This is a genomic window from Paenibacillus algorifonticola, from assembly GCF_000971975.1.
Classification (GTDB): Bacteria; Bacillota; Bacilli; order Paenibacillales; family Paenibacillaceae; genus Pristimantibacillus; species Pristimantibacillus algorifonticola.
This window is the reverse complement of the sequence record NZ_LAQO01000003.1, coordinates 230,686-288,356: the sequence shown is the minus strand read 5'-3', so window position 1 is coordinate 288,356 and position 57,671 is coordinate 230,686. Positions and strand designations below refer to the sequence as shown.

Sequence of the window (57,671 nt, the reverse complement as noted above, 5' to 3'; positions counted from 1 at the left end):
ATATACTTACAATTATAAAGTTACAATATAACTCGAAAGGGTGTTTATGATGAACGTAAAAGGAATCCACCACTTATCTGCCATGACCGGCAGCGTATCATTAAACTATAATTTCTACACACAAGTGCTTGGCATGAGACTTATTAAAAAAACAGTAAATCAGGACGACACCTCGGCTTATCATCTTTTCTATGGCGATGAAAGAGGCAACCCGGGCACAGAATTGACGTTCTTTGATTTTCCCGGCATTGGCAGCAACCGCCCTGGCGTTAGCAGTATCTCCGGTACGTCGCTGCGTGTGGCGAGCGATAAAGCGCTGGAATATTGGCTCCAGCGTTTTGACGAGTATGAGGTTAAGCATTCGGAAATCGCATCGTTTGCCGGACGTAACGTCATCTTTTTTGAAGATCCGGAAGGACAGCAGCTTTCCCTTGTCTCGGATGAGACGAACAGCGGTGTTGCAGCCGGAACCCCTTGGGATCGAAGCCCTGTGCCGGTCGAATACGGGATTAGAGGGCTAGGTCCTGTAAAACTGACAGTACGCAAGCCTGATTCTACAGTTGCCGCTCTCAAGCTGCTGGGCTTTGCCGAAACAGGCCGCGTTCCTGCTCTGGTCGAAGGACAGGACGATATTATCATTATGCAGGCTCATGAGGGGGGCTCTGGCTCTGAGGTACAGGTAGAGCCGCGCAGCGATTTATCTGTAGCAGGTCTTGGCAAAGGCGGCGTTCACCATGTTGCTTTCCGTGTGGAAGATAAGGAAGAGCTTTTGGCATGGATTGAAGTGCTGAATAAGGCGGGCTTGCCAAATTCCGGTTTCGTGGAGCGTTACTACTTCCGTTCGTTATATTTCCGCGAGCCGAATGGCATTTTGTTTGAATTGGCAACAGACGGTCCAGGCTTCGTAACCGACGAGCCTTTCGAGACGCTTGGCGAATCGCTTGCGCTTCCTCCATTTCTGGAACCGCGCCGCGAAGCAATCGAAGCCCGGCTAAAACCGATTGATACGACGCTTAAGGCATAAGACCTAACGAAATAAGGCTTGCTGAGTTGTCATTGTTCTCCAAATTCTTTTATACTAAATGTATATAACCAATGGAATGGGGGAACGGCATTGAAGCTGATGGAAAATGCCATATTGATCATTGACGAGGGAGGTGTTTCCGGCCTTTATTGTTATCGCGACCGTGACGGCATAGATTTCATTGATGGCTTTAAATTTGAATTGAAGCTTCAGGACATTGCCGTTAAGTCAGGAAGCATTGCCTCTGTGCAATTTCCCGAAGAAATGTACGATGAACCCGAAGAGATCAAGCAGGCTGTGTATACGGCAATTAAGGAACTGGAGCAAGGAATGGAGTAAATACTTGGCTAGAACATCATGAACACGAAACCAATTTACTGGTTTGTGTGGAGCATTCGGGAGCTTTTCCGGATGCTCCATTTTATTTTGCGCTTATAATAGAGGATGATTTAAGCCAGGGACAGGTTAGAGGGGTGCTCCGAAAAAGGGGACAGGAAGCTCGCACTAGCGGGCTTTTTGTCGTATGAAGGAAAGGAAATATTATATATTTTGTAATCATGTAGAAAATGAAGGATATTTATGGTAAAGTTCCTTTATGGACCATTTTGATAGCGCTTCCATTTTGTCGCGTCTGTATGGGACAACCCATTATAAAGGAGGAAATGTAGTGACAAATAACCGATGGTCAAAGGCTTTTTTAGTTTGCTTGGCTTTTACTTTGCTGCTTGGTGGGATAAGCTTGTGGCAAGGGGAGAAGGTTAGCGCAGCGGACAATTATAAATTTGATTTTGGCAATGGTGGTGTGACCTCCGGCTACATTGGCGTCTCCGCTACGCTCGGCTATTCGGCTTCGACGGGCTACGGCTTCAATTCACCAGCCAATATGCAAAATGTAACCGCTTCCGGAACGGGTGTAGGCAGTGATGCGGTACGCTTCCTGACATTCGGTACGAACAGCACAAATACGTTTAATGTAAATTTGTCGAACGGCCTGTATGAAGTGAAGGTTATGCTCGGCAATACGTCAAGAGCGAGCGTGGCCGCAGAAGGCGTTTACCAAATTATGAATATGACAGGCAATAATGCAACGGACTCTTTTCAAATTCCAATTACCGATGGGCAGCTTAATATTCTGGTAACAGAAGGCAAGGTGGGCACCGTCTTTACGCTCAGCTCGCTGGAAATTACGAAAATTTCGAACAATCCGGCAACGAACCGCACGATTTATATTGGCGGCGACTCCACGGTAGCGAACTATTATCCACTGGCAAGCAGCGTACAGGGCGGATGGGGACAAATGCTGGAGCAATATGTAGATGCCAGCACGTTCCAAGTACGAAATATGGCGACAGGTGGACAGTTCGCAAGAGGGTTCCGGGATGATGGACAGCTGGAAGCGATTTTGAAATATATTAAACCGGGCGATTATTTCATTCTCCAATTCGGTATTAACGATACTAATGCGAAAAATGAAACGACCGAAGCGCAGTTCAAGGAAATTATGCGTGATATGGTCACCCAGGTCAAGGCGAAGGGAGCGACCGTTGTCCTTTCCACGCCGCAAGGCCGTGCAACTGATTTTAATGCGAGCAATGTCCACACCTCAACGGGCAGATGGTACAGAGCAGCGACAATGGCGCTGGCTGCCGAGGAAAATGTGACGCTCGTTGATCTCAATGTGCTAAGCTCAGCGTATTTCACCTCCATTGGCCCTGCAGCAACTTTGAACCTGTACATGACAGGCGATTCGCTGCATCCAAACTATGCGGGTGCCCAGAAGCTCGCTGAACTTGTGAAAAACAATCTAAGCAGCCAAGGCTTGAGCGGATTTTAAGGAAATAGCCGGTGTGTCAGCGAGAACTTCGCTGCATGCCGGCTATTTTTCATCTATTTTCTCCTGCAAGGAGGTTTGGTATACTACTCGAACAGGAGGGTGAGAAATGGAAAATACTTATGTTACTGAGCAAGCAGGGATAGAGCAGTTGGATGAAACGTCCACGCTATTTCATTTGTACCGTATGTTTTATGGACAAGCCCCGGATGTGCAGGGAGCACGTCGCTTTTTGTTCGAGCGCTTTGAGCAGCGGGACTCGGTCATCTTTTTAGCCAAACATTCCGAGAGCGGCGAGGCGGCTGGCTTTACCCAACTGTATCCTGTATACTCCTCGATTTCGATGAAGCGTTCCTATATATTAAACGATCTGTACGTCTTGGAATCCCATAGAAAGCAAGGCGTAGCCCAATTGCTGCTGGACCAGGCGAAAAGCTATGCCAGCCTGCTGCAAGCGAAAGGAATTGAGCTGTCTACCGCTGTCACGAATGTACAGGCTCAGCGGTTGTATGAACGCAATGGCTATTTACAAGATGCAGAGTATGCGCATTATTATTTAATGCTATAAAATAATTAGTTAATGCCATAAATCATTTACACAGATTCGCCAAGCGGTTTCTCTGTGCCTCGTTTAGACACAGGCACAGCCGCCCCGGCGGATTTTTTTAAATATAAGCATTTATAAGTTTCACACTTATAATCGGCTTATATTACACCCTCGAAACGGTAGCTTCACCGCCAGAGGACGGCGACAGCCGTTTACGCTTGCTGCCCAGCAGATTGGTGCCGACAACCCCCGCAATAATAAATAGGGAACCAATGACATGATACACAGTCAGCTCTTCACCAAGGAAAAGTGCACCGCCCGCCATAGATACGATCGTCGATAAGTTGGTAAATACGCTCATTTTCGACGCTTCGATCTGCCCCAAAATGTAATTGGACGTCAGCGATGTGATGAGCGAGGAGATAACTCCCAAATAGAAGATGGATAGCAGGAAGGACCCGCTGCTCAGCGGTGTAAGGAAGCTGCCCATCGTCCCCGCAGCCGTGTGCTGCACCAGTGATATCGTGAGAAACACTACAAAACCGATCCCGAGCATCAAATACGTAATTTCTGCCGGGCTAAAATGCTTGGAAAGCGAGCGTGCCAGCACGCTATAGCCGGCAAAAGCGAAGCAGGTCAGAAACAGCAGGGAAATGCCTAGCATATTGGATAAATCGATGCTGCTGCCCTTCATCAAGAAAATGAACACAACGCCAAATACCGAGAGGAAAATCGATAGCTTTTGCAGTAGGGTCGTCGTTTCTTTCAGAAAAATGGACGCGATAATCATCGTCACAACGGGCGTAAATGCATATAAAATGCCGCCTTCAGCGGAGCTTGCATGCAGCAGGCCAAAAGCTTGAAGGGTGAAAAAGCCGAGCGGATACATCGCTGCAAGCAGAAACGCTTTAAATATGGGCTTGCCGCGATAATTCAGCTTAATCATGCCTAGTGCTACCGGAATCGTCATAATGATGAACGAAAAAGCAAACCGGAACGTGAGCGTATCTAGCGGCTGGGCGCTTCCGAGCGACAGCTTGGCGAATAAAAAGGAGAAGCCGATAATGACGGCATTTAATACAGCGAATAAATAGGCGAGCTTTATACTTTTTTGTTTCATAGGGAAAACTTCCTTCCTTAGGTTAAGCGAGGTCGTGTTCGCGAACGTCTCATCTGTTAAATTAAAGATAAAGCATTTGGCAGTGCCGCACGATAGCTGTTTTCGCAAACTGTATCAATACAGTCGGACAATATACGGTATAATAACGGGAGAGTGAAGGCAGCAAGAGCAGGGAGGGGCAATATGAAAAAGTATTTTGCGATTTTGTCCGACATGGAAGAGAAAATTCGCGATGGGCACTATCGTCCAGGCAGCAAGCTGGTGTCTGTCCGCAAAGCTGCGGAGCTGTACGGCTGCAGCACAAATACGATTACCCGTGCGTATGCGGAGCTGGAGAAGCGCCATGCGATCTATTCTATACCGCAGAGCGGCTATTATGTAGTGGACAAGGAGGGCAGCGGAAGCGGGCAGAGTGAAGATGGCGTTCAAAGGGAGGGCATTGATTTTTCATCGGCATCGCCTGATTTGTTTGTGTTTCCGTATTTGGACTTTCAGCATTGCTTGAATAAAGCCATTGATACGTATAAATATCATCTGTTTACGTATGGCGATCCTCAAGGAATGGCTGAGCTTCGCGAAACGCTCGTGCGCCATTTGGCCAATGACCAGGTGTTTGCGAAAACCGAGCGGATTTTCGTGACGTCAGGCGCCCAGCAGGCGCTGGAAATATTAGCGAAAATGCCGTTCCCGAATGGCAAGCGCACCATTCTCGTTGAACAGCCAACGTACAATCTTTATTTGCGGCTTCTGGAAATCGAGCAGCTGCCGACAGCTGTCATTGCCCGCACCGCAGCAGGAATCAGCTTACAGGAGCTGGAGCGGCTATTTCGGAACGGGGATATTAAATTTTTTTACACCATGTCGCGTTATCACAATCCGCTGGGCACCTCCTACACAACCGAGGAACGGAAGGCAATAGCTGCTTTGGCGAAAAAATATGATGTCTACATTGTCGAAGATGACTATATGGCAGATTTGGGGGTGGAACGGGGGTTTGATCCGATTTATGCCTACGATTTGACGCAGCATGTCGTTTATTTGAAAAGCTTCTCGAAAATTATTTTTCCAGGCTTGCGCCTTGGTGCTGCTGTATTGCCGGAACAGCTCATTGAAACGTTTTACCGCCATAAAAAATACGGCGATACGTCATTCCTCTCGCAAGCGGCTCTGGACATTTATATTAAAAATGGCATGTATGAACGCCATAAGCGCGCCATAAGCAGCCTCTATACCTCTCGTATGCTGGCGCTGAACGAAGCGCTAAAACGGCATAACGGAGCTGGGCTTATTCAAGCTTCGGGTGTGAGCTCGGGCATTTACACCCAGTATAGACTGCCTATTACCGTCAATATGGAGCAGTTAATGAGTCGGCTATCGGCAAAACATATTCGGACTGTCGACGGGAAAGGCTTTTATTTGCCGGGTTATCTGGAGCGGGAGAAGTTTTTGCGAATCAGCATCTCCCGGGCAAGCGAGGGGCAAATCGATGAGGGCATTGCGGCCATTGTGGAGGAAGTAAAGCGGGCCAACCATTTTTATTAAAGGCGGGTGAACTATGTTCCTCTATTCATAATAGAGCGGGGCAAGCTTAACACCTTGAATAAAGACTGGATCATGAAAGGGAAAAAGCATGCTCCCAGGCTGTTTCGCGAGCTCATTCAGCCTGCGGATGGAGGCAAGCGCGGCCTCGTCGCCACCGCTTGCCGAGCCAGGCAGCTGTTCCTGCTCAAAGTTTTCGAGGAAATCGCCAGCATCGAAGGTGAGCACGAGTTGTGTCCCGCTTGGGAGTGTTACGACAGCGGATTGATGGCCCGGCGTATGCCCGGGCGTCGAAACCATTTGCAGGCCGGGCACCAGCTCAGCATCGCCATCAAGAAGCTGCCAATCGATATCTGGAAAGTCATAATCCTCTGTAATATTGCCCAAAAAGGGAGGCGTCTCCGTGGCGAAAATATATTCTGCACGTTGGACATATACTTTGGCATGCCGGAAAAGCTTCAGATAACCGGTATGATCAGCTTCCATATGGGAAAGAAAAACACGGGTAATATCTGCTGGCTGGACACCAATCACGCTCAACTGGTCAAGGAGCGAGTGGGCGGGGCTGACGATAGGAAGGACGCTCCAGCCGCGGCTCGTATAAAACTGCTTCGCCAACTCCGGATCACGGAGCCGCGATTCATCTAAACCTGTATCCATTAAAATCCATCCTGTATCCGTTTCAACCAAATAACAGCATATCGGCTCGGCAATCATGATGCGGCTATCGCTGCCTCGCAGCGACAATGACTTGGGCACCGTCTCATATCCAACTAGCAATACATAAAAGCGTTTAATTGATGTCATAAACGATCCTCCTTTTTTCATCGGTCAGGCATGAAGCAAATCTACAATTTCCCGTTTTAATTGGATGAAGGGCTCCGAATCTCTGAGCTCTTTATTTTGGCGCATAGCGGCTGGAATTTCAATTTCGCGTACGATGCGCCCAGGACGGCTTTTCATTACGTATAAGCGCTCCGATAGGAAAATGGCCTCATCAATATCATGCGTAATAAACAAAATGGTGGCGTGCTCATGCTTTTGAATGTTCATGAGCAGCTCCTGCATATCGCTGCGCGTCTGGGCGTCCAAAGCGGCGAAAGGCTCATCCATCAGCAGCATTTCCGGAGAATTGGCTAATGCTCTGGCGATAGCTACGCGCTGCTTCATTCCGCCGGACAGCTGCTTCGGATAAGCATCAGCGAATTTCGTCAAGCCGACCAGCTCCAAATATTTATCCGACACTTCAAGCCGCTGCAGCTTGGGGGTTCCTTTCAGCTCCAAGCCAAATTCAATATTGTCGCGTACTGAGAGCCAAGGAAACAACGTATAGGATTGGAAAACAACGCCGCGGTCTGCGCCGGGACCGGTTATACGCCTGCCCGCTATGGAGGCGCTGCCGGAGCTTGCTTCCTCAAGGCCCGCAAGCACCCGCAGCATCGTCGATTTGCCACAGCCGGACGGACCAACGAGCGTCACGAATTCATTTTCCAAAATATGTGCCGACACTTGATCCAGCGCAGTGAAGCTGCCGGATTTGGTTGTGTAAGTTTTGGACAGGCTGTCGACGATAATTTTGCTGGCTCTGGCAGCTGGCCTTTTAACTGCTGCATGCTGCTCCGTTTGTGAGGGGAAAGTATTCATCTTAGCGTCCTCCTTCTGCCCATGGAAATAGCTTTTTGTTCAGTAAAGCAAACAAGCGATCAATGATGAGGCCGAGCATGCCGATAACGAGTATGCCCATGAAAATCATATCAGTCTGCAAATAGCGCTGCGCTCTAATAATCATAAATCCTAGCCCCGAGCTGGCGGCAAACAGTTCAGCGGCGATGAGGTAAGACCATGCCCAGCCCATAATAAGGCGCATCGTATTCATAAGCTCCGGCAGCAGCGCAGGGAGGAGCACCTTGCGAAGCACCTGCAGCTTGCCCGCACCCAGCGTATAGGAGGCCTGCAGCAAATCATTGGATACTGCGCGGGCGTTATCGGCAACCATCAGCAGCATTTGAAAGAAGCAGCCTACGAAAATGACCATGATTTTTGCTGGCTCTCCAAGCCCAATCCAAACAATAATGAGTGGAATAAAGGCGGTAGCGGGCATATAACGAATGAATTCGGTAAGCGGTACAAGAACAGCTTCAGCAAATTTAAACGTGCCTGCTAAAATGCCGAGCGGAATAGCAAGCAGGCAGGTAAACAAATATCCCATCAGTACCCGGTAGGAGCTGATTCCGACGTAACCCCAGAAATCAGCGCTCAGTACGCTGTGCCAAAAGGTTTTGCCGACTGTGCCAGGCGATGGCAGAAAGGTCGGGTCGACCAGCTGAGAGTAGCTTAATAAACTCCACAAAACAAACACGGCGGCAAAGGTACCGACAACTGTGGCCAAATAAGCTTTACGGCTCATCTCCCCACGGATTTTAAAAAGGTTGGATAAGGTTTCCATCAACGTTGTTCCTCCTGTTTATGAGAACGGATAGCAGCTAGAGTAACCCGACGCATCCGTTCGCATCGATATTTTACATAGCTAGCTGTTTAGTTAAACAGGAAAGGATTAATGATGCCGCTTGTGTCGAGCGACTCGGTCAATATTTTTTGGGAGATAAAAAATTGAACGAATGCAGCCATTTGCTGCTCCCAAGCCGCCTTATCCTCTAATAGCATTTTTTTGGAATCCTCAAGCGTAGTTAAATCAAGCGTTGCAGCTGTACTTTTAACAGCTTCGAGGTCCATGCCTAGCTCATCGCCAACAAGCTGCTTGCCTTCGTCGCCGTTGTTGAACAAGGCGAGGCCTCCATCAAAGGCTTCCGCCATTTTTTTCAGCTCTTCAGGATACTGGTCAATCATGCTTTTCCTTGTGACGAGCGTATCGACAATTAGATCAGGTGCGTCGGCTGTGGAGTACAATAGATGACCGTTTTTTTCTACAGCCTGGGAAAGGTAAGGCTCCCATGTAACCGCTGCGTCGACTTGGCCAGACATGAAGGTTGAACCCGCAAGGTTGTTGTCCATATTCACGATGTTGACATCCGATTCTTGCAATCCAACCGTCTCCAGTGCGTGGAGCAGAAGAAAATGGGCGAGAGAGCCGATAGATACGGCTACGCTTTTACCTTTAAGCTCCGCTAAAGAGGTAACGGATTCATTGGCAATAATGCCGTCTGCACCTTTGGATTTGTCAACGACCGCAATAATTTGGATCGGGTCATCTGCCTTTTCTTTGGATTTCATCTGAACGACGCCATCGAGCGATTGTACGACTACATCTAGTTTGCCTGACATAAAAGCATCCTTCGTGCTGCCTTCCATTTTTACAAATTCGACGTTGACGCCCTTTTCCGCGAAAATGTTTTTAGCTTGTGCGATGATGGCACCTACAGAGCCAATCCAAGGACTATAGCCGAAACGAATCGTTTTGGAGCTGCCCTCGCTGTCGTTGCCCGCGATCTGTTCGCCGGATGGAGAAGAGGTAAGGGCTGGGGCTGGGCTGGTTGCATTACTGCTGCTGCATCCAGCAATAAAGAGCAAAACGGAGAGCAGGAGTGACAGTGTGGTAAACATGTGCTTTTTTGTCATAGGTGATTCCTCCAAGTGAAAGTTTTAGGCTTGCTTATCCAATCGTTCTAATAGGCTGAAGCACAGGCACCTCCCTAATAAAAATAAAAAACCCGGGAGATTATTTATTAAATAATCTCCCGGGTTTTTATCCCTCCGTGTCACTGGCGCATTAAGGTAGCGGCAGCGGTTTACTCTCGGACCTGACCCGAATTGGCGGAACCCTAGTAAACTGTAAAACCGTTATTCATTTAATGTAATGTATACTAACATTAAAAAGTTGATTCTGACAAGCTATTTTATAAAATATTAAATTATTTTAAGAGAAATAACTATTAAGTTAACGTTATATGTTATTTGTGAGTTATGTTCGGTGTTAGAAAAAAGAAAAGGCAGGGGATAGGGCATCACGCGCCCGTTCCTCTGCCTTTGTATGTCTTGCCAATCAACAACTTAATCTCGTCGCTATTTTATCGCCTTGCTCCTGTTTAAAGTCGGCCCATAAGCTTTGCGCAGTGGAATGAGAATAGTCAAGCTGACCAAGGTGACGAAAATGGTGGCGCCCATATCGGATAAAATCGCGATCCATAACGTGAGCCAGCCTGGTATGGTCAGCAGCAGCGCCAGCACCTTAAGCCCAAGTGAAACCGCAATATTAAAGCGGATTACCCGATTTACCTGCTTGGCAACAGAAATAGCCTCGGGCAGCTTGCCCAAATGATCCTGCATGAGCACAATGTCTGCCGTTTCAATGGCGCTGTCTGTGCCCTTGCCCATGGCAATGCCAAGCTGGGCAGACGCGAGGGCAGGGGCATCATTAATACCGTCACCGATCATAGCGACTTTGCCGCTTTCCGCAAGCTCTTTAATACGCGCTACTTTATCCTCGGGGAGCAGGCCCGCGTAGGAGGTAGAGACACCGACAGCTGAAGCTACCTTGTCGGCTGTTTTTTGGTGATCGCCAGTCAGCATGACGGTGCGTTTAATGCCCTGCTGATGAAGCGCAGCAATGACCGCCCGGCTTTCCTCGCGAATTTCATCAGCGATTCCGAACAGGCCGAGCACTTGATGGGCATCAGCAACAATAACGAGCGTGAGTCCAGACGCCTTCATCTGCTCGATATTGTCGCGCACCTGATCAGGAAAATTTAAATGCGCGATGCTTTTTTCATTGCCGAGCCAGTAGCGTTCCCCATCAATGACAGCTTCCATTCCACGGCCAGCTACATTTATCATTTCCTCTGGTTCTGGCAAGCTGACTCCACTTTCTTGTACAGCCTTCATAACCGCTTTAGCGAGCGGATGGGAGGAGGAACGTTCCATCGCGCCGGCCACCTTATAGAAAAGTGTCTCCACATAAACTTCCGTCTTGACGACATGCGGCTCGCCTTTGGTTAAGGTGCCTGTTTTATCAAAGGCAATCGTATCGATTTTTCCAAGCTGCTCCAAATATACGCCGCCTTTGATCAAAATGCCGTTGCGCGCATTGCGCGTAATGCCCGAAACGATGGCGATGGGCGAAGAAAGAATGAGGGCGCATGGGCAGCCAACAATAAGCACAGAAAGGCCTTGGTAAAGCCATTTCGTCCAATCCCCTTGAAGCAGCAGAGGAGGGAGCAGGGCAACAAGCAAAGCAATCGCCATAATAAGCGGTGTATAATATTTGGCGAATTTATTTATAAACAGCTCCGTTGGCGTCTTAGTTTCCTGAGCTTCTTCTACCAAATGCAAAATCTTCGCTAGCGAGGAATCCTCATAGGCTTTCTCAATTCGGATGATCAGTACGCCTTCGTTGTTGATGCTGCCGCCAAATACGCTATCCCCGGCCGCTTTGTCGACGGGAAGCGACTCGCCAGTAAGTGCAGCTTCGTTGACCGAGCTTTTCCCTTCCGTAACAGCACCGTCCGATGGGATTTTCTCGCCCGGCTTGACGCGGACGATGTCTTGCGCCTTCAGTGAGGTAATGGGAATAACCAATTCCTTGCCATCTATAAGCTTGGTCGCTTCCTTTGGCGCTACTTGCAGCAGCGTCTCCATTGAACGTCGCGCCTTTTCCATGCCGTAGCCTTCCAGCCATTCATTGACGCCGAACAACACGGCGACGAGCGTCGCTTCCTTCCATTCGCCGATGGCGATGGCGCCAACAAGCGCAATTGTCATTAGTGTATCAATATTGAATTTTAGCTTGAACAAATTGCGTAGTCCGCGCCAAAATGTCGTATAACCGCTAATAGCAATGGCTGCCAAGTATATAGCGATTAACAGTGGAGCACTTAGCGTCTGCTCCAGCAGCAGCGCTCCGCCATAGAGCACGCCGGAAGCAAGCAGCAGCTTCAGCATACGGGAGTTTCCGCCTTCATGGCTATGATCATGTCCATGGTCGTCATGCGAATGGGCATCATGCCCGTGGCAATGCCCATCCTGGCATGTGTGGTCATGAGCCGAAGTGGCGTGAGGATCGGCGCTATGGGCCAAGCCTTTAACGGCAGTGGGAGCAGAAAGCTTTTCTAAATAAGCGCCCTCTGACTTCAAGATTTGTTCGACCTTCTGCATCGAAATTTGCTCATTGACCAGCAGCTTGCCCGAATTATAGCTGAGCTTGGCATCTTCGCCAAACGTCAATTTTTGAATTTCCGTTTCCATCGTATGAGCGCAATGGCCGCAGGTCAGACCTTTTACACGATACTCAACCATGATTCAGCCCTCTTTCCAAGCAATGTATGAATAAGTGCTCATATATAAATAATATGCCTCGATGACAGCATCTGTCAAACCTATCTTTGCCAATTAGCTCCGGAAACATGAGGCAAGACTTTATAAAAGCAGATTATGCGAGACATGGAGCAGCGTGTCTAATGCATATAAATAGGGAGTAGAAGGAGCGTGATGAAGTGAACGAGAAGGTGAAGAAATATTACCAGCTCAAGCAGAAGCAGAAGGAAACGGAGCAGGAGCTGGCCAGCCTGCGAACGGAAATTTTAGCTTATTGTGCGGAGCAGGAAGCAGCTGAGCTGACTGTAGGCCGCTATAAAGTAAAAATTGTCGCACAGGAGAGGCGGGAATATGATGAGGCGAAGCTGCTTGCAGCACTTCCAGAGCCTGATGCCTGGCGCCTCGTATCCAAAGTAGATCCATCAAAGGTATCCAGTCTGCTGCAACTAAACATCATTAGCGAAACCAGTTTGCAGGACACATTTACAACGAAAAAAATCTCCTTATTGCAAGTTGATAAACTATAATCTCCATACGTAAAAGACGATTACGACAGTTGGACTGAGATTGTTTATTCTCAAGCGGCCAACGTTGTAATCGTTTTTTTTGAATTTCTTTTCATGAATCAATTACCATATATATCAAAATGTAAATGAAATGAGTGATAAAATAATAATCCGTTTAGCGGTATTTAGAATCCGTTTTAAGGTAGCCACCATTTTCGCAATGGATTACGCTTTAAGCAGAGCAGCACCAAAACAACAGCTGCGAAAGGAGAAGTGGTGAAAATGGTACGAATAAGACTTAGCATATTTTTTAGCGTTTTTGTTGCCATGGTTGGATTGATGATCATAGCTCCTGTCATGCCGCCGCTTATCCGCGAATTGGGACTGAGCGAAACGCATTCAGGCTTAATTATTTCCTTAGGCTCCATTGCCATGGCTGTGATGGCTCCGGTATGGGGACGAAGAAGCGATGCGTTGGGGCGGAAGCCCGTCATTTTAATCGGCTTTTTAGGCATGTTTGTCAGCTATATTCTGTTCACGGTCATCATGTATGCCGGACTGTCGAAAATGATTAACGGAACGCTGCTGGTTGTGCTGCTGATTGCTGCGCGTGCGATGGTCGGTCTATTTATTCCAGCCGTACCTTCGTCGGCCCAAGCCTACATGGCGGATGTGACTGATGAAAAGGGACGTTCGGCCGGCATGGCCTTAATCGGAGCAGCTAATGGGCTGGGACTTGTGTTAGGACCAGCGATTGCGGGTGTTTTTGTCCTAATTGGACTGCTGTGGCCGCTATATATCGGCGCTCTGCTGCCGCTCATTGCCTTTGTCGTCGTCCTCTTGTTAATTCCCGCTCATAAACCTGTCATTCGAGCGAAGCCGCCCAAAGTTAATCCATTCGCCAAAGGGCTTCGTCTCTATTTGTTCGCTGGGCTTGCAACGATGCTGAGCATCGTCACTTTGCAAGTCATTGGCGGTTTTTATTTTCAGGATCAGCTCGCTTTAACGACGCAGGAAACCGCCCGCATGGTATCGCTTGGCCTCATCTTTAGTGGAGTCGCGATGATTATTACCCAAGGGCTCCAGATGAAAAATACAAAATGGCAGCCAAAGCAGCTCATTCTTGCTGGCGCTTTGCTTTTGCTCGTCAGCATGGCTATTTTTCTATTTGCTATGAGCTTAATCGGTTTTTATACGGCCTTCTTTATATTCGGAATCGGTGCGGGATTGATGATGCCGGGCTTTATGGCGGGCGCTTCGCTTTCCGTTTCGCCAGAGCAGCAGGGAGGCGTTGCGGGTATGGTCGCATCGGTACAAGGAGTGTCCGCTGTGATCGCGCCTATTCTGAGCACGACCTTATATCAGGTGGATAAACATCTGCCTTTTGTTGCTGTAGCCGCGATTGTGCTGGTTATGGGGATTACACTGCTTTCCGCGAAAAATAAAGTGGGTGCAAGCCAGCCAAACTCCGAAAAACATTTTTCTGCTTGACTTTTTTAAACCGGCAGTCGTAATATAATACCTACATCTTCATAACAGGCATTGACCAAAGACATGATTCCAATTACGGACCGCCCAGAGAGAGAAGCGATTGCTGCAAGCTTCTTCGGATACCGGATATGGTTTTACCCCTTTGCAGCCGTGCTGCTGAACCCGCTCCCTTGTGCGACAGTAAGCTTCACCGCTTTATCCGCGATAACGGATACCAATAAGGGCCTTTTATCCAGAGTGCTGCAGCAAGGGCTGCGGCAAGCAGGCGATTAGGTCGAATAAGGGTGGAACCACGAGCTGAACGCACTCGTCCCTTTCCGGGATAGAGGCGTTTTTTTGCGTTCCTAAATAAGCAGAGGCGGAGGCTCAAGCGATGGAAAATCAGAGCGAATATCAAAATCACATTCAAATCAAGCTGCCGGATGGCGCAATCAGAAGGTACCCGGCTGGCACAACAATTGAACAACTGGCGGAATCGATCAGCCCAGGACTGCGAAAAAAGGCTGTCGCTGGCAAAATAAATGGGGAGGCCGTTGATTTAAGCCGTTCCATTGAGGCAGATAGCGACGTGGAAATTATTATTTTGGACAGTCCGGAGGGGCTGGAAATTTATCGCCACAGCACAGCGCATCTTTTGGCGCAGGCCTTGAAGCGGCTGTATGGCAAGCAAGAAATCCAGCTCGGAATTGGGCCTGTCATAGGCGACGGTTTTTATTACGATATCGCAATTGCAAGCCCGCTGCCGAATGAACAGCTCGCAGTCATTGAACAGGAGATGGCTCGGATTGCGGAGCAAAATCTGCCGATCGTCCGCCGTGTAGTCAGCCGAGAGGAAGCGCTGCAGCTATTTGCGCAGCTAGAGGAGCCGCTTAAAGTCGAGCTGATTCAAGCTTTGCCGGAAAATACCATTATTTCGCTTTATGAACAGGGCGAATTTATCGATTTATGCCGTGGCCCGCATTTGCCATCTACAGGCTGGATTAAGGCGTTCAAGCTGCTGCACACAGCGGGCGCCTACTGGCGTGGCGATTCCAATAACCAGGTGCTGCAGCGCATCTACGGCACAGCGTTTCCGAAAAATAAGCAGCTGGAGGAGCATCTCTACATGCTGGAGGAAGCGAAAAAGCGCGATCACCGCAAGCTGGGCAAGGAGCTGGGGTTATTCATGTTTTCAGAGGAGGCGCCCGGCATGCCGTTTTATTTGCCGGGTGGCATGATCATACGCAATGAGCTGGAAGAGCTGGAACGCGGAATTCATCGCGAACGGGCCTATGATGAGGTTCGTACGCCGCTGATGCTGAACAATCGGCTATGGGAGCAGTCCGGTCATTGGGAGCATTACAAAGACAATATGTATTTTACAAATGTCGATGATGCGGTGTTTGCCCTCAAACCGATGAATTGTCCGGGACATATGCTCATATTCAAAAACGAGCTGCGATCTTACAGGGATTTGCCGATCCGCCTTGCCGAGTATGGACAGGTGCACCGCCATGAATTTTCAGGGGCGCTTAATGGCATGATGCGGGTGCGGACGTTTTGTCAGGATGATGCGCATCTATTCGTCCGGCCCGATCAAATCGAGGAGGAAATCGCCAAAGTAATGGCGCTCATTGATCATATTTATTCGATCTTCGGCTTTACTTATCGTGTAGAGCTGTCCACAAGGCCGGCCGATTCCATGGGCTCTGCACAATTATGGGATCAAGCGGAGGGGGCGCTAAAAAATGTGCTGGTTCAGCAAAATGTCCCTTACATGCTCAATGAAGGGGATGGCGCATTTTATGGGCCGAAAATTGACTTCCATATTCGCGATGCGCTTGGCCGCAGCTGGCAATGCGGAACAATCCAGCTTGATTTTCAAATGCCTGAAAAGTTTGATTTGACTTATATCGGCGAGGATGGGGGGAAGCATCGTCCTGTCGTCATCCATCGCGCCGTATATGGCTCCATCGATCGGTTCATGGGCATATTGACAGAGCATTTCAGCGGCGCATTTCCGCTGTGGCTGGCTCCAGTTCAAGTGAAGCTGCTGCCTGTTTCAAGCGTACATTTGGATTATGCGATGCAAGTCAAGCAGCAGCTTCTGAAAGCAGGCATTCGTGTGCAAGTTGATGCTCGCAGCGAAAAGCTTGGCTACAAAATTCGGGAGGCGCAGCTGGCGAAGGTGCCCTATACACTCGTCATCGGGGACCAAGAGGTAAGCGAAGGGACTGTTTCTGTTCGCAGGCGCGGTATGAATGAGCAGAAGGGTATGCGGATCGAGCAGTTAGTGGAGCAGCTCTCTGGGCAAATTGCAGCTAAAGAGCTGAACGCTAACGAGAGCATATAGCGGACTTTTTCGACTGGCTTTCTAGAAAGCGAAAGGACGGCATACCGGCTTTATAAGCCCAAGGTGCCGTCCTTTTTTCAATGGATTAAGAGGATTGTCCCGTATAAACGAGCACCGCATCGCGTAAAAATGCAGCTGAACCAGGCTGCTTTTCATCATAGTAGGCAGTGAAGCGTTCATCATCAACGTACATTTGGGCAACGCCTGCGTGTGCTTCCTTCGAGTAGCTGCCCCAGTAGAAGCTTAGCCATTGCTTGTGCAAATCAGCTGCTTTTTGTGCTAGTTCGCCGGCAGGATCGCCTGTCAGGTAGGCCGCCGCCAGTGTCGTCAGCACCTCCTCGCCGAGCTTTTCGACTTCAGCATGCTGCGCTTCTGTCATGTTTTTTATAGCATCGTTTGAACGGTTGACGGCTTCTTCTCCATATTTGGCCCTGATTTCTTCGCCGTATTTCACCTCATTGTCGTCCAGCATTTGCTGCTTGAAGCCTGCAAACTTTTCCTTATCGTTCATCGTTTGTTTCCCTTCCTTCTGCAATAATGTATGGTCGAGATTGGCAATGAGCTGATCCAGCTGCTGCCTGCGCTCAAGCAGCTTGCTGCGATGCTCCCGCAATGCCGCATGAACATCGAAATTCGGCGACGTAATGATTGCTTTAATTTCCTCCAAGCTGACGCCAAGCTCCTTGTAAAATAAAATTTGCTGGAGCAGATCAACCTCGGCCTGACCATAAATCCGGTACCCCGAAGAGTTGATGCGAGCCGGCTTCAATATCCCAATCTCATCGTAATAACGCAGCGTTCTCGTGCTGACGCCGGCCAAATAGCCTAGCTTCTGAATGGTATATTCCATTTGCTCACCTCCTCACAAATTCATCGTACACCTTGACGGCGCGTGAAGGTCAACCGTTATTTTTTACAGCAGCCGAAAAGCCCCATCCGAAGAGAAAGTTCTTCTGTTGGGGCTTATTTGTTTTCATTTGAAATTTAATGATTGATTTAAAATTTAATGCTGGCGCCTAGAAAATAGCCGATCGTGACAAAAATAAGCACCCATGCGAGTGAGCCAAGGCTCGTAATGAACAAATATTTACGGAAAGGCATCGATGTAATGCCGGAAATGTAGCTGGTCATGCTCCTGACACCGGGAATGAAATACCCGAAAAACAACGTCCATATGCCAAAGCGGGCAAACCAGCCCTTTACCTTTTCAACACGTTTTGTTGTGAGGCCGACCCACTTGCCGTGCTTGTCGATTAAAGGCTGTCCAAATGTTTTGCCGAGGGTATAGCTTAAAAGCATGCCTGTTATTGCTCCCATGAAACTGACCAGCAAAGACATAGAATAATTTAATACCATAATCGAGGATAAATATCCGATAAATAACATTAATAATTCATCTGGAACCGGAAGCCCAATAATGCCGAGAGCAAGCAGTCCAAAGACGGCATAATACCCGTACTGAGAAATCATTTCTATGGCAAAAGTCATAACCGGCTCACTTCCTTGCGTAGTCTTTTTTGAAAGCGGGAAATGGAATTCGGCTGACCATTAAGACAGAGAGCAGACCCATTAAGGTAAGAGCAGCAGCGGGCTTCATTTGACTATTTAAAATAGGAGCAAGCGCTAAAATAACCCCTGCTGCTGTAATCGGCAGACCAACAAAACCTTTAACTTGGCCATGTATATTGAATCTCGCCAGGCGCAGTGCGCCACAAGCTAAAAATAATACGGCGGCAATCGGCCCCAGCCACAATGAACCTTCCAGCTTGTACAGCAGGACCAGAAATACAGGTGCAATTCCGAAGGAGACCAGGTCAGCCAGCGAGTCCAGCTGTTTGCCGAAGTCACTCATGCAATGAAGCCACCTGGCAAGCAGTCCATCGAGTACATCCCATAAAGCTGCCGTCATAACCATAGCGAGAGCAAGCTTATACTCACCTTTTATCGTAAAAAGTAAAGACAATGTCCCAGCTCCCAGGTTCAATAAGGTACAGAGGGAGGGCAGCCAGTTTTTGTTCATGTCAATCAGCCCCTTGATGAATGAAATCTTTTTTACTTGCAGGATAACAATGTAACAGGCGGCTGTGACTTCCATGTGTCCACTTGTCCTTATATGTATATCTTTAACGACAAAATCCCTATTAATTCGCATGAGCAAAAAGAAAATCGCCCAGCGCTCTGTTTAAACAGAGTGCTGGGCGAAGAATAAATAAAATGACTGCCTATTGTAAAACGATTACATTAACGCACTAACGGAATAAGCGCCTGCACCAGCTAGCGCAACGCCAAGCAGCGCAGCGATCATGACCAGATTGTACTCGAATCCACCGTTGACGGACCATAGTCCCTTGCTCCAATGTACTTTTGCGATAGCAACCACCATCGTAGCAATAAGCAAAATAGCTCCAGCAACTACCGATAGGCCAGAAGCGAATAATAAACCGCCCAGCAGCTCGGCAATTCCAGCACAAGCGACCATTATGGCGCCGGGGCGAAGGCCAATCAATTCGAAAAAACCAGATGCACCCTGAATGCCCTCGCCGCCGAACCAGCCAAACAGCTTCTTGCACCCGTGCCCAATCATAATCAAACCAATTACTAAACGAATGATCAATAACCCTAAATCTAACATTTATTTTTCTTCCTTTCTCATTTACGCGTGCCGATACACTCGTTCTAAGAAGCAATCATACTGAACTCTGATTTTCAAGTCAATATAAATGTTTTGACATGAATTATTACCTGTTAATTCCATTTTAGGGCTGGGGAAAATAAAATATTTTTCCGGCTTGCTTGTCTAGAAGCGGGGTAATGTGCTAATGTCGTTGTCGATATGATGAACTTTCCTTTGCAAAATTAGACAATTGAACAGGAGCGACAAAAAATGAGCCAAGCAAAACTTTGTTTTATCGGTGCAGGCTTTCATGCCTCGACGAATATTTTTCCGTCCGCAGTAGAAGCAGGGGCTGAAATTGTAGCGGTATCCACCCGCAGCCTGGAGCGTTCACAAGCAGCACTTACACGCTTCGGCAGCAGGGGCACACCGTACGATGACTACAAGCAAATGCTGCAAAACGAAGAGTTTGACGGCGTAGTCGTTGTGGCCCAGCCGGGTGATCAAACAGAAATCGTCATGGACTGCATTAAAGCTGGTAAAAATGTATTTGTCGACAAGCCGCTCGGCTGGACTGCGGAAGAAGCGACAAGCATTGCGGAAGCCGCTGAAGAAGCTGGCGTCGTGCTGATGGTCGGCTTTATGAAACGTTATGCCCCCGTGTATCTGAAGCTCAAGGAGCTGATTGAATCAGGAGAACTTGGCACGGCGCGTTCGTTCCAAATTCGTTTTGCTTGCGATAGTACAGGCTTTAGCAAAACCGAGGAGCAGTTTCTGAAGCTGGCTGCAATCCATCTCGTTGATCTCATACGCGGCTTGTTTGGCGAAGTAGCGCAGGTTGCAGGCTTTAACAACAATTTGGGCGAAAATATATCCCAATCGTTTTCTTTGAAATTCGAAAACGGTATTTCCGGCAGTGTCTATTTTGCTGGCATGACCGCATGGTCGAGCGAAAGCGAAAGCGTGCTGGTCACTTTCGATAATGGTCATGCCGTAGCGGAAGATTCCAAAAAGCTGTCGATCCACAAGTCGCCTTTGCCCGGCACCTCGTCGTTCCAGACGCTGTCCGAGGAAACAACGGTGCTGATGCCGTCGCTTTCCACGATGTCCGGCTGCTTTGGCGACCTTTACACGCGCGGCTTTATCGGTGAAATGGCCCATTTTATCGCTTGCAGCAAGCAGAAATTGACGCCGAATTCGAGCGGACGCGACAACATTGGCACGATGGATCTATGCGACCGCATTTTGGGTGCGCTGAACTAGTATAAATCTCTATAAATCTGCGAAGATCAGCAGCATGAAAGCTTCGACCTCCGTCTAAAAGTTTGAGAAAGCCGCGATTATTCGCGGCTTTTTTGCTGCCTTATTGCCATGTAGGGCACAGCATTCCGAATGAGGGCGAATGACGGCTGCAAAAACTTTGCCAAAAAGGACTTATGTCCTTTTTAAAAGGGTAAAATAGGTTTACATTAGAGTAACTTAGGATGAGCGATAGCGAAGAGGGTGGCATATTGCGTACAGATTCCATTGAGCGGATTATTCAGGGACATGGCTGGCTGAAGGAAATGTTTGACGAGCTTCCGGAGCAGGTGCAGAATTGCTGGGAAGTGCGCAGCTTTCATCCGGGCGAGACGGTATGCGATCAAGGCAGCGACATGGTCTATGTGTATATTTTGATTTCTGGCGAACTTGCCGTAGAACGAAAGCTATCCGACGGAAAAATGTTCCGGCTCGCCATGTTGATGCCGGGAGACGTCATCGGTGATATCGAGATTAGCCTTGATATGCCGTTTATTAATCAGGTCGAAACGACACGCGAGTCTACGCTGCTTGCCATCGACAAGCAGCGTTTCAAAAAGTGGGTCATCAACAGTCCCGCTTTTCTGCACCGGTTGAACGACCAGCTCGCGAACAAGCTGTTCCAGCAGGGGAGAAAGACGCTCGAAAACAATTTTTATTCGATGCAGCAGAAGCTGCTGGCCTATTTTTACGAGGCGCTGCAGCATGCTGATTTTCAGAAAAAGCCCGTGTATGAGCTTGTCGCCACCCGTGATGAGATAGCGAGGCAGCTTGGCGTTGCGGTACGCAGTGTTAATCGGATTATGAAGATGCTTAAAGAAGAGAAGCTATTCGTCGTAAAAAAAGGACGGCTGCTCTTTACCAGGCAAAGCAAGCAGTGGATTGAGCAAAAGCTGAACAGCAGCAATCAGGCGACGTTTTAAAGGCGGCATTTTAGGTTTAGATTTAGTTTTAGGAAATGGGGAATGGGCTTGCAGCAAGCAGTAGCATTAACTAACGAAGAGCAAATCGCAAAGGGTCGGAAGGGCATTCATTGGGCTGAGCTCCATATGAGCCTGCTGCGTGAGCTGCGTGAGGATTTTGCGGAAAAGCAGCCGTTTGCTGGCCTCACAATTGGAATTTGCATTCATGTTGAGCCGAAGACCGCGGTGCTGTGCCGCACCCTTCAGGCAGGCGGCGCGAAGGTAGTCATTACCGGCAGTCCGGGAACGACTCAGGATGCAGTCGCTGCGGCGATGAAAGCCGAAGGCATTGTTGTGTATGGACAGCGCAGCGATGACCGCGCCCGCCATTTGGAAAATATTCATCAGGTGCTGGGGCACGATCCGGATTTGCTCATGGATAATGGAGCGGATCTTGCGATCAAAATGGCTAAACATTTTGATACGTCGCGCTTGATCGGCGGTACAGAAGAGACGACGACGGGAGCGAATTTGCTTCGTGAGGATTTGGGCGGACAGTTTCCGGTGCCTGTTATCGTCATTAATGACAGCCCACTGAAAAAAATAATGGAAAATGAGCATGGCGTAGGCCAAACCATTATTGAGGGTTTTATGCGCACAACGAATTTGCTGCTGCCGACACGCCGCTTCGTTATTATCGGCTATGGGGCATGCGGCAGGGGGATCGCTAAATATTTGCGCAATCTGGGCAGCCAGGTTGTTGTCGTGGAGCGTGACCCGATCGCTGGGCTTGAAGCTGCTCTTGATGGCTTTAAGGTAGCAGGGCTTGACAATCAGACGTTAGCGAGTGGACAAGTGTTCATCACCGTAACAGGAAGACCGGATATTATCGGCAAGGAGCATTTTGCGAAAATGTCGGATGGCGCTATTTTGGCAAATGCCGGACATTTTTCATGGGAAATGGATTTGGCAGGGCTTCGCGAAACGGCGGCTTCGAGCGATAGGATCACAGAGCATATCGAGCAGTTCGAAATGCCAGATGGCAGACGTTTAATGCTGCTAACGCGCGGAGAAATGCTGAATTTGGCAGGAGGAGGCGGCAATCCTGTCGAGACGATGGATTTGGGCTTGTCCTTGCAGGCGGTATCGCTTCGTTATCTCGTCCTTAACAGCCGCAGTATGAAGCAGGGACCGCAGTCGGTTCCGCATGCGGTTAATATCGAGGTTTCAAGTAAAATGCTCAAGCAATTAAGCTAGCAATTAGACCAGGCAAAGGCTTGTTTTCAAACTTGTTTCTTCTATATATAATAGAGTGCTGCTGAGAGGCTGAATTAATCGTTTTTGATCCGCTGATGAAGCGGGTCTTTTTTTATTTTACAAACGAGCTTTTCACGAAGTCATTCATATGCTAATGTTAGCTTATAAACGTTTAAAGAAACCTAACAAAACTAACCGAAACTCTATTTTAACTGAAGGATGTGCGCTATGGCTAACAAAGTGACGATGCAGCAAATTGCTGACTATTTAAATGTTTCAAAATTCGCTGTTTCTAAAGCGCTTTCAGGAAAACCGGGTGTCAGTGCGGAAACGCGGGAGAAAATTGTTAGCGTCGCCACGCAGCTGGGCTATTTTGCGGGACAGAAGCTCAAAGCCCCTTCCGCCAGCTTAAGCAGCGACAAATCAAGCGAGCGACAAACACGTGATACCGTTATTTTACTCGTGCCGAACGTGAGATACCAGACGAGGGACTCTTTTTTCTGGGGGAAAATTATGGATGGCATTACGATGGAGCTGGAGGAGCGGGAAATGGGCACGATGATGATTACCGAGCAGTTTAAAAATCATTTCTCCCAATTTATCAATCCGAGCAGCATTCGCGGCATTATTGGCGTGGGTCTGATTTCCTCGCAAATGCTGCTGGAAATTCGCAGTCTCGGCATTCCTTTCGTGCTGGTGGATCACGAAGACCCGCTGATTCCGTCGGATACGCTCTTTATGAACAATATGGAGTGCATGCGCAGAGTGACCAATTATTTAATTGGCTGTGGTCATCGCAAGCTGCAATTTGTCGGGAATACCCACTATTCGCGCAGCTTTCTTGACCGTTTTCTTGGGTATAGCTCCATGCTGGAGGAGCATGGACTCGTGCAAGAGCAGGAGTCTGCACTGTTGACGTTTGAGGGAAATAACCGCTCGGAAATGACCGAGGCGCTGGAGCTGATTGTGAAAAAAATGGTTCAGGAGGCAGTGCTGCCGACCGCCTTCATATGCGCCAATGATTCCATCGCCATCTGCATGATGACGGTGTTGGCTAAATTAAACGTTGCTGTACCGGGCGAATGCTCTGTTGTCGGCTTTGACAATATCGAGGACGCGGCTTGGTCCAAGCCTACGCTCAGCACCGTCGATGTGCAGAAGGAGGCTTTCGGACGTCGCGCTGTCGAAATGCTGCTGCGCAGGCTGGTGCATCCCGGCAGTCCACAGGAGAAAATCCTGCTTTCTGGCGATTTTGTGATGCGGGAATCAACTTCTATTTCCATGACGCAAAGCTAAGGTGCGAACGTTATGAGTGAATCCAAGTTTTGGCTGCGCCGCTGGACAAGGTTTCCGTCGACCCGCATGGAAGCGAAGCTGTTTATTGTGTTTGTGCTGCTCATTATTATCCCTGTCGGAGGGCTTACCTATATTTCCTCGCTGCGCTATGCGAATACGATTGAGAAAAACACGGTCACCTATGCGGCTGAAATTTCCGACAAAATGGTCAGCAAGCTTGACGATTACACAAAGGATATGAAGAAAATATCGATTATCCCCTCGTATCTCGGTGAAATTCAGGAGGGGCTGAAGCTATCGAATCAATACTATTCGCAGGTAGATGCCGAGACAGGCGGCGATCCGGACCAGTATTACGTCAAAAACATGCAGATGAAGGTGCAAATTCAGCGCAAAATCGAAAGCAGCATTTATTTTATGAACAATATTAAGGAAGGCGCCAGCAGCGTCTATTTGTTCGATGCATATGGGAATCCCTATTATGTGATGAAAAGCGGAGGAGTCCGCGCCAATCTACCTGAATTCTATAACCGCTGGCATGAAACCGCTGCTGCTGCAAATGGCAAGCCCGTATTGATCAGCACGCAGGAGGTCAGCGGGGATGCCAATCGCAAACGGTATGTGTTCACGATTGTGCGCAACATTATCGACAGCACCTACCACTCCGTCGGCATGATTGCGGTTGATGCAAGCATTGAAGTGATTGAGAACATCGTAAATGATCTCGATGAAACGACGAAAGGCACGACGCTTATTCTTGATGAGGCGGGTACGGTAATCTATGACAGCGAACAGGCTTTTCTTGCTGAAAATCTATCCGACAATGAGCTGTTCCAGCAGGCGGAGGGGCAAAACGGCAGCTACATCGTCGATAAAAACGGCAAGGAGCAGCTCGTGATTTACCGCAAATCCGAGGAATCCGGCTGGCTCACACTGATCCTCATTCCGAAGGAGCAGGTGGAGGCCGAAGCGATTCAGACGCGTAATTATACGGGAGCGGCAGCGATCGCTATTATGACGCTGGCACTGCTCATTTCGTTCGTGCTGATTTTTGCGCTGACGAAGCCGATGCGCGAAATGGTGAAGCTGATGAAGCAGGTGCAGGCCGGCAATCTCGATGTCGCCTTTCCGGTGCGGCGCCGCGATGAGGTCGGTATGCTCGGTAATGCCTTTAACCGCATGATGGCGAGAATCCAGCTGCTGATTGAAAACATTTACCGCATCGAGCAGCGTAAAAACCAGATTGAGCTGGAGAGCTTGCAGCGCCAGATTAATCCTCATTTTATATACAACACGCTTGAGTCCATTCGGATGACCGCCGTGCTGAACGATGATCCTGAGGTAGCCGAAATGGTTCAGCTTCTAGGGCAGCAGCTCAGGTACAGCATTCATGCAGGTGATGAAATGGTGACGGCGAGCCAGGAATTTGAGCATTTGCGCATGTATATGCGGCTGATCAACGACCGCTTCGGTGATCGGTTTCAATTGGAGCTTCCGGAAGGAGAAGCAGCCTGGGGCATACGTGTTATGAAGCTGCTGTTTCAGCCCCTTGTTGAAAATGCTGTCAATCACGCGTATGAGGATTCGGGGGAGCCGATGCTCATTAGCATCGGCTGGCGAATCGTTGGTAGAGAGCAGTGGTTTACCGTTGCCGATGACGGCTGTGGAATGGAGGAAGCACAGCTGCTTCGGGTGCGCAATGCCTTGTCTGCTTCTGAACCGCCAGAGCCAAGCGGAAGAGGCATTGGACTGCGCAATGTGCATGAGCGCTTGAAGCTGCGTTTTGGTGTCAGCTACGGCTTAACGATCGACAGCGAGCAGGGGAAGGGAACGCAGGTAACGATTCGGATGCCGCTGGAGCTGGACAATTAGTGATCGCAGGAGAATGAATGAAAAAGCACGGGGAAAAGGAAGGAGTGGCAACGATGGATATAGTTGTCGTAGACGACGAGGAGCGGATTAGACTGGGGCTATGCAAGCTGATTGAGCAGGCAGGCGAGGAATACCGGATTGTTGGCGCATATGGCAGCGGGCAGGAACTGCTGGATCAGCTTGATCATATTAATCCCGATTTTGTGCTGACGGATATTAAAATGCCGCAAATGACGGGGCTTCAGCTCATTGCCAAAGTAAAGAGGCTCGGTAAAAATATTAAATTTGCTGTGCTGAGCGGCTTTAATGATTTTGAATATGCCAGGGAGTCGCTGCGTCAGGGAGCAGAGGATTATTTGTTAAAGCCAGTAAACCTCGATGAGCTGATTCGCCTGCTCGCCAAGGTGAACAGCAAGGTTAAGCAGGAGCGCAGCCGCAGCCGTCTCGAATCTGGCGATTTAATTAGCCTGCTGGTTTATGCGGATGAGAAGCAGCTGCCCTCCTATGTCGTGGAGGATGTGTGCGGAACGCTCGATCAGCTGCCTCTGTTTCTACACCACTATGCGGTGCTGTTATTAACGACTGCCCCTGAGTTAAACGAAATTCAGCTGGAGCGGTTCATGGCCGACTGGCTGCGCGAAAAAATAATTATTACGGGTGAAGGCGGTAAACGGGTTATCCTTATCGCCATTCACGATTCCGATCATGCCGAAACCGTCAGGGAGCTGTCCGTTACGCTGCTCCAGCGACTGCCTGCCTTTACGCGGGCAAAAGTAGGCTTCAGCAGCATTTTTCGCGGCAGCAGCTGGCTAACGCATGCCTACAGCGAAGCATTTTCCGCCTATCAGCATGCTTGGTACAATACGGAGCCGCGCTGTTGCTCCGGCGCTGTTAGCCGTGTCGCGCCTGTTGATCATTTGCTGCGTTTGACGCATATCGTGGGCAAGGAGCTGCTGCCGGCGCTGCAAATGAATGATTTTGCCTTGGCTCAGGCGGCATTTGATGGGTGGCTGCAAGAGGCTGCTGCCCAGCGCATTTGCTGGAAGGAGCTGCAAGAGGCTTGCTTTGGCATTAGCGCTCATGTTGCCGAGGAGCTGAAAAAACGCAGCGTCCAGCTTGAATATGGGCAGGTGAATATGCCGATAGATCCTGAGGCGAGCGAAAATTGGGAAGCTTTCGCCCAAGGGCTGCGGGCTGGAATAGAGGAGATTAGCGCTTTGCTAGGCAGCGCGCGTTCAGATAACAGAGCCATAGATAAAGTCAAATCGTATATTCAGCAGCATTTTACCGAGGAGCTTGAATTGCAGCGCCTTGCGGATATTGTTTATTTGACGCCAAGCTATTTAAGCAAGCTGTTCAAGACGGAGACGGGCGAGACGATTACCGACTATATGATTTCCGTGCGAATCGAGGCGGCGAAGCAGCTGCTGCGCCAGGAGCAGGGACTCAAAACGTATATGGTCGGCGAGCGGGTAGGGTATGCCGATCCAGCTTATTTCACTAAAGTATTCAAAAAAATGACCGGCCTAACACCGAAGGAATATCGCGATAAAGTTAGGTAAAGAAAGTTAGGTGCCCGTTATCCAAATTGAAGACAATAAAACATAACAAAGACCATTATAATCGGGGCCAGCTTCTCCTATAATGATGAAAACGCTAACAACGGTGTTCATTAAAAGAAAGCGAGGGTGGCCTTATGCATCAGTTCTCTTACAAAACGCAGCGATATTTAATTTTGTTCGGGTTTTTGACAATTCCCGTGCTTCTGTCGCTGACCTTCTCCTATTACCCGGCCGTATCTTTGCTGTATTACAGCTTGACGGATTGGAGCGGTCTTGGCTGGGACATGAATTTTATTGGCCTCGACAACTACAAGGAGATTTTCACAAAGCCCGAAGTATTCGGAGCGCTTAAAAACAATGCTTATTATTTCATCGGGGGTTTAATTCAAGTCGTCTTTTCCCTCTATTTTGCCGTCATATTGACGGGCAAGCTGCGGGGACGAAATGGATTTCGAGTCATTCTGTTTTTGCCGTATGTGCTGCATAGCGTAGCAACGGTCATTATGTTCAAAAACGTTTACCATGTGGAATACGGCTCGCTAAATACGCTGCTTGGGGCGATCGGACTTGAATCGTGGCAGCAAAGCTGGCTGGGCGATAAGCATTTGGTCAACTTCTCGCTTGCCTTCATCTCTATGTGGAAGTATATGGGGCTGAATATGGTTATTTTCATCGGCGCCTTGCAGTCGATTCCTGACGATTTGTATGAAGCAGGCTCTATCGATGGCGCATCAGGCTGGCAGAAGTTCAGGTTCATAACGCTGCCAAGCATACGCAAAGTGCTGGAGCTCATGCTTATTTTAACGCTGACAGGGGCGCTCGAAGCTTTCGATATTCCTTATGTCATGCTGCTAGGTGCGAACGATACGTCGACCTTCGTCATCAAGACGGTGGATACGGCATTCAAATATCAAAACTTCGGCCTTGCCTCGGCGATGGCGGTTGTCCTGCTTATGATGGTACTGCTATTTATCGTTATTCAGCGCAAATTTTTGTTCAAAGGAGGGGAATAGAGGATGGGACAGAGTAGAGAAGGTTCATCATTATTTACGATTTTCAAATATGTGACGCTGGTTCTTGCGCTGTTCGTCGTCTTGTTCCCCCTGTACTCTATTGTAACTGGGGCGTTTAAGACACAGGTCGAGTATTATCAATCCGGCCTTGCTTTGCCGGCAAATCTCTTGAACTTTGATAATTTTCAAAAGGTGTTCGACATCGGCAAGCTTGGGCTCGGCTTCCGCAATATTGCGATTATTCTGGTCATCGCTGTAGCGGGCAACATTATGTTCGGCACGATGGTGGCGTACGCGCTGGGCCGGTTTGATTTTAAGCTGAAAAAAGGAATTATGGGCATGTACCTCGTTGCTCAGGTCATTCCAATGGTAACGACGCAGGTCGCTACATTTAGTGTCATTAAGTATTTCTCGCTTTACAACACGATGGGTGCGCCAATCATTCTTTATTTGGGAGCCGATGTGCTGCAAATCGTCATCTATTTGCAATTCGTCAACAGTATCCCACGTGATTTGGATGAAAGCGCGATGATGGAAGGCGCATCGCTGTTTAAAATTTATCGTTCAATTATTTTCCCGCTGCTCGGGCCAGCAACAGCGACGCTCGTTATTTTGAAGACGATCTCGATTTACAATGACTTCTATACGCCTTATCTATATATGCCGAGCCAGAAGCTTAAGGTTGTATCGACGGCTATTTATGCCTTCGTCGGGCCGAATGCCGCCCAGCTGAACGTCATTTCCGCAGGCATTTTAATTATTTTCATCCCGACGGTTGCGATTTTCCTATCAATGCAAAAGTTTATTTTTGCCGGGGTAACGAGCGGTGCAGTCAAATAACCAGATTATAAAAAATATATGGATAGTGAATTGAAGGGGGAAACACACTTGCGGCAGTGGAATGAGCAGGTTTTTGGAATGACATGGGGATGGACGGGAGTTCGTGGTACGTGGGCAGAACCTGCGGCGGCGGCTTCCATCGCTGAAATGGCCAAGCTGAACGCAAACTGGACGGCGATTGCGTTCGCAGCGGTTCAGGATACGCCGCAATCGACAGAAATTCCCTATTGGAGCGAGCCGACGGTCAGTGATGAGGAAATCCGCTGGGCGATTCGTGAGGCAAAAAGCTACGGTATGAAAGTATGCCTCAAGCCGGTAGTCAATGTGGGAAATGGCACGTGGCGGGCGCATATCGGCTTCTTCGATCAGGATACGCCAGGAGAGCCAAGCTGGGGAGAATGGTTCGCTTCCTACGGGAAATTCATTGCCTATTATGCAGCGATAGCCGAGGAAGAGGGCTGTGAAATGTTCTGCATCGGCTGCGAAATGGTGCAGACGGACAAACGCGAGCAGGAATGGCGTAATTTAATTGCCGTGGTGCGAACGCTATACAGCGGACCTATTACTTACAACTGCGATAAATATCAAGAGGAGCGAGTGGGCTGGTGGGATGCCGTCGATATTATTTCGTCCAGCGGCTATTATCCGATCGATCAATTCGAGGAGCAGCTTGATCGCATAGAAGCAGGCATCGCCAAGTGGAACAAGCCGTTTTTCTTCATGGAGGCAGGCTGTCCTAGCCGTGAAGGCTCGGCTGCAAAACCAAATGACTGGTCGCTTCCAGGCGCACCGTCAGAAGTTGAACAGGAGCGTTATTATGAAGCGATGTTCGCGGCTTGTGCCAAACGCGACTGGATGCTCGGCTACATGCTGTGGGATTGGCCGGCTCAGCTGTATGATGCAAAAGACGCTGGCGCCAACGATGATTATTGCATGTATGGCAAACGTTCGGCAGCGGTTATCCGCTCCTTCTATGCCAAGGGACAAGGACAGCCGGTAGGCTAGGGAGGCGAAGGCAAAATGAACAACGTTACAGGAACGCAAAACATGCTGGATTTCGTGCAATGGCAAAAATCGCTGACGGAGGAAGTCCGCGAACAAATTCTTGGCTTCTGGATGAAGCATGCGGTAGATGAGACGAATGGCGGCTTTATCGGTTATATGGCAAGCGACGGGGTCGTTTCGGAAGATGCAGATAAGGGCCTTGTGCTGAATGCACGGATTTTATGGTCATTCTCGTCGGCGTACCGCATTTATAAGGAAGCGCCATATTTGCAAATGGCCGAGCGTGCGTTGGGTGCGCTGCAGGAACATTTTCACGATCAAGAGTATGGCGGTTTGTACTGGATGGTCGATAAGGGCGGACAGCCGGTTCAGACGAAAAAGCAAGTATACGGGCAGGCATTCGTTATTTATGCATTAGCAGAATATGTACGGGCTACAGGCAAGCAGGACGTGCTGCCGTGGGCAGAAGAAATCTACAGATTGCTGGAGAAGCATGCATTTGATCCCGTTCATCTCGGCTATATTGAAGCGCTGGCGCAGAACTGGCAGGAAACGGACGATTTGAGCCTTAGCGGCAAGGATCTCAACGAACGGAAATCGATGAATACGCATTTGCATGTGCTGGAAGCTTATACGAATTTGTATCGGGTATGGAAGCCGGAAGGGCTTCGCGACAAGCTGAAGACGCTCATTGAACTGCATCTGGATTATATCATTGATCCACAAAGCCATCATTTTAAGCTGTTTTTTGATGATGAATGGAACTCCAAATCCCGCCACATATCGTACGGCCATGATATTGAAGGAAGCTGGCTGCTGTGGGAAGCGGCTGAGGTGCTGGGCGATAAGCGACTTGAGGAACGCGTAAGGGAAGCGGCTATTCAAATGGCTCACGTCACGCTTGCCGAGGGCGTAGATGCGGATGGCGGCATTTATAATGAAGCTGATGGAGACGGACATCTGGATGCAGCGAAGGATTGGTGGCCACAGGCGGAAACGATGGTTGGCTTTCTAAATGCTTATGAGCTGACGCAGGAGCAGCGGTATTTGGATGCCGCCTGGAGCAGCTGGCAGTTCATCATCGCTTACGTATCCGACAAGGAAATGGGCGAATGGCATTGGCAAGTATCCCGCGAAGGTGTTGCCGATGAAAGCTATCCAAAAATCGATCCATGGAAATGCCCCTATCACAATAGCCGGGCGTGCTTCGAAGCGATCGAGCGGCTGACACGAATTAAGATTAATGCCATTAACAATTAATGAACATAAATAAAATGGATATAAATCATTAGGAGGCTCTTATGAATCAATGGTTGGAACAGCTTAAAGTAATATCGGAACGGCATGAGCAGCTGCTTGATGCGCCTAATAAGCAAGCTCAGCAGTCCAATGGTGTATTTGCAAGATTTGAGCATCCCGTTATTACAAATGAGCATACGCCTCTATACTGGCGTTATGATTTGGACCCGGAGACAAATCCGTATTTAATGGAGCGGATCGGTGTTAATGCCGCCTTCAATCCGGGAGCCATTGAGCTGGATGGCAAGTTTTATTTGATGGTTCGCGTAGAAGGCGCAGACCGCAAATCCTTTTTCGCAGTTGCAGAAAGTGATTCTCCCGCAGAAGGCTTCCGCTTCTGGGATTATCCGGTACTGCTGCCGGAAACGGAAGATCCGGATATCAATGTGTATGATATGCGGCTTGTGAAGCATGAGGACGGCTGGATATACGGCTTGTTCTGCACCGAGCGTAAAGATCCGGAGGCACCAGCTGGCGATACGTCAAGCGCGGTTGCCCAAGGCGGCATTGCCCGCACGAAGGATTTGCGCACGTGGGAGAGACTGCCGGATCTTGCTTCGCCATCGCCTCAGCAGCGAAATGTCGTGCTGCATCCTGAATTTGTCGATGGCAAATATGCTTTTTATACACGCCCTCAGGACGGCTTTATTAATACCGGTGCAGGCGGCGGTATCGGCTGGGGCTTGTCGGAGAGCATGAATCCGGCTGTCATCGCCAAAGAAACAATCGTCGACAGCAAGCTTTACCACACGATTAAAGAAGTGAAAAATGGACAGGGGCCAGCGCCGCTTAAAACGACAGACGGCTGGCTGCATATTGCACATGGTGTGCGCAATACAGCGGCAGGTCTTCGTTATGTCCTGTATGCCTTCATGACGGATTTGAATGATCCGAGCAAGGTTACGTACGCACCGGGCGGACATTTGCTGGCGCCGGAAGGAATAGAGCGGATAGGCGATGTATCTAATGTCGTATTTTGTAATGGCGCAGTGCAGCTGCCTAACGGCGAAGTGTACATTTATTACGCGTCCTCCGATACAAGAGTCCATGCGGCTGTAACGAGTATCGACCAGCTTGTCGATTATGTGAAGCATACGCCGCCGGATCATCTGCGTTCCCGCGCAAGCGTTGAGCAGCGTACCGAGCTGATCAGCCGCAATCTCCAATTGATGGAGCAGGCGGAATATGCTTTTCTGCGCCGCAGCTAAGCAAACTAACAAAAGATGACGCTGTTAGCATAATTCATGACAATAAAAACAAAACAGCGTCATATTATTTTGTTTTCAGAGCGTATATGATTACGATGTAAGCGATACCAAATATCACTCAGGGGGTAACAAAATGAAAAAAAGCTTGGCTTTATCTTCCGCAATTTTATTGATGACTTCCATTCTCGCTGCCTGCGGCGGCAATAATGCACCAGCAGAAAGCGCTCCAGCAGCCTCAGCTTCCGCAAGTCCTAGCGATTCCGCTGCAAGCCCGGAGGCAAGCGCAGCTAGCGAGCTGAGCGGCAAAATTAAAGTTTTGACGCATCGTACCGATTTTCTCAACGATGGAACGCTAGATAAATACGCAGCAGCTTTTAAAGAAAAATATCCGAAAGCTGAAATTGAGTTTGAAGGTTTGACAAACTATGCAACAGACATTCAAGTTCGCCTAACAACTGGCGAAGCGGGCGACGTATTAATGATTCCGTCCGGACTTGCCGTTTCGGAATATCCGAAATATTTTGAGCCGCTGCCGGATGATTTTTTCACCAATACTTTTTTCGCTGACCTGACACTCTTCGATGGCAAACGTTACGGTTTGTCGACCGGCGTAAATACACAAGGGATCGTGTACAACAAAAAAGCTTTTGCAGCAGCAGGCATCGACAAAGTTCCAGCTACGCTTGATGAGCTTTATGCGGATGCGGAAAAGCTGAAAGCAGCTAATATCATCCCGCTGTATATGAACTATGGCGCACAATGGCCAATGGGCAACTGGGCTGACAACTCCGCATGGTACGTAGCAGGTGATCCACAGTTCGTATCCAAGCTCGTAACAGACGAGGCGCCATTCAAAGTGGACAACGCTTGGGGCATTCTTGCAAATATCGGCCGTACCTTCATTGAAAAAGGCTGGGTAGAGAAGGATTTGTCGACGAACAACTGGGAAATGTCGAAAGGCGAAATCGCATCGGGTAAAGCGGCTATGTACTTCCTTGGCAACTGGGTCATTCCACAAATCGTAGGCGCTGGCGCATCGTCAGACGACATTGGTTTCTTCCCGCTTCCGTATGACAATAGCGGCAAATACAATGCACCGCTTGGCTCGGATTATTTGGTTGCGGTAAGCAAAGACAGCAAAAATAAAGAGCTTGCTACAGCTTGGGTCAACTTCTTCGTGAAAGAGTCCGGTTATGTAGAGCAATCCGGTTTCATGCCAATCGACAAATCGGCACAATCGACGATTCCTCAATTGGCTGAGTTCCAAGCTGCTAATCCGACACTGCTCGAAAGCGAAGCTACAGATCCAAAATTCAATGAAATTGCCAACAAAGCGCAAATCGGCATCGGTACAGGCAACTATGTACAAGAGTACCTCGTAGCTGACGATCTGAAAGCAGCTTTCGACAAGCTGAATGCAAAATGGAAAGAAGCTAAAACAGCTTTGGGCTACTAATAGCAACAAGAGGAAATAACGATAAATTTACTAGCGGTAAAATGCATGGCAACCTTGCTTCGGCGGCTCAGTCTCCGGAGTAAGGTTTCATGTGTTTAGCTGACTTTTTTCATTTTCAGGAGGATACGATGAAAGAGCAATGGACCATTGGAAATTGGCGCTTTAAGGAACAAGAGCAGGGAGAGTGGCTACCCGCTGTCGTGCCAGGCTGTGTACATACGGATTTAATTCAAAATGGCAAGCTGACTAATCCTTTTTATGGAACAAATGAGAAGGACGCGCAGTGGGTGGACAAAAAAGATTGGGAATACGAATCGAGCTTTCAGCCTTCACCGGAGCAGCTTGCTGGGGCGAAGCAGGAGCTCGTATTCGAGGGGCTCGATACGTATGCGGATGTATATTTGAATGGCTCGCATATACTGGCTGCAGATAATATGTTCCGCACATGGAGAGTTGATGTTACGGACATAGTGACGGCTGGCGACAATCAGCTGCGTATTTTGTTCCGCTCGCCTATTAAAGAAGATTTGCCGAAGCTGGCTCAGCTTGGTTATGCGCTGCCAGCACCAAATGATCAATCAGAGGTCGGCGGACTTGACGATCAGAAAATTAGCGTATTTGCCCGCAAAGCGCCCTACCATTATGGCTGGGATTGGGGTCCGCGCTTCGTAACAAGCGGTATTTGGCGTCCTGTATATTTAGAAGGCTGGTCCTATGCCCGGATTACCGATGTATATATCCGTCAGGACGAGGTGCGGGCAGAGCTAGCGAAGCTTACAGCCGTCATTGAGCTCGAAGCCGATCGCGAGTGCGATGTCATGCTGAAGCTGGCATCATCTGATAATAGCATGTTCAGCGGTCACTCTGCTTCTTTAGCCGCAGGCAAGCAGACGATCGAAATTCCTTTTGAAGTCGAAAATCCGCGGCTGTGGTGGTGCAGAGGTCTTGGCAAGCCTGAGCTGTATACGTTCCAGATCGAATGCTGGCATAGCAATAACGAGGTGCGTTATGATTCCCATAAGGTTACGACGGGATTGCGGACGATCCGTCTCGTCAGGCAGCAGGGCGAAGTCGGTACTTCCTTTTATATGGAGCTTAATGGCGTACAGGTTTTCGCTAAAGGCGCGAATCATATTCCGAATGACAGCTTTACGACGAGAGTCGGCTACGACCGTTATAAACATGAAATCGTAAGCGCAGTGCAAGCGAATATGAACATGCTTCGCGTCTGGGGCGGGGGCTTTTACGAGGAAAAAGCCTTTTATGAGCTGTGTGACCAATATGGCTTGCTCGTGTGGCAGGATTTCATGTTTGCATGCAGCATGTATCCAGGTGACGAAGCGTTTCTGCGCAGCGTGCAGCTGGAAGCTGAGGATAACATTAAGCGGCTGCGCAATCATCCGTCAATTGCCCTATGGTGTGGCAATAATGAGATCGATACCGCATGGTCGCATTATATTCCAGATGGCGGCTGGGGCTGGAAAAAGGCGTACACGCAAGAACAGCAAAATAAATTATGGGCGGACTACGAGGCGATTTTCCATCGGATTTTGCCTGAAGCTGTAGCGTCCTTGTCGGCGGGCATTGATTATTGGCCTTCCTCACCAATGGTTGATCTGACTGGAGATCGGGCGCAGCACTCGGATGCGTCCTCGACTAGCGGAGATATTCATTACTGGGGCGTGTGGCATAATGTAGAGCCCTTTGAAAACTATAATCGCTACGTCGGGCGCTTCATGAGCGAATATGGCTTTCAGTCGTTCCCCGAGTACAAATCGGTGCGCAGCTATGCGGAAGAGGCGGATATGGAGCTGGAATCTACAGTCATGCTCGCCCATCAGAAAAATGGCGCCGGCAACCGTCTCATTAAGCAATATATGGAGATGTATATGTCCGAGCCGAAGGATTTCCCGGCGTTTTTGTACATGAGCCAAATTTTGCAGGCGGAAGCGATGAAAACGGCCATTGAAGCGCATCGCCGCCGCAAGCCGTATTGCATGGGCTCCTTGTATTGGCAGATGAATGATTGCTGGCCCGTTGCCTCTTGGGCGGGCATGGATTATTACGGGCGCTGGAAGGCGCTGCAATATTATGCAGCACGAAGCTTCGCAGACTGTCTGCTGTCGGTAGACGATCGCAAGGAAGAAGGGGAAATCAGCTTCCACATCGTTTCCGATCAGCTTGTGCCCGTACAAGGCCAGTTGCGCCTGCGTCTGTACAGCTTTAGCGGCGAGCTGCTAGGCGAGCAAAGTGCTCCTGTCCGCGTAAGAGCAAATGCTGCGGCTAATGTACTGACGCTTCAGCGCTTAGAGCTGCTCGGAGCTGCTGACACGGCTGCAAGCGTATTGCTGGCAGAGCTGCTGGATGAAACGGATGGCCGTACACTGGCAAGCGAGCTGCATTATTTTGAGCCAATGAAGGACATTACGCTAGCGCATGCCGAACTGAAAATAACAGAGTCCGAGCACAATGGCTGTACCCAGTGGGCGCTGGAGACGAATACGCTTGCCAAAGGCGTCTGGCTGACTTGCGAGCGTGAAGGCCGCTTCAGTGATAATTTCTTTGATTTGCTGCCAGGAACGGTTAAGACAGTAACGTTTATTCCGCATAATCTGGGAGATTTTAACGCAGTCGCAAGCACGGGCGTGGAAACGAAGGATAGCCGCGTTACGGCACGTTCGATGGTCGATTTCATTGTCCAGGCGAATCAATAAATAACTATTGAATTAAAAGAGGAACGCTTTTTTTAAAAAAGAGATGACAAGATGAAGCGCTTTCAGCTATACTGTTTGCATAAGGTTTAAATTTCAATGCTGCGTGATGTAGATGGCCAGTTGACTGGCGGTCGCAAGCGCGGTTCATTTTCACCAAGTTAAGCGCTATACCTAATCGCTTTTTCGTAAAATAGATTAACGGATAGCAAGCTGCGCTATGGAAAGGATTTGTGATCATTCGATGTCGATTTATTTTCAAGCAGAGGAAAGTGCACAGCATCGTTTTGGCGACAAAGATACCGCTATTTTGAAGCTGCTGGCCGACCGTTATGTCGGTGCGAACCCGCAGGCGGGATTTATTTTCCGCGCGTTTAACAAAAATGGCGTTTTGCAAAATGCAGAAGGGCTGTATGAGCTGGACCTTGCTTCGCGGTTTCCAGAGGCAAAAGCTGGGCAGCTGAGCTATGGGGCAGGGCTCGTATGGAGCGATGAGGAGCGCAGCTTGGATATTAACGTGCGCTGCCTTGGTCCTGTGAGGTTGTTTTTCAACGGTGAGCTAGTATTTCGATCGAATGTGATTGAGGAAATTAGCCCGGATGCGACGGTCAAGCTGAGTCTAGTATTTGCAAAGGGCTGGAACAGCTTATGGCTGTCGATGACTTGCACACCAGCAGGCTTCGGCTGTCAAATCGGCTCTGACGAGGCCAAGGTACGAATCATGAATGTTCGTGCACCGTTTGAGGAGCGTTATGGGCAGGCGGGATGGATTTTCTCGCAGCCGGTTGATGCAACGCCTGAGGCAGGCAAGCGGGTGGAATTGGCGCAGCCGGATTTAATGGGATCGCAGCAGCAGGAGCCGGGGCTGGGCTGGCTGCCTATCATCGATTGGACGGAGGAGGAGCGCAGTCGCGGCCAGTTGGAACGGATTTTTGGCCAACAGCCTGGCAAAGTCGCATATGCCTGGACAACATTATATCAGCCGCTGCCTGGGAAACAGGCCATCGTGCTGGAAGGCGAGTCCTCGGGCGAGCTTACCTTGTGGCTGGAAGGACAACAGGTAGGTGAGAGCACAGCGGCAGGACCGTTTCGAATCGAGCTCGTGCTGGAAGCAGGCAAGCATAATTTCGTAGCACGCAGCGTGTGCGGCGAGCAGTCTTGGGGCTTTGAGCTGACGGCTGCTAACGCCAATGATGGCAGCGCTGTCAAACTAAGCTCGCCGCAGCAAGTACATGGGTCGGGAGAAGGACAATGGTTTTATGTCGGGCCATTTGTAGCAGGGGCGGCTAGTCCCGCTTGGGAGCAGCTTGTTCGCACCGATCAACTTTATTCGCTTAACAAGGAATCGGAGCTTGTTCAGCAGGGACAGTCTTTGCACACCTACTGGCAGCTCGACCGGCCGAACACCTGGGTACGTCCTTATTACGAAAATGCCATGCTAAGCAATAAATGGACAGTGGGTACGGTATCCAATTATGCACGGTGGGATTATCCGCTTGGCGTCACGATATACGGCTTGCTGCAAACGGGACGTTTTCTGGAGCGTCCAGATATCGTCAGCTATGCGGCTCAGCATGTGGAGGCATGTACGGAGATGTACGACTACTCCTTCTGGGATCGTGAGCAATATGGTTTCCCAGCGATTAATCAGCAGCTCGTCATGATGAAAATGCTCGATAATTGCGGCTCTTTCGGCTCGGCTATGCTGGAGTCAAGGCAAGGGCTGGCTACTGCTAACGTAGAGCCAATTGCCGAGCGCATCGCCGATTTTATGCTAAATAAGCTGGAACGCAAGCCCGATGGCGCGTTTTATCGAACCTGCGAGGGCGAATATGCCGCCAATACGATGTGGGCCGATGATTTGTACATGAGTACGCCATTTCTCTGCCGCTATGCTCGCTTAACGGGCAATCGGGAGGCGCTGGATGAAGCGGCGAAGCAGTTTTTGCGCTTCAAAAGCTATTTGTTTATGCCAGATGAGAAGCTGATGTCCCATGTGTATGATTTTAAATATGACAGGGCGACAGGCATTCCTTGGGGACGGGGCAATGGCTGGACGATTTTTTCACTGACAGAAGTGCTGGAAGCTTTGCCGCAGACGCATGAGCTGCGCGATGAGCTGCTGGACTTCTTTAATGAGCTATGCGAAGGCTATGCCGCTCGTCAATCGGATCGCGGGTTGTGGCATCAGGTAGTCAATCGTCCGGATACTTATTTGGAGGCTTCCTGCACGGCGATGTTTGCCTACGGCTTCGCTCGGGGCGTTCGCTTCGGCTGGGTGAAGCAGCCAGCGGCCATCATGAATGCGGCGTTCCGCGCATGGGACGGCTTGACACGTTACGCCATTGACCGCCAAGGCAATGTGCATGGCGTATGCAGCGGCTCGCGCTACGCTTTCACAGCGGATTATTATGATCAGGATTTGCGGACGGTTGTCAACGACAATCACGGCATAGGCATTATGATGCTCGCTGGCACAGAAGTTGCCAAGCTTAAGCGGCATTTGCAAACGCAAACCGAAAAAACAGGTCAGGATGCAAGTAAAACGAACTCGTAAAGCTGACATAAAAAAATCTAGCATAAAAAACTTGTCAGCAGCTCCATGTTGTAGTAGCCTATGGGTGAAGCGCTTAATCTAAAACATTAGGCGCCATTCCTCTGGTAAGTTAAGCGCTTAATCCAAAGCATAAACATAGTTCCCGCAAGCTTGCTATAAACTTGATGAAAGTGTTCAGATTATAGATTTACGATAGGAGGAAATGGGTATGACGACGATTCGACTGACGATGGCGCAAGCGCTGCTGCGGTTTCTGGATCAGCAATACATTTCGGTTGATGGTGAGGAAACGAAGTTCGTTGAAGGAGTATTCGGCATCTTCGGTCATGGCAATGTGACCGGCATGGGAGAGGCGCTGGAAAGAAGCGCAGGCAGCTTAACCTTTATTCAGGGGAAAAATGAACAGGGCATGGTGCATACAGCAGCAGCCTTCGCCAAGCAGCGTAACCGCAAGCAGATCTATGCTTGCACGACCTCGATTGGCCCAGGTGCGCTGAACATGGTAACGGCAGCGGCAACAGCGACCGTTAATCGCATTCCGGTGCTGCTGCTGCCCGGCGATAACTTCGCTTCGCGCCAGCCTGACCCGGTGCTTCAACAGCTTGAGGTCAGCAGCGACTACACCCTTTCGGCTACGGATTCCTTCAAGGCCGTCAGCCGCTACTGGGACCGCATCGTTCGTCCAGAGCAGCTGATTACCGCAGCTCTGCAGGCGATGCGCGTGCTCACAGATCCGGCAGAGACTGGAGCGGTCACGCTCGCGCTGCCGCAGGATGTTCAGGCGGAAGCTTATGACTATCCAGAAAGCTTCTTCACAAAACGCGTGCATTATGTTGACCGCCGCGAACCGACGAAGGATGCGGTAGCCCGTGCAGCAGAGCGCATTGCAGCGAGCAAGCATCCGCTTATCGTAGCCGGAGGCGGCGTCTTGTATGCGTCAGCAACTTCTGAGCTGCGAGCATTCGCCGAAGCTTTCGGCATTCCAGTTACGGAAACACAGGCCGGAAAAAGCGCATTCGATTGGCGCCATCCGCTGTATGCAGGAGCCATTGGCGTCACAGGCGCGCTGGCAGCGAATGAATGGGCCAAACAGGCTGATCTGGTTATTGGCGTCGGCACACGCTACTCTGATTTCACAACCGCATCCAAGTCCGCATACGCGAACCCGGATGTACAGTTTATCAACATTAACTTAAATAGCGCAGACGCGGCGAAGCTGGGCGGGGAAGCGGTAATTGCCGATGCTCGCACGGGTTTGCAAGCGCTGCAAAATGCGCTGCAAGCAGCGAATTACAAAAGTAGCTACACCGATGCGGGATTGGCGCAGCGCAAAGCGGCGTGGGATGCAGAGGTTGATCGCCTTTACGAGGAAGAGCATGAAGACGGCTTCTCCCAAACTCGGGCACTTGGCGTTATTAATGAAACGATTGATTCGTCTTCCGTCGTCGTTGGCGCTGCTGGAAGCCTTCCCGGTGATTTACATCGCTTATGGCGCTCGACCGAGCCGAAAACGTATCATATGGAATATGGTTTTTCCTGCATGGGCTACGAAGTCAGCGGCGCTTTCGGAGCGGCACTCGCCGAGCCGCAGCGCGAGGTGTACGCCATGGTCGGCGATGGCAGCTACTTGATGATGCATTCCGAGCTGGTGACGAGCTTGCAGGAGCAGCGCAAGTTTACGATTTTGCTTTTTGACAATCATGGGTTCCAGTGCATTCATAATTTGCAGCGCGAGCATGGCAGCGATGGCTTCGGCAATGAGTTTCGCTACCGTGAAGCGAGCACAGGCAGATACACGGGACAGCCGCTGCCGATTGATTTTGCCGCCCATGCCCGCAGTCTTGGGGCAAGTGCTTACAAAGCAACAAATGCGGAGGAGCTACGTGTTGCTTTGCTGCAGGCGAAACAGGAGGAGCGCACAACGCTGATCGAAATTAGCGTATTGCCGGGCACGAACTCTGGCGGCTATGAATCCTGGTGGCATGTTGGCGTTCCTGCTGTATCAGAAAGCGACAAAGTGCTCAAGGCACATGAAGCGATGCAGGCAAAGCTCAGCAAGGCGAAGCAGCTGTAACAGGTTGATCCTATTTTTTTGAATAAGGAGCTGGGGTAAGCAATGAAGCCATTTACATTTTCACTCGGCATTCACCCGATTAACTGGGTGGGCGAGGATGTGCGGGAGCATGGGGCGGATACGACCTATGAACAGATTTTGGATGATATTCAGCGGCTGGGGCTGACCGGAACGGAAATGGGGCGCAAATACCCGGCAGACACCGCCGTATTGCGCGAGGAATTGGGTAAGCGAGGCATTCAGCTCGTGTCCCAATGGAAATCGGTGCTGTTCTCCGATCCCGCATACCGCGAGGCCGAGCTTGAAAGCTACCGAAAGCATGCCGAATTTCTGCAAAGCATGGGGAGCAAGGTGATCAGCACGGCTGAGGTTGGCGGCTCGCTGCATTTTGATCCGCGCCGTACGCCGAATGAGACGGAAGTGCTTCGGCTGGATGAAGCGGGCTGGCAGTCGCTGGCGACAGGCCTTAATGCTGCGGGGAAAATAGCGGCTGAATACGGCTTAAAACTGGCTTACCATCATCATGGCGGAACCGTAGTTGAGCAGCCGGAAGAAATCGACAAGCTGATGGAGCTGACGGACCCGGCTTATGTGCATCTATTGTTTGATACAGGTCATGCCTATTATGGCGGAGCGAATCCGCTGGATGTGCTGAATAAACACTATGACCGCATTGCATATATTCATTTGAAAGATATTCGCCAGTCTGTACTCGATGAAGCCCGTTCCGAGCAGGCCGATTTCGTCACTTGTATTCGCAAAGGCGTATTTACGGTGCCGGGTGACGGCTGCCTTGATTTTGCGCCAGTCCTTCAGGAGCTCACGGCTCGCGGCTATGACGGCTGGGCAATGCTCGAAGGCGAGCAGGACCCTGCGACTCATAATCCGTATGAATATGCGAAGGAAGCGATTCTTCACTTAACCTCATTAAATAAATCGCAATAAATATTTTATACCATTAAATAATTTTAGGAGGTGGGCCCTCGGATGTCTTATATCACATATAACGCAGCAAAGCCGCTGGATTTTACGGCTATTGGCCGCTTGTGCATCGATCTGAATGCGAATGAAATTAATCGCCCGATGGAAGAGACCATGACGTTTACCAAATACGTTGGAGGCTCTCCGGCGAATATTGCGATTGGCATGTCCCGTCTGGGGATGAAAACGTCGTTTATCGGCAAGGTTGCCAATGACCAGATGGGCCGTTTTATTACGACGTATTTGGAAAATAATCAAATTGCCACTTCAGGCGTCGTTACAGATGACAGCGGTGCAGTGACAGGTCTTGCTTTTACTGAAATTAAAAGCCCATCGGAATGCAGCATCTTGATGTATCGCGACAATGTCGCTGACCTGAAGCTTAAGCCGCAGGAGGTTCGCGAAGAGCTGATTGCTAATTCCAAAATGCTCCTTATCTCGGGTACGGCGCTGGCACAAAGCCCTTCACGCGAAGCGGTGTTCCTGGCGATCGATTATGCCCGCAAACATGGCGTCGTTATTGCATTTGATCTTGACTACCGTCCATATACGTGGAGCTCGCCGGAGGAAACGGCTATCTATTACAACCTAGCTGCTGAAAAATGCGATATTATTATGGGTACTAGAGAAGAATTTGACAATATGGAAACATTCGAGCCTAATCCGGAGCGTGATGATCATGTGACCGCAGCGAAATGGTTTAATTATTCCGCGCAAATTGTCATTATCAAGCATGGCAAGGACGGCTCCATTGCGTATACGAAGGATGGCGCTTCGCACCGGGCCAAGAGCTTCCCGGCCAAAGTCATTAAAACGTTTGGAGCAGGCGATTCCTACGCCGCAGGCTTTTTGTACGGCAGCATGCAGGGCTGGTCGATTGAGAAAAGCATGGAGTTCGGCAGTGCCGCTGCATGTATCGTCATTTCCAGTCACAGCTGCTCCGACGCCATGCCGTCCGCCGAGCAGGTTCAAGACTATATCGACCGCTGCAACCGCGGTGAAATCATCGTTTAACTTAAAAAAAGAGAGGATTGAGTGGATATGACAGCAACATTAAGCAATTGGATTGGCGGAAAATGGGTAGCATCGGGATCGGGGCAGACAGAAGCGGTTTACAATCCGGCAACGGAGGAGGTGCTGGCTTATGTACCGCTATCTTCGAACGAAGATGTGGAGCAGGCTGTAGCCAATTCGAAAGAAGCCTTTGCTTCCTGGAGTCGTACGCCTGTACCTAAACGGGCACGTGTGTTGTTCAAATACCAGCAGCTGCTCGTTGATCATTGGGAAGAGCTTGCACAGCTGGTGACAAAAGAAAACGGCAAAAGTTACGCCGAAGCTTACGGCGAAGTGCTGCGCGGCATTGAATGCGTTGAATTCGCGGCGGGTGCGCCCAATTTAATGATGGGCAAGCAGCTTCCTGACATTGCTACAGGACTAGAATCCGGCATGTACCGCTATCCGATTGGCGTCATCGGCGGCATAACGCCGTTTAACTTCCCTATGATGGTGCCGTGCTGGATGTTCCCGCTTGCGATCGCCTGTGGCAATACGTTTGTGCTTAAACCATCGGAGCGGACGCCGCTGCTCGCGAATCGCCTTGCCGAGCTGTTCCAGGAAGCGGGTCTTCCGGATGGCGTGCTGAACATCGTTCATGGTGCGCATGACGTCGTTAACGGTTTGCTGAAGCATCCCGATGTTAAAGGTATTTCCTTCGTTGGCTCGCAGCCGGTTGCGGAGTATGTATATCGCACGGGAACGGCGGAAGGCAAACGTGTCCAAGCGCTCGCTGGCGCAAAAAATCATTCCATCGTCATGCCGGATGCTGATCTCGATCTGACGGTCAAAGAAATTACGAACGCTGCCTTCGGCTCGGCAGGCGAACGCTGCATGGCCTGCGCTGTTGTCGTCGCAGTCGGCGACGTGGCTGACAAGCTCGTAGAAAAACTGCTGCAAACGGCCGATTCTCTGACGATAGGCAACGGCTTGGAGTCAGGTGTCTTCCTCGGTCCGGTCATTCGCGGACCGCATAAAGAGCGGACGCTTCGCTATATTGAAATCGGCGAACAGGAAGGGGCACAGCTGCTGCGCGATGGTCGCAAAGATGCTGCGGCAGCTGCAGATGCGAAGGGCTATTTTGTCGGCCCAACCTTGTTTGATGGCGTGCAGAAGGAAATGACGATCTGGAAAGATGAGATTTTTGCTCCAGTGCTGGCGATTGCACGAGTGGCAACGCTGGAAGAAGCGATTGAGCTTGCGAATGCGTCAGAGTTTGCAAATGGCGCCTGCCTGTTCACGAAGGATGGCAGCAACGTCCGTACATTCCGCGAAACGATTGAAGCGGGCATGCTCGGAGTCAATCTTGGTGTTCCAGCGCCTATGGCGTTCTTCCCTTTCTCCGGCTGGAAAAAATCGTTCTACGGCGATCTGCATGCCAACGGCACAGATGGCGTCGAATTTTATACGCGCAAAAAAATGGTAACAGCTCGTTGGTAGCCTAACGGTCAGCTAATCGGATAACGGATAATCGCATAAAGGAGAACGATCAAAATGGTACAAAAAATTAAAATCGGCATTATCGGCGCAGGCCGCATCGGAAAAATCCATGCCGACAACTTGCTGCGGCTCCCACAAGTGGAAATTGTCGCAATCAGCGATTTGTTCGCAAACGCGGAGCTGGAGGCATGGGCCGCTGAACGCGGTATCGCGACCGTTACGAAAGACAGCGCTGCGCTTATCGCAGACCCTGAAATCAACGCCATTTTTATTTGCTCTTCAACAGATACACATGTACCGCTCATTAAACAGGCCGCCGAAGCTGGCAAGCATATTTTTTGCGAAAAACCAGTCAGCATGACGCTTTCGCAAACAGAGGAAGCGGTAGAAGCGGTACAGAAAGCAGGCGTAAAGCTGCAAATCGGCTTTAACCGCCGCTTTGACCATAACTTTAAACGGATTCGCGAGCATGTAGAGCAGGGGACGATTGGCGAGACGCATATTGTGAAAATTACGTCGCGTGATCCGAACCCGCCGCATAAAGATTACATCAAGGTGTCCGGCGGCATGTTTATGGATATGATGATTCACGATTTTGATATGGCAAGATTTTTGGCAGGTAGCGAGGTTGAAGAGGTTTTTGCGCAAGGCAATGTTCTCATCGATCCCGTATTCGCCGAATGCGATGATCTCGATACTGCGATTGTGACGCTGCGCTTTCAAAACGGCGCGCTTGGCGTAATCGACAATAGCCGTCAGGCCGTATATGGTTACGATCAGCGGGTCGAAGTATTTGGCTCCAAGGGCAGCGCTGCTGCAACGAATGATCACCCGAATACAGCGGAAATCAGCACCGCAGAAGGTATTGTACGAGATAAGCCGCTGCACTTTTTCTTAGAACGTTACAACGCTGCTTATGTAGAGGAAACCGAGTTGTTTATTGAAGCGCTGCTGCAGGATAAGAAAGTAAAGGTCGATGGCTACGATGCGCTGCAGGCTGAGCGGATTGCAAGAGCGGCGAAGCTGTCAGTGAAGCTTAGACGACCTGTGAAGCTAAGCGAGCTTCATGAGCTGACGTAAGTAGACGGATACAGGAAAGGTTGTGTGCGCAAATGTCAGAATTAATCGTAAAACCAAGCGCTGCTCCGGGCGAGCAGGGCGAGCTTATGAATATAACACCGCAAAGCGCAGGGTGGGAGTATGTCGGTTTTCGCGTCGTTCATCTAGAGCCGGGCGAGCAGCTTAAGCAGAATACGGGTGAAAATGAAGTATGCCTCGTGCTGCTGAGCGGACGAGCGGATGTACACACGCAGAAAGATAAATGGAGCAGCATTGGCCAGCGTATGAGCGTATTTGAGAAAATTCCGCCATTTTCGGTTTATGTGCCCAATGACGATTTTTATCACATTGAGGCGGTAACTGCACTGGATATCGCCATTTGCTCCGCTCCTGGCCAAGGCCAGCATCAGGCAAGACTCATTGCCCCGGATGCTGTAGGTGTAGAACAGCGTGGATATGGCAATTTGGAGCGTCAAATCCATAACATTTTACCAGAAACGGCGCCGGCGGACAGCTTGCTTGTTGTCGAAGTATTTACACCAAGCGGACACTGGTCCAGCTACCCGCCGCATAAGCATGACCAGGATGCGCTGCCGAATGAATCGCTGCTGGAGGAAACGTATTATTTTCGCGTAGAGCCTGAGCAGGGCTTTGCCATTCAACGTGTGTACACGGATGACCGTTCGCTTGATGAGACACTCGTCATCCGCAATGGGGAAGCGGTTCTTGTGCCGCGAGGCTACCATCCGGTAAGTGCGCCGCCGGGCTATGAGGTGTATTATTTGAACGTTATGGCTGGTCCTACGCGCATTTGGAAATTTCATAATGATCCGGACCATGCCTGGATTATGACGAAGCCAGCTGAGGAAACGGCAAAAGCCTAGGCCTCTGTCTCCCGCTAACTAACCTAGTGCTGCCAATCAGCTTAGAAAGCAACGCCGTTTAACACGACAACAGACATAGCAGAAACCAGCTTTCGCTTCGCGGAGGCTGGTTTCTATCACTTTACGCCAATTACACCAATTTCATTGCAAGATGACATACTGTGATACATAATAAATCTACCAGTCCAAAAGTAACGGAGGTCGTTTATGAAAGCTACCATCTATGATATCGCAAGGGAAGCGGGCGTCTCGATTGCGACGGTCTCCCAAGTCATTAACGGCAAGGGCAAAATCAGCGAAGAGCGGCGCAATGAAGTGATGCGTATTATGGAGCGGCTTAACTACCAGCCGAGTGTAATCGCTTCCGCGCTTACCGGGAAACGAACGTTTACGCTTGGCTTGCTCGTTCCAGACATATCCAACCCCTTTTTCGCCGAAATTGCCCGCGCCGTTGAGGATCAGAGCCGCCGATTAGGCTACAGCCTCGTCATATGCAGCACCGACAATAAAGACGAGCGAGTAGAGCGCTATCTGTCGCTGCTGCGGCAAAAAAGCGTGGACGGCATCATTATCGGTACCGGAATCGATAACGAAGACATTATTAAGCCGCTGCTGACGCAGTCCATTGCTATAGCGCTAATTGCGCGGGACATGCCTGCTCTGGCTGTGCATACGGTCGTCGTGGAGGATTTTAAAGGCGGAGCGCTTGGCGCTGAGCATTTGCTGAAGGAAGGGCATCACCGGGTCGCGGTGCTTGCTGAGCATCCAAAGGTTAGCAGCAGCCGCGAGCGGGTACGAGGCTTCAAAAGCGTCGTCGAGGCCGCTGGGTTACCATGGTCAGAGGAATCCGTCAAATCATGCGACTACACGCTGGAGGATGGCAAGCGCAAGGCGCTAGAGCTGTTAAAGCTGACGGAGCGGCCAACCGCCTTGTTCTGTTGTAATGAGCTGCTCGCCATCGGCGCGCTGCAAGCGGCGAAGGAGCTTAAGCTGCGAATCCCGCGCGATGTATCGGTTATAGGCTTTGATAATACGATTTTGGCCTCGGTGAGTGATCCGCCGCTGACGACCATTGCACAACCTATTGAAGCAATGGGGAAAAAGGTTGTTGATCTGCTGGTAGAAGCGTTACAGGACAAATCAGCTGCGGCAAAAGCAGAGCGCATCGTTCTGGAGCCCGAGCTGATCATTAGACAATCTACAAGCTCCATTCAAGTATAACATTTGACCAAGGGTGAACCGCTCAAGAGGAAGAGCGGCTCACTTTGCTTTTGACCACGGCCCAAATAAATAGGAAAGTCATGAAGCCGCCTTCAATAATGAGCGATACGAGCGGAAACCAATAGCTTAAATAGCGATCAACCATATAGCTTTCGTTACTGTACGGGAACATCGGGCTCAGGATAAAGATGATGCCGAACACATACACCCATGGTTTATGGGACTTTGTCCCGAGCCACTGCGCGGTTCCTTCCGTAACCGCGTAATACAGGGTAGAGATAGTAATAAATGAGCCGGAAATGAAGATGAGCAGCAGCAGCACCTCAATTCTCTCGAAAATTAGAAACTGGGTAATTCTCGACAGGATATAGATTGGATTTTCAAAATGCCCGGCCATTACTGGCCCCATCACCACTATGCTGTACAATAAATAAAGCGTCATAACCGAAGTGCCCAGCACAACGGCGTAAACCTTCATTTTTAAAATGCCCGATTGTTTTTTAATATGCGGCATCAGCATCCCCATCATAATGCAAATACCAAACCAGCTGCCGGGATAGATGGCACCTTGTATGGCTGGAAGCATGCCGTTCTCAAAGGGAGGGAGCAGGAATTGCAGCTGGATATAGGGAATGGAGCTGGTGAATAAAACAACCGAGGTTAACAAAATAATGAAGCCAATAATTTGGCTCAGTCTTGCAATCGCCTCAATGCCCTTTACGGCAGCAAGTCCAGCACATATCGTCATCGATATCGAGAAGACAAGGCGAGGCGTCTCAGGCATTAGCGTCCGTGATAAAAAATCGCTATAAATCCACATCGCGGTAACCATCACGCAGAGAAAAAACAGTAGGAAAATGAGGCCTACAACTTTGCCCGCTTTTCCCAATATAGAGCGTGTATATTGAATTAACGATTGTCCGGCGTACATTCTGCCCAGCCGATAAAGAAGAACAGCGACATAAATATCGATTATCGCGCCCAAAGCCATCGACAGCCACAAGTCCTGCTTAACTTTAGCAATCAGTTGGCTCGGAACCGAGAAAAACGTGAGTGAGGTAATCGATACAAATATGATGAAAAAGAATTGACTTGCAGAAATTAGACTCTTTTTCACTGTACATCATCCTTTTTTATATTGCTGTCAATTAGCAAGCCGGATTTTATAATCTCAATCGAAATGCTGCTCTGCACATTAATCTGGGCAAGCTTATTGTTCCAGTCGCCCTTCAGTGTTTTCCAGCTTTTTGGGGCTTTGCGATGGATAGCTTCTCCAAAACCGATAGCGTCGCTCTTGTAGGAGCGATAGAGCTTATATACGGTTTTCTCTATAGTTTCCGAAATTGCGTTGCTCAGCTCTGTTTCAAGTAAATCTGTCGTCTGCTTCTCCGTCAAATCCAGCTTCTCCGTGGACGTCTTGATGGTAGCTTGGGTGCGCATACGAACTTTCATTTGCAGCTGTCCATTTTCATAAACAGGCTTCATCGCAATATGAATGTTCTTCAATTCAAACATGACCGATTTAATATCCTTGGTAGAAACCTCAAACATGCCCAGTGAAGATTGTTGAGTAAGCCAGCTTATAATTTGAGCCTCCTCGCTCGTCAGCCAGCCTACCAACTTAGTATTGCGAAAAACAGCAAGGTCCTTTATCTCCATAATCATGTCCTTAGAGCTAGGCTTACTGACCTGGATCAGCCCAGGCACTGCTGCCTGAAAGCTCGACTGCTCCAATCTGGGCAAAAATTGATACAGCTGAATGCCGCCGCTTGTCGGCTTGTAGGTTTTATTTTTAAAATAAGCTTTCCATTCCTCGGCAGCAACGGCTTGCAGTTCTTTGGAGTCAGACAGCACTTCCGGGATAGATTGCTTCGATACCATAACCCAGCAGTTGAAGTTCTGATTCGGCTCGCGCCAGAAAAAATCCATCATATCGTCCAAACCTTGTCTGGCTAGACGTTCTCCGATGAGAAGCACCTTCGTCTGGGAAAAAAAGAGGCTTTTCTTCGCTTGCTTGCGAATGGTCTCGAGTGCGTCTTCAACCGTTAAGCCGTTTGCCGTATACATAGCAATGGCTCTGCGCTGCTGTCCACCGCCGCCAGCGGCAACCGGAAGCGTCGGATTAACGAGTTGGACGCTAACTTCCAGCTGTCCTTGCTTATTCACATCCAGGCCAATAGCTGAAACAACGGTTAATTGGTCGAAGTTTATTTGGCTCCAGCATCCGCTGAGCAAAAGCATTAGGCTGAGAATAACAGCATATTTGCTAAGGTGGAAAAACACATGGTAGTCCCCCTTTATTAGACATCTGTATTATCGTTTTTTGCGGAGTGTAAACCAAGGAACACGGAATATTGCTTTCTCGGCTTCTTTTTTCTTGAATGGAGCGAATGGCGACAAATAGGGCAGGCCAACCGATTGCATGGAGGCAAGCTGAATTCCCAGCATGAATAGCCCAATAATAATGCCGTAAAGCCCTAGCAGCGAAGCGAGCAGCAGCATGAAAAATCGCAGAATCCGAATCGTTCCCGACAGAGAAATCGAAGGAATCGTGAACGAGGCAATCGCTGTACCAGCAACAATTATTACGGACGGCGAAGAGATGATACCTGCTTGTACCGCGGATTCGCCAATAACGAGCGCTCCAACAATACTGATGGCAGATCCGATAGACCGCGGCATGCGAATGCTGGCCTCACGCAAGCCCTCGAAAATAATTTCCATAACCAGCGCCTCCATTAATACAGGAAAAGGAACGCCATCGCGTGATGACAAAATACTGCTCAGCAGCTGTGGGGGAACCATTTCCGGATGGTAGGTCAGAATGCCGACATAGGTGGAAGGCAGCAGCAATGTAATGAAAAAACCGGCATAACGAATCCACCGAATGAAGGTAGCTACAGGGTAAGCCAAATATAAATCTTCCGTCGTCTTGAGCAAATGAAACAGCGTACAAGGCAGGGCGAGCACGAATGGAGTGCCATCGACCACAATGGCCACACGCCCATCCAATATAATGCCAGCCACATCATCTGGCCGCTCTGTACTGTACACCGTCGGAAAAAAGGAAGTCGGGCTGTCCTTAATAATTTCCTCAATATAATGGGATTCCAATACCGCATCGATATCTATCGACTGAAGCCGTTTGCGTATTTCGTCAACGGTTTCCTTGTCTGCCCGGTCATGAACGTAGACCATCGCTATTTTGGTATGCGACAGATTGCCAACCGTCAGCGTCTCCACACGAAAAGCCTTGTCACGAATACGCCTGCGAATGAGCGAAATGTTAACGCTTAAAGATTCCACGAAACCATCTCGCGGCCCGCGGATGACACTGGACGAAGCTGGTTCATCAATGCTGCGGGTTTCAAGGCCTTGCGTATTGACAGCAATGGCTCCTTCGCTGTCCTCTACTAAAATAATCGTCCAGCCGCTAACAAGCAAAGGCACGCATTCATCAGAGGTATTGACCATTTTCACATGATTCGCTGTTAGTATATAGCTGCAAAGCAGCTCATGAGGAGGCTCGCTTTGATGAAGAAGCTTGAGCTGCTGGGTTCCTGAAATAAGTGGCGAAATGACATCGGCATTTAAATTTTGTTTGCTTACGAGTCCATCAATCCAAACGACGGAGGCTGGAATACGTTCTTCGCCGATCAAGCAATTTCTAGTTGATAGATCTGAGCTGTTGCCAAGCTCGGACACTAGCTCATTATAAAGGTCGCGCGTCGTGTTTACCTTGCTATCGGGCATTATGCTGCAGCTCCTTTTGTTAAAGCTTGTCATGTGCCTACGTATCACATATTTATTGTGGCTAAAATTGGCTATATTATACGATGAACGAAGAGCGTAATTTGAATGGAAAGCTAGTCAATATTTTGGAAAGCAAGTAAAATGGTATTTAAGTTAAGGATCGAATCAAGCGTTACGGAGAAAAGGGGCTTATTAAAATGACAAAAACAATTGGATTAATCGTAGGAAGCTTGCGGAAAGCTTCATATAATCGAATGGTGGCGCAAACGCTGAGTGAGCTGGATGCTTCTATTGCATTCAAGTGGATTGAGCTAAAGGAGCTTCCCTTGTTTAACGAAGATTTGGAGGCAGGAGATGGACCAGAAGCCGTACAGGTGTTCAAGGCCGCTATTCAAGCAGTAGACGGCGTTATTATTGTGTCGCCAGAGTACAATTCCGGCATTCCGGGCGTGCTCAAAAATGCGATTGACTGGGCGTCCAGACCATCCCGCAGCTCTGTGCTGCGTAGAAAACCATTTGGGCTAATTGGCGCAACGCCTGGTGGCATGGGTACCGTTCATGCCCAGCTTCAAACCCGGCATATCCTGGAGTCCGTTCAGGCGCAGGTGCTTCCTTTTCAAAAGCTGCTTATATCACAAGTGCACACGAAAGTAGATGCGGAGCAGCATCGCCTAACGGATGAGAAGACAAAGGAATATTTGCAAGCATATTTGCAAAAGTTTGTGCATTGGATCGATCATGTGCCTACCTTAGATTAAGGGGAGAGAGGAGGGGCACCTTGCATCAGGTACGGCGGATGGTGGCGTGCTGACTCACAGTCTGAGCAGCCTTGCGCTGCTTAATCGTACTTATTTAAAGAAGGTGTGGGGAAAAAGCACCGAGCAAATTTTAAGCTTTTCGATACAGCCAGCTGGACTTAAACAGTAAGGGAGCATTCACCTATATTTAAGCATGGGGTTTCCTGATCTTGTGCAGGCTCTTGATCCGCAAAATTTAGTACCACTTCTTAGCGCCGTAGAAAGCTTGGATACGCTGCTTGAAAGCCATCTTCGTGAACAAGGAGTAGCTATCCGGAATTTTCACTCGCTGGAGGAGTTTGAAGCTTTCCTTAAGCAAATACTGAAATAACAACTATGGAAGTTAGTCAGCAGCCGTGGGGGAGGAGCCCAATGAATGGAATCATCACAAGCAGAAAGATGGTATGAAATCGCCAATACGGTTAATCGAAACTGTGCTTTAGCGGATAATTTAAATCAGCTGTATCGCTCCAGTTCCTTAGAACAAAGGATACATATGCCGGAAGAGCTCGGGCGCGGATACTGGCAGCTCAATCAGATTCATTCGTCCATGGAGCTTGTCTTATGTGATGCCTCATTCTATAGAGAGACGACTTTGCAAAGCCTGGAACGGGACAACAGTTTAAAACTAAGTTTTTGTCTAGGGGAGAGCCTCCACTGGAATGTAGAAGGACTTGGAAAAGAATATCAACTTGAACATGGGGAAGTTTCGGCATTTGGTTATCTTCCTACGAACAGCAGCTGCCAGTTTAACGTCGATCAGCATATTCGTGGGGTGACTCTCAAATTGGATCGCCTAACGGAGATTGGCGCTTTACAGCAGCTGCCACTGCATAAAATTTCATCCGTTTTGACAGAAAAGCGTGAGCCTTTTCATCATTCCTCCATGACACCGGAGATGAAGCGAATTACGCAAGATATTTTTCACTGCAATTATCAAGGTGCTGTTAAACATCTTTATTTAAGCGGGAAGGTGCTTGAGCTGCTTGCCGTTTATTTCAATGAAGTGATTTTGCAAAAGCAATCCCAGCCACGCTTGTCTGGATTATCCCGCACTGATATCGACAGCCTGCACCGCGCCAAACAAATTGTGGATTCGCAATTGGTAACGCCTCCAAGCTTGGAAGCGCTGAGCAAGCTCGTTTGCTTGAATGAATTTAAACTCAAAAAAGGCTTCAAGCTGTTATTTGGCCTGCCCGTTCATGCTTATATTATTGATCGAAGACTAGACGAGGCCTATCGTTTGCTTGAGGAAGGGAAGCTTAACATTACCGCAGCGGCGGCAGCCGTTGGATTCAGCAAAGCGAGTCATTTTTCAGAACAATTCAAGCGAAAATACGGAATCAACCCCTCTGAATATTTCAAGTCCTCTCCGCTGCAGGGCAACCGCCGCTAAAAATCCGGTTTTGGATCCTATTGCTCCCGATTTGGGTATCCGGCCAAAGCAGACATATGCGATATTAGCTTATATCTCACGCTTTTTGTATGAGAATGATTTTTAATATCAATGATGTTAGGACGGAGTGAAATGAATACGAAATCAGAAGTGTCAGGCTTGATTCAAATCGCTGGCGAGCGGAAAGGACTATTAATAACGGCCAGTATTTTCTCGACCCTTTCGAGCCTGCTGCAAATTATACCGTTTATTGCGGTATATAAAATCGTGCAGGAGTTGCTCATTCATGCACAGCAGCCGGTAAATATGAACAAAGAGCTGCTCATCGATTGGGGAATCGTCGCTTTTATCTCATTGCTTGCCATGTTGGCCGCGATGTATGTCGGGGGAATGTGCTCGCATATTGCAGCTTTCAACATTCTTTATGAGCTTCGGATACGGCTTGCAGAGCATGTGGCGAAAGTGCCGATGGGGTACCATACGAAAACGGCAACTGGCGAGCTCAAGAAGATCATTGAGGTTAGCGTTGAAAAGATTGAAAAGTTTATTGCCCATCAGCTGCCCGATCTTATCAGCGCACTCGTCATTCCCGTTGTGTTAATCGGCTATTTGTTTTGGCTTGATTACCGAATGGCACTTGTACTGATGCTCCCCATTGGTGCAGGTTTGTGGCTGCAAACCCGGTTGTTCGGCAGTGAAGCTGGCAGGGAGGCGTACCGCGAATTTCAGTATGCGATTGAAGAGATGAATGCAACGGGGGTAGAGTATGTTCGGGGAATGCCTGCTGTTAAAGTGTTCGGCATCACCGCGGATTCGTTTCTGACGTTCAAGCAAGCTGTTATGAAATACCGTGATGTTTCTTTGAAAATTACGGACATTTGCAAGACGTCGTACAGCCTCTTTTTCGTCATCATAATTTCGCTGTTTACGTTCGTCGTGCCTATCGGCATTTTACTGTTCAGCAGCCAAGCCGGCAGCCAGTCCTTCGCTATTACGTTTATTTTGTTTCTCATCGTTACGCCGAGCCTGTCGGTACCGCTGCTGAAGCTAATGCATCTAGGAAGCAGCCTGCGCGAAATTGTCGAGGGACATAAGCGGATTGAGGCTGTATTTGCGGAAAAGGTCGTTGTGGAGCCGGCTTCGCCCCGAGTGCCCCATCATTATGACATTGCCTTTCAAGACGTTACCTTCGCTTATGAGCAAAAGGAAAGCAAAGATTTTAAGCCTGTCCTGCAAAAAGTTAATTTTGTAGCGCATGCAGGTGAGCTCACTGCCCTTGTAGGACCATCAGGCGGAGGGAAATCAACCATTGCGAGCTTGCTGCTGCGATTTTGGGAGGTACAGGAGGGTGTCATTACGATTGGCGGTATTCCCATTCGCGATATAGGAACAGACAAGCTGATGGAGCTGGTATCCTTCGTTTTTCAGGATGTTCACCTCTTTTACGATACGATTGAGGAAAATATTCGGATGGGCAACACGTCTGCGACCAGGGATGAAGTGCTAACAGCTGCAAAAACGGCATGCTGCCATGAATTTATCGAAAAACTGGACCAAGGCTATGACACCAAAATTGGACAAGGCGGAACGTATTTGTCCGGCGGTGAGGCTCAGCGCATTGCGATTGCCAGAGCCTTGCTTAAACGCGCCCCGATACTCGTACTCGATGAAGCAACAGCCTATGCGGATGCTGAAAATGAATACAACATCCAGCAAGGCATCGCCCAACTGGTGAAAGGTAAAACCGTCATCATTATCGCCCATCGTCTTTCCACCATCCGTTCAGCGGAGCAGATCCTCGTCGTCAAGCAGGGCAGCATTGTCGAGCAAGGCACACATGAGCAGCTGCGCAGGGAGCAGGGGCTGTATGAGCAGATGTGGCAGGCTCATCAAAGCGCTGCCTCATGGAAATTGGGTGTTAGAGGAGGCGAGCCTCACCTGTGAAAAACTATCTTTATAACATTTCCGGCGGTTCGCCGAGAAGCTTATGGCCGTCCGCTATTGCCGCTATTTTGGATGGAATCGCTAAAATCATTCCGGCGGCGCTGCTTGTCGATCTTTTTAATACGATTTATGTGTCATTTGCGCATCCAGAGATTGGCCTGAATACGAATCGTATGTGGGTCGTGTGCTTGATCCTGTTCGCTTGGCTGCTGGTAGAATATGCAGCTTACGCTTCCCTTTACGATAAAACATACCTTGCGGCTTACAGCCTCTCTGCAACGGGCCGATTAAAGCTGGCAGAGCATATTCGACATCTATCGCTCGGTTTTTTCGGCAAACGGGATCCCGGTGATTTGACGAATCTTATTTTGAGCGATTATGGACAGGTGGAGCATACAATCTCTCACAATGTGCCGCAGCTCATTAGCGCTGTCGTGCTTCCCATTATGGCGCTAACCGGGCTTATTTGGCTGGACTTTCGAATGGCGCTGGTGATGTTTATCGCCGTTCCTCTAGGGGTTCTGTTACTGTGGCTGACGGATACGATTCAAGCCCGGCTTAGTGAAAATCATGTGCAAGCTAAAAATGAGGCCGCCAGCCGTCTTCAGGAATATTTAACGGGCATTCGTGAAATTAAAGCTCATAATATGAGCGGCAAACGCTTCGAGCGGCTGCGCCTTTCTTTTGACCGTCTAAAACAGGCATCTATCCGGCTGGAAGCCATTATGGGACCGATGATTATGGGTGCGATGCTGCTTACCCGTTCGGGAATGACGCTAATGATTTGGACCGGCAGCTATTTGCTCGTCGGCGGGAGCTTGTCTCTTCCAGTCTTTCTGCTGTTTCTGCTCGTTGGAACAAAAATCTTTGAGCCCTTGACGATTGTGCTTATGAATTACGGAGAAATGCGTTATTCCGCATATAGTGCCCAGCGAATTATGGATGTTCAGCAGGAGCAGACGATGGAGGGGAGCGCAGATGTAACAGCGGCTCATCCCAGCATTATTTTTGACCAGGTGACCTTCGGGTATGAGGCGCAGACGCCTGTGCTCAGCGGCGTATCATTTACCATTAAGCCCAAAACGATTACGGCGCTCGTTGGTGCATCGGGGAGCGGTAAAAGCACAGTTACCCGTCTAATTGCGAGGTTTTGGGACATTCAGGCGGGGACGATTTACATTGGCGATCAATCAATCCGTACGATTGCTCCCGAAAAACTGCTGCAGCACATTTCTATCGTTTTTCAGGATGTTTATTTGTTTCAGGATACGATCGGAAATAACATTCGAATTGGCAAAATGGATGCTACTCAAGCGGAGATTGAAGCAGCGGCGAAGCGTGCATGCTGTCATGACTTTATATCCGGGCTTCCGCAGGGCTACAATACGCCTGTTGGGGAAGGCGGCTCGACGCTTTCAGGCGGTGAAAAACAGCGGATATCGATTGCACGCGCGCTGCTGAAGAACGCTTCTATTATTTTATTGGATGAGGCTACAGCTTCTCTTGATCCTGAAAATGAAG

General features: G+C 49.3%; 47 protein-coding genes and 1 riboswitch (1 of these 48 running past the window's edge). Of the genes, 34 read left to right on the top strand and 13 right to left on the bottom strand.

The window, feature by feature from the left end:
- Positions 1-49: 49 nt before the first annotated feature.
- The 4 genes from WH37_RS13240 to WH37_RS13225 all read left to right on the top strand — a co-directional run bounded on the left by WH37_RS13240 (position 50) and on the right by WH37_RS13225 (position 3,423).
- Positions 50-1,024 (top strand): ring-cleaving dioxygenase, encoded by a 975-nt coding sequence (locus WH37_RS13240; RefSeq protein ID WP_046231040.1) that lies wholly within the window; start codon positions 50-52, stop codon positions 1,022-1,024.
- A 90-nt stretch (positions 1,025-1,114) separates the two neighbouring features.
- Positions 1,115-1,363 carry a hypothetical protein gene (locus WH37_RS13235; RefSeq protein ID WP_046231039.1) on the top strand — a complete coding sequence of 83 codons (249 nt, stop codon included), beginning with the start codon at positions 1,115-1,117 and terminating at the stop codon, positions 1,361-1,363.
- Positions 1,364-1,742: 379 nt separating this feature from the next.
- Complete coding sequence (locus WH37_RS13230) at positions 1,743-2,858, top strand: rhamnogalacturonan acetylesterase (RefSeq protein WP_231594232.1); 1,116 nt, start codon at positions 1,743-1,745, stop codon at positions 2,856-2,858.
- A gap of 106 nt (positions 2,859-2,964) precedes the next feature.
- On the top strand, positions 2,965-3,423 hold the full coding sequence (locus WH37_RS13225; protein ID WP_046231038.1) for a GNAT family N-acetyltransferase: 459 nt from the start codon (positions 2,965-2,967) through the stop codon (positions 3,421-3,423).
- A 142-nt stretch (positions 3,424-3,565) separates the two neighbouring features.
- Here the strand turns inward: WH37_RS13225 and WH37_RS13220 are convergent, their stop codons facing one another.
- Positions 3,566-4,522 carry a DMT family transporter gene (locus WH37_RS13220; protein ID WP_046231037.1) on the bottom strand — a complete coding sequence of 319 codons (957 nt, stop codon included), beginning with the start codon at positions 4,520-4,522 and terminating at the stop codon, positions 3,566-3,568.
- A gap of 183 nt (positions 4,523-4,705) precedes the next feature.
- Here WH37_RS13220 and WH37_RS13215 point away from each other — a divergent pair, with 183 nt between their 5' ends.
- The gene (locus WH37_RS13215; protein ID WP_046231036.1) at positions 4,706-6,064 is read left to right on the top strand and encodes an aminotransferase-like domain-containing protein; all 1,359 of its coding nucleotides are present in this window, start codon (positions 4,706-4,708) and stop codon (positions 6,062-6,064) included.
- Positions 6,065-6,085: 21 nt separating this feature from the next.
- Here the strand turns inward: WH37_RS13215 and WH37_RS13210 are convergent, their stop codons facing one another.
- From WH37_RS13210 to WH37_RS13190, 5 genes are all read right to left on the bottom strand, one after another.
- Positions 6,086-6,868, bottom strand: a complete 783-nt coding sequence (locus WH37_RS13210; RefSeq protein ID WP_046231035.1) for an N-acyl homoserine lactonase family protein — start codon at positions 6,866-6,868, stop codon at positions 6,086-6,088.
- 24 nt (positions 6,869-6,892) lie between these two features.
- Complete coding sequence (locus WH37_RS13205; RefSeq protein WP_082110779.1) at positions 6,893-7,705, bottom strand: ABC transporter ATP-binding protein; 813 nt, start codon at positions 7,703-7,705, stop codon at positions 6,893-6,895.
- 1 nt (position 7,706) lies between these two features.
- Complete coding sequence (locus WH37_RS13200; protein WP_046231034.1) at positions 7,707-8,507, bottom strand: ABC transporter permease; 801 nt, start codon at positions 8,505-8,507, stop codon at positions 7,707-7,709.
- A gap of 89 nt (positions 8,508-8,596) precedes the next feature.
- The gene (locus tag WH37_RS13195) at positions 8,597-9,637 is read right to left on the bottom strand and encodes an ABC transporter substrate-binding protein (protein WP_046231033.1); all 1,041 of its coding nucleotides are present in this window, start codon (positions 9,635-9,637) and stop codon (positions 8,597-8,599) included.
- 114 nt (positions 9,638-9,751) lie between these two features.
- Positions 9,752-9,855, bottom strand: a riboswitch (guanidine-I (ykkC/yxkD leader).
- A gap of 226 nt (positions 9,856-10,081) precedes the next feature.
- Positions 10,082-12,310 (bottom strand): heavy metal translocating P-type ATPase, encoded by a 2,229-nt coding sequence (locus WH37_RS13190; protein WP_046231032.1) that lies wholly within the window; start codon positions 12,308-12,310, stop codon positions 10,082-10,084.
- 197 nt (positions 12,311-12,507) lie between these two features.
- Here WH37_RS13190 and WH37_RS13185 point away from each other — a divergent pair, with 197 nt between their 5' ends.
- The 4 genes from WH37_RS13185 to thrS all read left to right on the top strand — a co-directional run bounded on the left by WH37_RS13185 (position 12,508) and on the right by thrS (position 16,657).
- A complete protein-coding gene (locus WH37_RS13185) occupies positions 12,508-12,855 on the top strand; it encodes a hypothetical protein (RefSeq protein ID WP_046231031.1) in 348 nt (115 codons plus the stop codon).
- A gap of 261 nt (positions 12,856-13,116) precedes the next feature.
- Entirely contained in the window at positions 13,117-14,325 is a 1,209-nt protein-coding gene (locus WH37_RS13180; RefSeq protein WP_046231030.1) for an MFS transporter, read from the top strand.
- A gap of 63 nt (positions 14,326-14,388) precedes the next feature.
- The gene (locus WH37_RS13175; protein ID WP_046231029.1) at positions 14,389-14,598 is read left to right on the top strand and encodes a hypothetical protein; all 210 of its coding nucleotides are present in this window, start codon (positions 14,389-14,391) and stop codon (positions 14,596-14,598) included.
- Between the two features lie 100 nt (positions 14,599-14,698).
- Positions 14,699-16,657, top strand: a complete 1,959-nt coding sequence (gene thrS / locus WH37_RS13170; RefSeq protein WP_046231028.1) for a threonine--tRNA ligase — start codon at positions 14,699-14,701, stop codon at positions 16,655-16,657.
- 85 nt (positions 16,658-16,742) lie between these two features.
- On the opposite strand, the gene WH37_RS13165 is transcribed toward thrS, so the two are convergent.
- From WH37_RS13165 to WH37_RS13150, 4 genes are all read right to left on the bottom strand, one after another.
- Positions 16,743-17,507, bottom strand: coding sequence for a MerR family transcriptional regulator (locus WH37_RS13165; RefSeq protein WP_046231027.1), 765 nt, complete (start codon positions 17,505-17,507; stop codon positions 16,743-16,745).
- Positions 17,508-17,653: 146 nt separating this feature from the next.
- Positions 17,654-18,145, bottom strand: coding sequence for a DedA family protein (locus tag WH37_RS13160; protein WP_046231026.1), 492 nt, complete (start codon positions 18,143-18,145; stop codon positions 17,654-17,656).
- A gap of 7 nt (positions 18,146-18,152) precedes the next feature.
- Positions 18,153-18,677 carry a CDP-diacylglycerol--serine O-phosphatidyltransferase gene (pssA, locus tag WH37_RS13155; protein ID WP_046231140.1) on the bottom strand — a complete coding sequence of 175 codons (525 nt, stop codon included), beginning with the start codon at positions 18,675-18,677 and terminating at the stop codon, positions 18,153-18,155.
- Between the two features lie 216 nt (positions 18,678-18,893).
- The gene (locus WH37_RS13150; protein WP_046231025.1) at positions 18,894-19,289 is read right to left on the bottom strand and encodes a DoxX family protein; all 396 of its coding nucleotides are present in this window, start codon (positions 19,287-19,289) and stop codon (positions 18,894-18,896) included.
- 252 nt (positions 19,290-19,541) lie between these two features.
- Between WH37_RS13150 and WH37_RS13145 the strand changes: the two genes are divergently transcribed.
- From WH37_RS13145 to WH37_RS13045, 21 genes are all read left to right on the top strand, one after another.
- Positions 19,542-20,534 (top strand): Gfo/Idh/MocA family protein, encoded by a 993-nt coding sequence (locus tag WH37_RS13145; RefSeq protein ID WP_046231024.1) that lies wholly within the window; start codon positions 19,542-19,544, stop codon positions 20,532-20,534.
- A 221-nt stretch (positions 20,535-20,755) separates the two neighbouring features.
- Positions 20,756-21,493, top strand: a complete 738-nt coding sequence (locus WH37_RS13140) for a Crp/Fnr family transcriptional regulator (protein ID WP_046231023.1) — start codon at positions 20,756-20,758, stop codon at positions 21,491-21,493.
- Positions 21,494-21,535: 42 nt separating this feature from the next.
- Positions 21,536-22,729, top strand: a complete 1,194-nt coding sequence (locus tag WH37_RS13135) for an adenosylhomocysteinase (protein ID WP_046231022.1) — start codon at positions 21,536-21,538, stop codon at positions 22,727-22,729.
- A 228-nt stretch (positions 22,730-22,957) separates the two neighbouring features.
- Positions 22,958-24,025, top strand: coding sequence for a LacI family DNA-binding transcriptional regulator (locus WH37_RS13130; RefSeq protein ID WP_046231021.1), 1,068 nt, complete (start codon positions 22,958-22,960; stop codon positions 24,023-24,025).
- A 12-nt stretch (positions 24,026-24,037) separates the two neighbouring features.
- Positions 24,038-25,897: a sensor histidine kinase gene (locus tag WH37_RS13125; protein WP_046231020.1), complete on the top strand. Its 1,860-nt coding sequence runs from the start codon at positions 24,038-24,040 to the stop codon at positions 25,895-25,897.
- Between the two features lie 17 nt (positions 25,898-25,914).
- Positions 25,915-27,459 (top strand): response regulator transcription factor, encoded by a 1,545-nt coding sequence (locus WH37_RS13120; protein ID WP_231594221.1) that lies wholly within the window; start codon positions 25,915-25,917, stop codon positions 27,457-27,459.
- 134 nt (positions 27,460-27,593) lie between these two features.
- Complete coding sequence (locus tag WH37_RS13115) at positions 27,594-28,472, top strand: carbohydrate ABC transporter permease (protein ID WP_046231019.1); 879 nt, start codon at positions 27,594-27,596, stop codon at positions 28,470-28,472.
- Between the two features lie 3 nt (positions 28,473-28,475).
- A complete protein-coding gene (locus tag WH37_RS13110) occupies positions 28,476-29,312 on the top strand; it encodes a carbohydrate ABC transporter permease (protein WP_046231018.1) in 837 nt (278 codons plus the stop codon).
- Between the two features lie 78 nt (positions 29,313-29,390).
- Positions 29,391-30,317 (top strand): glycoside hydrolase family 113, encoded by a 927-nt coding sequence (locus WH37_RS13105; protein WP_231594231.1) that lies wholly within the window; start codon positions 29,391-29,393, stop codon positions 30,315-30,317.
- 15 nt (positions 30,318-30,332) lie between these two features.
- Positions 30,333-31,577 (top strand): AGE family epimerase/isomerase, encoded by a 1,245-nt coding sequence (locus WH37_RS13100; RefSeq protein WP_231594220.1) that lies wholly within the window; start codon positions 30,333-30,335, stop codon positions 31,575-31,577.
- A 41-nt stretch (positions 31,578-31,618) separates the two neighbouring features.
- Complete coding sequence (locus WH37_RS13095) at positions 31,619-32,824, top strand: glycoside hydrolase family 130 protein (RefSeq protein WP_046231016.1); 1,206 nt, start codon at positions 31,619-31,621, stop codon at positions 32,822-32,824.
- Positions 32,825-32,957: 133 nt separating this feature from the next.
- Positions 32,958-34,280, top strand: coding sequence for an ABC transporter substrate-binding protein (locus WH37_RS13090; protein WP_046231015.1), 1,323 nt, complete (start codon positions 32,958-32,960; stop codon positions 34,278-34,280).
- A 128-nt stretch (positions 34,281-34,408) separates the two neighbouring features.
- On the top strand, positions 34,409-36,994 hold the full coding sequence (locus WH37_RS13085) for a beta-mannosidase (protein ID WP_046231014.1): 2,586 nt from the start codon (positions 34,409-34,411) through the stop codon (positions 36,992-36,994).
- Positions 36,995-37,235: 241 nt separating this feature from the next.
- Positions 37,236-39,548 (top strand): glycoside hydrolase family 88/105 protein, encoded by a 2,313-nt coding sequence (locus tag WH37_RS13080; RefSeq protein WP_046231013.1) that lies wholly within the window; start codon positions 37,236-37,238, stop codon positions 39,546-39,548.
- Positions 39,549-39,756: 208 nt separating this feature from the next.
- Positions 39,757-41,622 carry a 3D-(3,5/4)-trihydroxycyclohexane-1,2-dione acylhydrolase (decyclizing) gene (iolD, locus tag WH37_RS13075; protein WP_046231012.1) on the top strand — a complete coding sequence of 622 codons (1,866 nt, stop codon included), beginning with the start codon at positions 39,757-39,759 and terminating at the stop codon, positions 41,620-41,622.
- Positions 41,623-41,664: 42 nt separating this feature from the next.
- Complete coding sequence (gene iolE / locus WH37_RS13070) at positions 41,665-42,567, top strand: myo-inosose-2 dehydratase (RefSeq protein WP_046231011.1); 903 nt, start codon at positions 41,665-41,667, stop codon at positions 42,565-42,567.
- A gap of 42 nt (positions 42,568-42,609) precedes the next feature.
- Positions 42,610-43,617: a 5-dehydro-2-deoxygluconokinase gene (iolC, locus tag WH37_RS13065; protein WP_046231010.1), complete on the top strand. Its 1,008-nt coding sequence runs from the start codon at positions 42,610-42,612 to the stop codon at positions 43,615-43,617.
- Between the two features lie 27 nt (positions 43,618-43,644).
- Positions 43,645-45,096: a CoA-acylating methylmalonate-semialdehyde dehydrogenase gene (locus WH37_RS13060; protein WP_046231009.1), complete on the top strand. Its 1,452-nt coding sequence runs from the start codon at positions 43,645-43,647 to the stop codon at positions 45,094-45,096.
- 54 nt (positions 45,097-45,150) lie between these two features.
- Positions 45,151-46,176, top strand: coding sequence for an inositol 2-dehydrogenase (gene iolG / locus WH37_RS13055; RefSeq protein WP_046231008.1), 1,026 nt, complete (start codon positions 45,151-45,153; stop codon positions 46,174-46,176).
- 32 nt (positions 46,177-46,208) lie between these two features.
- Entirely contained in the window at positions 46,209-47,039 is an 831-nt protein-coding gene (gene iolB / locus WH37_RS13050; protein ID WP_046231007.1) for a 5-deoxy-glucuronate isomerase, read from the top strand.
- A 207-nt stretch (positions 47,040-47,246) separates the two neighbouring features.
- A complete protein-coding gene (locus WH37_RS13045) occupies positions 47,247-48,260 on the top strand; it encodes a LacI family DNA-binding transcriptional regulator (RefSeq protein ID WP_046231006.1) in 1,014 nt (337 codons plus the stop codon).
- 22 nt (positions 48,261-48,282) lie between these two features.
- Here WH37_RS13045 and WH37_RS13040 read toward each other — a convergent pair whose 3' ends face one another.
- The 3 genes from WH37_RS13040 to WH37_RS13030 are packed head-to-tail and all read right to left on the bottom strand — an operon-like array spanning position 48,283 to position 52,013.
- Positions 48,283-49,377, bottom strand: a complete 1,095-nt coding sequence (locus tag WH37_RS13040) for a GerAB/ArcD/ProY family transporter (protein WP_046231005.1) — start codon at positions 49,375-49,377, stop codon at positions 48,283-48,285.
- Positions 49,374-50,543 (bottom strand): Ger(x)C family spore germination protein, encoded by a 1,170-nt coding sequence (locus tag WH37_RS13035; RefSeq protein ID WP_046231004.1) that lies wholly within the window; start codon positions 50,541-50,543, stop codon positions 49,374-49,376. Before WH37_RS13035 ends, WH37_RS13040 begins: the two co-directional genes overlap by 4 nt.
- Before the next feature lie 30 nt (positions 50,544-50,573).
- Positions 50,574-52,013 carry a spore germination protein gene (locus WH37_RS13030; RefSeq protein ID WP_046231003.1) on the bottom strand — a complete coding sequence of 480 codons (1,440 nt, stop codon included), beginning with the start codon at positions 52,011-52,013 and terminating at the stop codon, positions 50,574-50,576.
- Positions 52,014-52,210: 197 nt separating this feature from the next.
- Here WH37_RS13030 and WH37_RS13025 point away from each other — a divergent pair, with 197 nt between their 5' ends.
- From WH37_RS13025 to WH37_RS13010, 4 genes are all read left to right on the top strand, one after another.
- The gene (locus tag WH37_RS13025; RefSeq protein WP_046231002.1) at positions 52,211-52,771 is read left to right on the top strand and encodes an NADPH-dependent FMN reductase; all 561 of its coding nucleotides are present in this window, start codon (positions 52,211-52,213) and stop codon (positions 52,769-52,771) included.
- A 415-nt stretch (positions 52,772-53,186) separates the two neighbouring features.
- Positions 53,187-54,206 carry a helix-turn-helix domain-containing protein gene (locus tag WH37_RS36415; RefSeq protein ID WP_063838017.1) on the top strand — a complete coding sequence of 340 codons (1,020 nt, stop codon included), beginning with the start codon at positions 53,187-53,189 and terminating at the stop codon, positions 54,204-54,206.
- A 132-nt stretch (positions 54,207-54,338) separates the two neighbouring features.
- A complete protein-coding gene (locus tag WH37_RS13015; RefSeq protein ID WP_046231001.1) occupies positions 54,339-56,150 on the top strand; it encodes an ABC transporter ATP-binding protein in 1,812 nt (603 codons plus the stop codon).
- Positions 56,147-57,671 carry the 5' portion of an ABC transporter ATP-binding protein gene (locus WH37_RS13010; protein ID WP_046231000.1) on the top strand. The gene runs 221 nt beyond the window's last position, so 1,525 of the gene's 1,746 nt are visible here — the first part of the coding sequence; its start codon is at positions 56,147-56,149; its stop codon lies off the right edge, out of view. The genes WH37_RS13015 and WH37_RS13010 overlap by 4 nt, the downstream gene beginning before the upstream one ends.

What these genes read in the sequence shown, in the direction of transcription:
- WH37_RS13240 (WP_046231040.1), top strand. Translation starts at nt 50, where the DNA reads ATGAACGTAAAAGGAATCCACCACTTATCTGCCATGACCGGCAGCGTA.
- WH37_RS13225 (WP_046231038.1), top strand. Translation starts at nt 2,965, where the DNA reads ATGGAAAATACTTATGTTACTGAGCAAGCAGGGATAGAGCAGTTGGAT.
- WH37_RS13220 (WP_046231037.1), bottom strand. Translation starts at nt 4,522, where the DNA reads ATGAAACAAAAAAGTATAAAGCTCGCCTATTTATTCGCTGTATTAAAT.
- WH37_RS13215 (WP_046231036.1), top strand. Translation starts at nt 4,706, where the DNA reads ATGAAAAAGTATTTTGCGATTTTGTCCGACATGGAAGAGAAAATTCGC.
- WH37_RS13210 (WP_046231035.1), bottom strand. Translation starts at nt 6,868, where the DNA reads ATGACATCAATTAAACGCTTTTATGTATTGCTAGTTGGATATGAGACG.
- WH37_RS13205 (WP_082110779.1), bottom strand. Translation starts at nt 7,705, where the DNA reads ATGAATACTTTCCCCTCACAAACGGAGCAGCATGCAGCAGTTAAAAGG.
- WH37_RS13200 (WP_046231034.1), bottom strand. Translation starts at nt 8,507, where the DNA reads ATGGAAACCTTATCCAACCTTTTTAAAATCCGTGGGGAGATGAGCCGT.
- WH37_RS13195 (WP_046231033.1), bottom strand. Translation starts at nt 9,637, where the DNA reads ATGACAAAAAAGCACATGTTTACCACACTGTCACTCCTGCTCTCCGTT.
- WH37_RS13190 (WP_046231032.1), bottom strand. Translation starts at nt 12,310, where the DNA reads ATGGTTGAGTATCGTGTAAAAGGTCTGACCTGCGGCCATTGCGCTCAT.
- WH37_RS13180 (WP_046231030.1), top strand. Translation starts at nt 13,117, where the DNA reads ATGGTACGAATAAGACTTAGCATATTTTTTAGCGTTTTTGTTGCCATG.
- WH37_RS13175 (WP_046231029.1), top strand. Translation starts at nt 14,389, where the DNA reads ATGATTCCAATTACGGACCGCCCAGAGAGAGAAGCGATTGCTGCAAGC.
- thrS (WP_046231028.1), top strand. Translation starts at nt 14,699, where the DNA reads ATGGAAAATCAGAGCGAATATCAAAATCACATTCAAATCAAGCTGCCG.
- WH37_RS13165 (WP_046231027.1), bottom strand. Translation starts at nt 17,507, where the DNA reads ATGGAATATACCATTCAGAAGCTAGGCTATTTGGCCGGCGTCAGCACG.
- WH37_RS13160 (WP_046231026.1), bottom strand. Translation starts at nt 18,145, where the DNA reads ATGACTTTTGCCATAGAAATGATTTCTCAGTACGGGTATTATGCCGTC.
- pssA (WP_046231140.1), bottom strand. Translation starts at nt 18,677, where the DNA reads ATGAACAAAAACTGGCTGCCCTCCCTCTGTACCTTATTGAACCTGGGA.
- WH37_RS13150 (WP_046231025.1), bottom strand. Translation starts at nt 19,289, where the DNA reads ATGTTAGATTTAGGGTTATTGATCATTCGTTTAGTAATTGGTTTGATT.
- WH37_RS13145 (WP_046231024.1), top strand. Translation starts at nt 19,542, where the DNA reads ATGAGCCAAGCAAAACTTTGTTTTATCGGTGCAGGCTTTCATGCCTCG.
- WH37_RS13140 (WP_046231023.1), top strand. Translation starts at nt 20,756, where the DNA reads ATGAGCGATAGCGAAGAGGGTGGCATATTGCGTACAGATTCCATTGAG.
- WH37_RS13135 (WP_046231022.1), top strand. Translation starts at nt 21,536, where the DNA reads ATGGGCTTGCAGCAAGCAGTAGCATTAACTAACGAAGAGCAAATCGCA.
- WH37_RS13130 (WP_046231021.1), top strand. Translation starts at nt 22,958, where the DNA reads ATGGCTAACAAAGTGACGATGCAGCAAATTGCTGACTATTTAAATGTT.
- WH37_RS13125 (WP_046231020.1), top strand. Translation starts at nt 24,038, where the DNA reads ATGAGTGAATCCAAGTTTTGGCTGCGCCGCTGGACAAGGTTTCCGTCG.
- WH37_RS13120 (WP_231594221.1), top strand. Translation starts at nt 25,915, where the DNA reads ATGAAAAAGCACGGGGAAAAGGAAGGAGTGGCAACGATGGATATAGTT.
- WH37_RS13115 (WP_046231019.1), top strand. Translation starts at nt 27,594, where the DNA reads ATGCATCAGTTCTCTTACAAAACGCAGCGATATTTAATTTTGTTCGGG.
- WH37_RS13110 (WP_046231018.1), top strand. Translation starts at nt 28,476, where the DNA reads ATGGGACAGAGTAGAGAAGGTTCATCATTATTTACGATTTTCAAATAT.
- WH37_RS13105 (WP_231594231.1), top strand. Translation starts at nt 29,391, where the DNA reads ATGACATGGGGATGGACGGGAGTTCGTGGTACGTGGGCAGAACCTGCG.
- WH37_RS13100 (WP_231594220.1), top strand. Translation starts at nt 30,333, where the DNA reads ATGAACAACGTTACAGGAACGCAAAACATGCTGGATTTCGTGCAATGG.
- WH37_RS13095 (WP_046231016.1), top strand. Translation starts at nt 31,619, where the DNA reads ATGAATCAATGGTTGGAACAGCTTAAAGTAATATCGGAACGGCATGAG.
- WH37_RS13090 (WP_046231015.1), top strand. Translation starts at nt 32,958, where the DNA reads ATGAAAAAAAGCTTGGCTTTATCTTCCGCAATTTTATTGATGACTTCC.
- WH37_RS13085 (WP_046231014.1), top strand. Translation starts at nt 34,409, where the DNA reads ATGAAAGAGCAATGGACCATTGGAAATTGGCGCTTTAAGGAACAAGAG.
- WH37_RS13080 (WP_046231013.1), top strand. Translation starts at nt 37,236, where the DNA reads ATGTCGATTTATTTTCAAGCAGAGGAAAGTGCACAGCATCGTTTTGGC.
- iolD (WP_046231012.1), top strand. Translation starts at nt 39,757, where the DNA reads ATGACGACGATTCGACTGACGATGGCGCAAGCGCTGCTGCGGTTTCTG.
- iolE (WP_046231011.1), top strand. Translation starts at nt 41,665, where the DNA reads ATGAAGCCATTTACATTTTCACTCGGCATTCACCCGATTAACTGGGTG.
- iolC (WP_046231010.1), top strand. Translation starts at nt 42,610, where the DNA reads ATGTCTTATATCACATATAACGCAGCAAAGCCGCTGGATTTTACGGCT.
- WH37_RS13060 (WP_046231009.1), top strand. Translation starts at nt 43,645, where the DNA reads ATGACAGCAACATTAAGCAATTGGATTGGCGGAAAATGGGTAGCATCG.
- iolG (WP_046231008.1), top strand. Translation starts at nt 45,151, where the DNA reads ATGGTACAAAAAATTAAAATCGGCATTATCGGCGCAGGCCGCATCGGA.
- iolB (WP_046231007.1), top strand. Translation starts at nt 46,209, where the DNA reads ATGTCAGAATTAATCGTAAAACCAAGCGCTGCTCCGGGCGAGCAGGGC.
- WH37_RS13045 (WP_046231006.1), top strand. Translation starts at nt 47,247, where the DNA reads ATGAAAGCTACCATCTATGATATCGCAAGGGAAGCGGGCGTCTCGATT.
- WH37_RS13030 (WP_046231003.1), bottom strand. Translation starts at nt 52,013, where the DNA reads ATGCCCGATAGCAAGGTAAACACGACGCGCGACCTTTATAATGAGCTA.
- WH37_RS13025 (WP_046231002.1), top strand. Translation starts at nt 52,211, where the DNA reads ATGACAAAAACAATTGGATTAATCGTAGGAAGCTTGCGGAAAGCTTCA.
- WH37_RS36415 (WP_063838017.1), top strand. Translation starts at nt 53,187, where the DNA reads ATGGAATCATCACAAGCAGAAAGATGGTATGAAATCGCCAATACGGTT.
- WH37_RS13015 (WP_046231001.1), top strand. Translation starts at nt 54,339, where the DNA reads ATGAATACGAAATCAGAAGTGTCAGGCTTGATTCAAATCGCTGGCGAG.